Consider the following 57671-nt stretch of genomic DNA (forward strand, 5'->3'; position numbering starts at 1 on the left):
TGGAACCACTCTGACCCCATCCCGAACTCAGAGGTGAAACGCTGCTGCGGCGACGATAGTTTGAGGGTTGCCTCCTGCTACAATAGCTCGATGCCAGGTCTGTTTTTAAAACAAAAAGCCGCTCCAATAAACAAAGGAGCGGCTTTTTGTTTGTGGCAATTTTTTAATTCACCCAATCATACCAATTCAAATAATATTTGCGACACATCAAAATATTCTATAGGGCATGGCAGTGCCAGTGCCCCTACAATCTGCCGCATTCTTTTTTCCAATTGGTATCACTTTTAATTTCAACCTTTAGAAACCTGGTTTTAGTAAGTCGGCACGATAAAACAAAGATATAAGGTATATTAAGTTTTGTAAAAACCCTGGAACGATTGATTTATATCCTCTGTGTAGATTTTATATTTCGTTATATAGGTTTATTTTTCAACGCCGACTTACTTTTTCTGTTTCTACAATATTCCCCTATTCAAGTAGTGTGGATGGCAGATTATTGGAGTGTTCTGCCAGATCAAAACATTATATTTGGTTATGATGTTCATCTTGAAGGAGGTAAAGTGATGGAGTTGGAAACCCTACCTACATTCAAAGCTTATTGGGATAGCAAAGGCGGATTAGCAGAATTTCAAAAGCATATTTTAAAAATTTTGAAATTAGGTTAAAAGTAGCAATCGATACCTAATCAAGATTAAACGATCGCACTTTAGCCTTAAGATTGAGAACCTTCAAAAGTAACATCTTCATACACATCTGCGATCGCGCAATTAAAATCAACACTTACCAAGTGTATATTATCACCTGGACTATAAGTATAAAGTACCCATTGTCCCTCTGGGTTGCGGCGAAAAATCTCTATGTTCATCCGGGTTTGACTGACAAGCACATATTCCTGAAGGGACTCAATTTTTCGGTAGTCAGCAAATTTATCACCACGATCAAAAGCTTCTGTTGTAGGTGATAGAACTTCTACAATTAAGCAAGGATAACGTAAAAAGTTGTCAAATTCTCTATCTCGCCGATCGCAACTGACTATGATATCAGGGTAGTAATAGATATTAATTGATTCAATATGTGCTTTGGTGTCTGATATGTAAGTTTGACATCCACTCCCGCGCAAATGATTTCTCAGCATTGAAGCCATGTTGAGAGAAATAACTACATGAGCGTTACTTGCTCCTGCCATTGCGTAAACAAATCCCTGTCTATATTCGTGTTTAATGGGACTGGTTTCTTCTGCTTTAAGATAGTCTTCTGGGGAAATATAGGTAGAGTTTGGAGTTGCAACCATGTATAGTTACCTTATGATGCCTTATATCTAGTTTAAGAGAAACTAACGGCTGTTTATAAATCTAGCTATTGCTAGATGCGCTAATAGTCTCAAAAGCTATAGTCTACCTCTGTTGGTTAGAGAGATAAACTTGTGGATGCAATCTTAGAGCGATCGCACGCACTCAAACAAGCTGTGGTAGATTTTGTTTTGGACGCAGAAGGTGATTTAGCACAAGCCTTAGAAACCTATGCTGCGGGAAAGCTACGTAGTGGTAACGGTAACAGTACACAGCAAGATTTAGTTATTGATAGCTTTATTACAGAAGGCAAAGTAGGCGATAAGTCACCGCTAGAATTATTTATCGATAGCCATCCTGATTTACCACAGAGCGATCGCAATTTAATTAGCTCTTGGCATCAGAGTTTCATGGGCTTATTTGCTATTACGAAAATATTAGCTGATGGCTTTGAGTTAAGGAACTGGTTGACGGATAAATATTACATCGTTAAACCCAATAATGCTCAAATATTGCAAGAAACATCTCGGTTTAAAGAAGGAGAAATTTTGTTAACTCGGATTTCTCCTGTTACCGATAGTTACTGGACATTTTTTAGCAACTATACAATTATGGGTAAATTGGGTAAACCTAAACTGGCTGTAGCTATTGGTAATTTTAAAGAAGAATATAAAAATCATCTTTACAGCGATGCACCAGATTTATTAGCAGAAGCTTGGCAATCAGTTGTCCAATATAATCAGCAGTTTGTGGAATTTTTTGGTAAAGATGAAATTACACTACCAGGATATCAACTAAATAAAAAAATCGCTGAGTTCCAAGAATTAATTACTGAAAAATATTTAGCAGCTACAGGTATTGATACTTCTAAACCTCTCAATGAATTAGTAAAAGAAGCTGGAATTGATGAAGAGGAAATCAAAGCAGCAGTACAAGAAATGGGTGCTGATGCAAATGTAGCATCAGAAATATTTAAGAATAATGGCAGTAGTAAGATGGTAATGCCAAAGGTTGATTTACCTGCTGAATTGAAGAAAGCAGAACAGGTGACAGCTATTTCTCATCCTCGTTGGGGACAAATGTTTTTACCAACATATAGTAAAGTAAAAACTATCTTATCAACAGCAGATTGGCAAAATATTGAAGGTGCGCAAAAACTAATTCGCTTTTATTTAGAAGATAAAAGTATTAATGCTTTTATTTGGTATCGATTAGCCCAAGAGTATCCCCATACATTAGAAAATGTACTGCAAATAGTTTTGCAACGTAGTGATTTTCAGTTAAGTAGGGATTTAGATTCTCTGTTACAAGAATTTAACAAACCTCTAGAGCCAGATTTACCAGAAATTGCTAGCGTTCCTCTACATCTGCATAACTTATTTCAAGCAGCTTTAGGAGAAGTGCAAAAATCTAAACCACAAGGTAAGGTACAGAAAAAAGTTGCAAAGGGTTTTAAATAATTGACTAGGGGGAAAATGGGCATGGGGCATTGGGCATTGGGGAGCCAGTGCGTTGCGCGGGTTTCCCGCGTTGAAGCAACTGGCGTCATTGGGCATGGGGAAGAGAGATTTTCAGGTTTGGTTGTGGGATTTCACCGTGATTAGCTAGCTTGACAATAGCGTTGACTGTTGACTGTTGACTGTTGACTGGGAAGAAAGAGAAATTTTCATGTTTGTTTCTGGGATTTTCTCGTAAATAGCTAGCTGGAAATGAGGCTGAAAAATCTAGAGCTACGGTTCTGGTTAAGAAATTAGACTAACGACTCAAAAACATTCTTAAACATGCGTAGATTATTAAGAAATTTAAGTATATTTTTTCCCTATTTGGCGGCACAGTAGTATCATTTGAAGCGTCCATTATCAAAACTATCCAATTTGGCTGAGTAATAATATGACAAACTCCAACCAAGTTCTCCCCAGTGAAGGTGTTTTGAAAACTAATACTAGTAACACGAAGGTGGTGAATATTCGTTCTGCTCCTGTAATTAAGGAAGGTAATATTATACGCCAAGGAAAAGCAGGCGATCGCGTGAAAATTTTGGACAAACAAAAGCCTTCAGGCGATCCTCGTACTTGGTACAAAGTGCAATTTGGTACACAAGCGAAGGATGTTGGCTGGGTAAGAGAAGATGTAATTACCTTGAGCAAACCCTCACCAGATAAAAATCCTACAGATGCACAAACTTTAGTGTATTTTGTGACCGATACGAAGACGGTAAGAATACACAAACAGGATCAGGTATATATGAATGTGTATGACAACAAAACCGAAGTTACAGAACGCGCTCCTGCTGCCAAATTACCTAACAATGATACTAAGAATTACTGGATAACATACATTGCCATTAAAGATGGCTCTACCTATCAAGTGAGATTTATTCCTGGGGCTGATACGGAACTAACAATTCTGCGTGATAATCAGGTGAAATTGCAAGAAAAAGGTTTTCGTGCTGACGGTACTGAATACAGACCAAAATCATAACAAGCTGCTGATTTAGGGGTGAGGGCAGAACGTTGTCGCCAAGCGGGTTTCGTCTTACAGCAGTTTTCACCTATTTAAACCACATCTGTCGTAGGGGCACGGCACCGACAATCTTTTGGTACAGACAATAATTTTACTAGTGCCGTGCCCCTACAGCGTGGTCTATTTACAGGAAGATGCTGTAAGTTGACACCAATGGGCAATGCTGTGCCCCTACAATTTTTAGCAATCGTTTTTTCAGTTGGTATGAGTATCTCGGCGTTAATTACAGCCCCCGGATGCATCCAGGGGCTGATGGTTATTTTTCAGCTTGAGTTGCAACTGTTAATACTTGCGGTGGGGAAGCATCGGGGGGATAGATAAAGTCTACTTGTACTAGGCGGCGATCGCCTGCTGGCATATTTAATGTAGTTAAGGGTTCTCCCGCTTTACCTCTAGTTTGCATTAGGTGAAAAAATTGGGTTTGCGCCTTACCTTGATCATCTTTGTAACGCACTCTTACTGTACCCCGGAAAAATACCTGCTTGGCTGGGGTATTAAAAAAGCGTAATCCTGATTGAACTAATTGATCCTCTTTTATCGGTGTTTGAAATGACACCGTCACAGTTTTTGGACTTTGACTATTATTATATAGTGGCAATTTCAAACTATATTGAATCCCATAGTTGCCATGAGCGCGATATGCGGTGTCAGGATAGCGCACCAACATGGTTGCACTTTGAATTTGATTAGTTCCTAAGCTACCCCCATGCACTGTGCTTAAAGCGTAAGAGAAGGCTTGTCCCGGTTGAGGAATTGTGAGGTATTTGGCTTTGGGTTCATCTACCAATAAAGCACGCCACTGAGAACCACTGGCGACTCCAGATACTCTTCCGTAAATCCGGGGTTTACCAGTCTCTTCTAAAGGCGTGGGGACTTTATCTCTGGGGCCAGCCACATCACTATTATTCAGTAAATTTTGCCACTCTGCTAAAGTTGGCGATCGCTCGCTACCATCGGGATTAGTTTGTGCAAACATGGCGAGGCTAGCTGCATAAACTGTACCATTACTGCGCAACCGCATTAAAGTAGAGCGTCCATTCAGGGGAGGGGTAAGTCCTTGCACCGGAATTGGTAAATTTAGTAACATCTGACTTTCCCTGGGGGGAATGATTATTTGCGCCGGAAAAATTTCTTGTCGCTTACCTCTAAGTACTTCATTAGTAATGCGATCGCCTGGGCCAGAAAAAACTGTACCTAAGATATTCTTACTAAAGGATGGTACCTGAATAAAAGGTGCATCTGGTTGACTCAAATAACTAGCTGCTTGCAATACATTTATAGTTACTGGAGTCTCACCAGGATTATGCAATAAGATACCTAAATATAAAGAGCGTAAATTATCTGCGGGTTCAGCTTTGGCAATATGGTGAGCAAACACATCAAACCTGCCTTGAAAGGGAAAATTTAAATGCGCTGTTGGCACTTTTTTGCCATCTGGGGGAAATGTAGAAAGTAAAATTCCTTCCTTCAATACTAATTCTGGACTGTTGCTGTTAAAAACTGGGACTGAATCAAGTTTTCCTGGTAAAGGACGGACAATTTGTGGTTGTACTACTTCTGCTGGTGGTTGTGTAGGCGAAATTGATTGAGCCAGACTCAAACTTAGTAACAATGGCAACATAAATTTAACTATTTTCTCCCTCATCAAGACGCTGACAAATTTATGAAAGTGCCAGTTTGTTAATTATTAATACGAAATCTGCCACAATGTTTACCAAATTTTCTGGCTGCAAAACTGGTACGTGAACAAAAATGCAATTTGATCGGATTTGGGATTGACGCAGGTGATCTAATACGGAATAATAAAGACCCTCGCAAACAAATTTTCCGCAGTCGTGGCTAATCTCAATTCCCCTAGCACCAGCCACTAATTGTTCTAAATCTACTTTTGTTTGCAAAACTCTTTCTTGACAACTAGCACAAAATTCGACTGTTAATTGCGTCCGGCTAGCCGCCATCCCGCAACAGACAATGCAATCTGGTTGGATTTCGGTGATTTTTTGAATTACGCGATCGCTAGCTAGTTGCACATCTACAGGTAACTGACGTAAAAAAGTCAAATGATGGGGTAGATTGTCAAGTTTAGCGACTTCTAGTAATAGATCGTCGGAAGAATTTGATAGTTGATCGCTTAACCAAGTGTCAAAAGAAGTTAATAGAAATCTTTTCTTCATAAGAAATATTATTTAAAATAGAATTAGCCTCCATAATAAATTTACAAGGAGCAGGTCAATGCCAGTGATTGCGGTCGTAGATTATGAGATGGGAAATTTGCATTCAGTTTGCAAAGGCTTGGAAAAAGCTGGAGCTACTCCTAAAATCACTCATTCTTTTAAGGAAATAGAACAAGCAGATGCAGTTGTTTTACCAGGAGTAGGCGCTTTTGATCCAGCTGTCCAACACCTGCGATCGCGCGGTTTAGAACAACCTATTAAAGATACGATCGCATCTGGTAAACCATTTTTGGGTATCTGCTTGGGGTTGCAAATTCTCTTTGAATCGAGTGCAGAAGGTACTCAACCAGGGTTGGGAATTGTCAAAGGAAAAGTCAAACGGTTTATTCCCGAACCAGATATCACTATTCCTCACATGGGTTGGAATCAACTAGAAATAACTCAGCCAAAAAGTATTATGTGGGAGCATTTACCATCCCAACCTTGGGTGTATTTTGTTCACTCTTACTATGTGGAACCAACCGAGGAGCAAATTCGCGCTGCAATAGTTACCCACGGTACCCAAACAGTGACAGCTGCGATCGCTCGTGATAACCTGATGGCAGTACAATTTCACCCCGAAAAATCATCGAATATCGGATTGCAAATATTGTCTAATTTTGTTGCTCAAGTTCGAGAAGAAGTTGCCGCATAATATAATTTTATTTAGGTGTCAGTTGTCAGTTGTTAGTTGTCAGTTGTCAGTTGATAATTCTTGCTGCTGACTCAATGACTAATGACCAATTAACCGATGACAAATGACTAATGCAAGATGAGTCTGAGAATTTACGGAAATCGTCAGCTAAAAACATTACCTGGTAAAGATACCAGACCCACGAGTGCGCGGGTACGAGAGGCTGTCTTTAATATTTGGCAGGGAGAGATAGCCGGTTGTAGCTGGTTAGATTTGTGTGCGGGTAGTGGTTCAATGGGTGCAGAGGCTTTGTGTAGAGGAGCCAGCTTAGTCATAGGTATTGAACAATCGAGCCGTGCCTGTAATATTATTCAACAAAATTGGCAGCAGGTAGCGCAGGCTAACCAAGAATGGAAAGTATTGCGCGGAGATGTGCTACAGCAGCTAAAAAATTTATCAGGCAAACAATTTGACAGAATATATTTTGATCCACCTTATGCTAGTGGATTGTATCAGTCGGTATTAGAAGCGATCGCAGATTATCAACTTTTAAATTCTGACGGCGAACTCGCAGCCGAACACAGTTCCCAAGATTGGGTGATTCCAGTAATTGCCAATTGGGAAATTTGCCGTCAGAAAGTTTATGGCAATACAGGGTTGACATTTTTTACAACTTTTGAGTGAGGGGCAGAGGAAGCAGAGGAAGCAGAGGAGGACAGTTGCGTGGGCGGGTTTCCCGACTTGAGCAAACTGTCCGTGAAGCAGAGGAGAAAACTTATTTTAGATTTTAGATTTGCGATTTTGGATTCCAATCTAAAATCCAAAATCCAAAATCCAAAATTGTTTCAATGCCCAATGCCCCATGCCCCATGCCCCATGCCCTAATCCTAGCCTCCTAGCTCAGTGGGGCGCTTATATTGCTTATAGGCAGCGTAGAACAGGCCAGAAAGGGTAACCACAATCAAACCAAGGACAATACCTGACAGCAGGGGTTCAACCACTGTAAATCTCCTCTTTGCAATTATTAAACATTCGTTTCCTGTTTTTGATTTTACCAAATCGGGGTGAATCCGGCTGCCAATAGGATTTTAGACAGGGAATGTCCCCAAAAAAATTGTGCTTTGTGCTTGCAGACAGCATCAAGAACTTTTAAGCTATGTGTAGGAAAAGAAAAACTTTTAGCACACCTCGACTTTAACTACAAACCTTTTGGATAACCAGATTACCAAACCTGAAAATCTAATTCAGCAGATGGCTTTGCTGGCTCTGGCCATACTGCTAGCAATCTCATTGTGCATTTTTGGTGTTCAAATGGTTCAAGCTGCAGATCCCTATGTCAAGAGTGTTTTCGCCTTAAATGGCGACCCCGTTCAAGGGAATGCTATTTTTCAAATTAATTGTGCCGGTTGTCATGGTTTGCAAGCAGATGGGCGAGTCGGCCCTAGTTTGCAAGGTGTTCCTAAGCGTAAATCTCGGTATGGATTAATTCATCAAGTAATTAGTGGAGAAACGCCACCAATGCCAAAATTCCAACCTAGCGCCCAAGAAATGGCAGACCTTTTGAGCTACTTAGAATCTTTATAAAGTATTGATAATTTAATATAACGCCACGGTTCTGTATCGTGGCTTTTTTATTTTCTCCAGTTTCCTCGGTAGATAAGAGAGACAAGGGAGACAAGGGAGACAAGCGAGATAAGGGAGACAAGGAGGACAAGCGAGATAAGGGAGACAAGGAGAATAACAAATGACTATTGACCATTGACCATTGACCATTGACCATTGACCATTGACTAACCAAAAAATCACTGAACTTTTTTGGCTAATTTTCGTCCCCATCTTCCAAATGGGTGAAAAATCGCTTTATGACTGCGAAGCCGAAATTCTTTGTCATGTCGCTGTTAATTTTAATACTAGGAGTTACGCCTAGTAATGCAGCATCTCAACCTGTTGACCCGAAGATTTTACATTTAATTAACCGCTTGAGTTTTGGGCCTAGCCCTGGAGATGTGCAACGAGTTAAGTCTATTGGTGTAGACCGCTACATTCAAGAACAACTCTCGCCGCAGACTATCCCAGAATCAGCCAGTCTCGAAAATCAATTGGCGCAGATGGAAACTCTCAACCTGAAGCCGATGGAATTGTTAGCTTATGGGAAAGTTGGCGAGAAACTCAGCCGCGAAGAGAAAAAAGCAGCTGACCAAAAAGCTAAAGCAATTGTGCAACAAGCAATGCAAGCACGTTTGTTAAGGGCGACACAAAGTCCGAGACAACTGCAAGAGGTGATGGTGGACTTTTGGTATAACCATTTTAATGTATATGCCAATAAAGGACGCGATCGCTTCTGGGTAGGAGCCTACGAACAACAAGCAATTAGACCTCATGCGCTGGGGCGCTTTCGCGATTTGTTAGGTGCAACGGCGCACCATCCGGCGATGTTATTTTATTTAGATAATTGGCAAAGTTCAGCGCCTAGTAGTCCGAATGCTCGGCGGAAAACTCAAGGTTTAAATGAAAATTACGCCCGCGAGTTAATGGAATTGCATACTCTTGGGGTAGATGGTGGTTATACTCAGCAAGATGTGATTGCTCTAGCGAAAATTTTTACAGGTTGGGGAATTCCTAGCGCCAATCAGCCCAATATTAATAGTGATGGATTTTACTTTAACCCCAAGCGCCATGATGGCAGTGACAAAGTTTTTCTCGGAAATACAATTAAAGGCGGTGGTGAAGAAGAAGGAGAACAAGCTTTAGATATTTTAGCCAGGAGTCCGGCAACTGCTCGGCATATTAGCTACAAATTAGCACAGTATTTTGTGAGCGATCGCCCGCCTACAGCTTTAGTTAATCGTCTAGCCCAGCGCTATCTGGCTACTGATGGAAATATTCGCGCTGTTTTGGAAACGCTATTTAAAAGTTCCGAGTTTTGGGACGCAAATAACTTTAACGTTAAATTTAAAACACCTTATCAATATGTAATTTCCACAGTCCGGGCAACGGGAATGGAAGTTAATAATACAAAACCTCTCGTGAGTTTCCTGCAACAGTCGGGAATGCCGATTTATGGTTGTCAAACTCCCGATGGCTACAAAAACACAGAAGAAGCATGGTTAAACTCTTATGCTATGACTCGTCGCTTGAACTTTGCAACAGCGATCGCTAGTGGTAAATTAGCCCTATCCGGTTCGCCAGAGCCGAGAAACCAAGCTAATAATATACCCAAAGGCGATGTATTAACCGCCAAAGTCAAACCAGCCCCCATTGATAGCGGACAACTCAGCAATACATTAGGTAATTTATTATCTAGCAAAACCCAAAGCGCGATCGCTTCTAGTCCGCCACAACTCCATGCAGCTTTAATTTTAGGTAGTCCTGAATTTATGCGTCGTTGAGAGGTTAGAGGCTAGGAGTTAGAGAGGACAAGGGGCAGGGGGCAGGGTGCAGGGGTGCAGAGGAGGCAGAGGAAGCTGAGGAGAAAGAATCTGCTGCTATGAAAATGGGATAATTTATTTTCTGGAAGTCCCTAAGAGGTGATTGAGAAGATAAATAACTCGACAATCCGAGTCAAAAACACCAACCTTCGTCTTCCGAACTCGACAATCCGAGTTAAAAACACCAACCTTCGTCTTCCGAACTCGACAATCCGAGTTAAAAACACCAAACTTCGCCTTCCGAACTCGACAATCCGAGTTAAAAACATCAACCTTCGCCTTCCGAACTCGACAATCCGAGTTAAAAACATCAACCTTCGCCTTCCGAACTCGACAATCCGAGTCAAAAACCTCAACCTTCCATCTTTACCATCTGCCAGATCACTGAGCCTGTCGAAGTGCTGCCATCTGCTCTCTGCCTTTCTACAAAAAAACTTCAACTTTCCACCTGATAACTAAATTTATATGCAAAGACGCAACTTTCTTCTCCAAGCAGGAATGTTTTCCGCCTCAGCATTAGTCGCCGTCGGAACTAATGCATGGGTAGCTAGATCTGCTAACAATAACAGCAATGCAAAACGCTTGATAGTAATTTTTCTGCGTGGTGGAGTTGATGGTTTAAATGTGGTAGTTCCCTACTCAGAAACAGCTTATTACCAAGTAAGACCGAATATTGCTATTCCCCAACCGGGTAAACAAGGGGGAGTGCTGGATTTAGATGGGCGTTTTGGCTTAAATCCCGCTTTAAGTTCCTTAAAACCTTTATGGGAACAAGGTAGTCTGGCGTTTATTCATGCTTGTGGTTCTCCCGATCCCACTCGTTCCCACTTTGATGCCCAATATTACATGGAAAACGGTATTCCTGGGACAAAAAATACTAAAGATGGGTGGATGAATCGTTTATTAGCGAATATCTCCAACAAAGAACCGATCCAAGCAATTAATGTCGGAGAAACTATTCCCAGAATTTTGTACGGTAAGATGTCTGTAGCTAGTTTACCAACGGGGAAAAGAATCAATAATCCCTTGTCGGTGGATCGTCCCCAAGTAGGCGCAGCATTTGACAAACTTTATGATGGTAATGATACCTTAAGTCAAAGTTACCAAGAAGGGCGGATGGCGCGACAAGCGATCGCCAAAGACTTAGCCGATGAAATGAAAATGGCAAATAATGGCGCACCTTTACCTGACGGTTTTGCCAGAGATGCCCAAAGATTAGCGCGATTAATGGTCAAAGACTCTAAAGTAGAATTAGGGTTTATAGCTTTAGGTGGTTGGGATACCCACATCAATCAAGGCGGTAGTCAAGGACAATTAGCCCAACGCCTAAAAAAATTAGGAGATGGTTTAGCTGTAATGGCGCAAACTTTGGGGCCAATTTACCAAAACACAGCGATTGTTGTTATGTCTGAATTTGGGCGCACAGTCAAAGAAAATGGTAACCGTGGTACAGATCACGGACATGGAAATGTCATCTGGGTATTGGGTGGAAAAGTGCGCGGTGGTAAAGTTTATGGAGAATGGCCGGGATTAGCCACAGAACAACTTTACCAAAAGCGAGATTTAGCGATCGCTACCGATTTTCGCGATGTCATTTCTGCATTGTTAAAAGATCACATGCAGCTTCCTTCAAGCACCATCAATCAAGTTTTGCCCAGTTATACCCCTACACAAAAAATAGCTTTAATTAATTCGTAATACTTCGACAAGCTCAGTACAAGTTCGTAATTCGTAATTCGTAATTATCCCCATGCCCTATGCCCCATGCCCTATGCCCACTTGAGTTTGTTTTGATGGACATAAATGCCACATCAAACGATAAAGTTGTAAAGGCTGGTCTTGACCTTTAACTTGTACTAATGGCATTTTTCCTAAAGGGAAATTTCGCGACTGTATGCGCTCAAATGTAGTTTGAGATATAACTATTTCACCAGCTTGGGCAACATTACATATTCTACTAGTGACATTTGTTGTATCGCCAATAGTCGCGTACTGAATTAATTTTTCTGAACCAATATTACCTGCTGCTACTTTACCTGTATTCAAGCCTATATGAATTTGAATTGGTTGTTTTCCTTGCTGAATCCATTTTTGATTTAGTTTTAACACAGCCCATTGCATATCAATTGCGGCTTGTATTGCCAATTCTGGATCGTTTGGTTTGCGATAAGGCGCACCCCAAATTGCAAATAAAGCATCGCCAATATATTTTTCTAAAGTGCCTTCATGGCGAAAGACAATTTCCTCCACAATTACCTCAAAATATTCATTGAGCATCGTAATTACTTGACGAGGATGCATTGTGGAAGACATTTTTGTGAAATTACTAATATCAGCAAATAAAGCTGTAACTTCTGTATCAACAATACCTAAAGTGCCTTCTTCCCTGAGCTTTTTTCTCACAGCTTCGGGGAAGAAACGCTCTAATTTATTGCGCATGATAGCTTCGGCTTCAATTTGCTGGTAGAGATTGGCGTTGTCAATTGCGATCGCCGCTTGGTTGGCTAACGCCGTTAAAAACTCGACATCTTCATCCGAGTAAACATCACACATGGATAAATTATCCACGTATAATACACCAATTACCTCTTCTCTGGGTTTGAGGGGAATGCAAATTGAAGCCCGAATAGTTTGCACAAAAATCGACTCGGAATCATTAAATCGATTATCTAAGCAAGCATCAGTAGTTAAAATTGCTGTGCCATTGACGTAAACATAATTCGTAATATTCTTACTATAAAAAAATTGGCTGTCTTGAGGTATTCCTGGACGTAGTTTCACAGCTTTATGCTCTAGCTGCTTGCTAGTTTTATTCACCATCAAAATAACTGCTCTATCTACATTCATAATCTCAAACAGTAGATCGAGAATTTTCTCTAATAGGCGATCGGGTTCCTCTGGAGAAGACAGCTGTTTGCTCACTTCTAAAAGAATTTTTAACTTATCTACCGTCCGTTGATTACTCGCTCTTTGTGATATTCTCAGCAGAGAATCGCTTCTGCCTGGATTATCGAGTAAATCCTGAATTTTAATGCTACTTGGCCCGGTAGAAAATTGTTTAATAATGGTTTCTGCAATAGGTGCTTCCTCTTTGACATCCTCTACTGGTGGTTGTGGGGGATGAGGAGGATTTGTGGTTTTGGGTGTGGTATTAACTTTTTGAACAAACTTGAACTCTACATTCCCACAATTAATCAAGTCGCCATTTTTCAGTTCGCATTGATCGATTTTTGCCTTATTCACGAAAGTGTGGTTCAGGCTTTGTAGATCTTTAATAACTAGCCGCTCATTAGTGACTGTAATTTCTGCGTGAGAACGAGATAGGCTCTCATCTGCGAGGGCGATCGTGTTTTCGGTAGAACGACCAATCGTGTTGACTCCAAACATCAACTGATAGGTTTTTTCTTGCGTAGTGTTAGGAGCATAGATTAAATAAAACATATTCCACCCTCACATTTCCACCTAGCTGGAAAATTGCTTTTCTGACTGAAAGAATTAAGGGAACTCCAAAAAATAAATTATTCCGTTAAACGTTGACAGTTGACAGCGCTGCACTGAGCTTGTCGAAGTGTTGACGGTTCACAGTTAACAGTCAACCGTCAACTGTGAACAATAGCAATGGAATATTTTTTTACTTGGAAGTCCCTAACTTTCATGTCATAGATATAACCTTGCCATAGTATGTGCAATCTCCAGTCAGTATAATCACTGATTATTAGCATTTCTACCTGTCTGAATAAACAAGAAGTCTTTCAGCAGATATTGTATAATAAATTACTAATAGCCAACGCAAATTGGATTGCTATCATATAAGATTCACAATCCTAACCATAGATTTCGCAATTTTACCAGTCTGGCTAAAAAATTTGATTTGTGGAAATGATGAGAGTGCGATCGCACTTATGAGACGAGAGTGCGATCGCGGAATTTTCACACCTGAATCACATAGTAATTGTCCGCATCACTAGTTCCTGAGCCATTACTGCGAATAAAGTGTTTTTGGACATATGGCTGCCAATTCCAATTTTGATCCCAGACGTAAAAACCAGCTACTCCATACTCAACTCCATAACCAGCAAAGATTGCTGTGTGCTGGCTACTATAATTTGGTGGCGTGTCATAGGTGTGATTGGGGCCGAGGAAAGTAGCGATCGCTGTACCAATAGCGATATTACCATTCGCCATCACATTCTCGCCGCATTTCCAGTTATAGGTTGATGTGTTATTACCCGTCGCATAAGCCACCAAATCCCAACATTGAGCGCCGCAATAGCCATCCACATCCAAAGATACACCATTCAACTGCCCATTAATTAGTGCCGTTAGTTTCTGGGAACTAGTCATCAAACCTAGAGGAGCTATCAAATTAACAGGAGTGAGTTGCACTTGCCAGTCAACAGGAGCATTTCCTACCCTCGTTGTGGTTGTAATTTGAGCATGACTATTGACTAACCAAGCATCAATACTTGTGCCATTACGTAACAAAATACCAGAGACGCGATCGCCGTTGAAATCGCCTGTACCTTGAATTTGCCAGTCAACAGGAGCATTTCCTACCCTCGTTGTGGTTGTAATTCGACCATTGCTATTGACTAACCAAGCATCAATACTCGTGCTGTTACGCAACAAAATATCGGAGATGCCATCCCCATTGAAATCACCGGTACCTTGAAATTGCCAGTCAATAGGCGCAGATCCCGTCATCGTTGCTGTTGCCAGTTGACCATTGCTATTGACTAACCAAACACCAATACTCGTGCCATTGCGGAACAAAATATCAGAGATGCCATCGCCATTGAAATCACCGGTACCTTGAAATTGCCAGTCAATAGGCGCAGATCCCGTCATCGTTGCTGTTGCCAGTTGACCATTGCTATTGACTAACCAAACACCAATACTCGTGCCATTGCGGAACAAAATATCAGAGATGCCATCGCCATTGAAATCACCGGTACCTTGAATTTGCCACTCAACAGGAGCAGATCCCGTCATCGTTGCTGTTGCCAGTTGACCATTGCTATTGACTAACCAAACACCAATATTTGTGCCATTGCGGAACAAAATATCAGAGATGCCATCGCCATTGAAATCACCGGTACCTTGCACTTGCCACTCAACAGGAGCAGATCCCGTCATCGTTGCTGCTGCCAGTTGACCATTGCTATTGACTAACCAAACACCAATATTTGTGCCATTGCGGAACAAAATATCAGATATGCGATCGCCGTTGAAATCATCCTTGTTGGCTCGTTGTTCAACTTCCAAGAATTGACCGTTTAAAACAATGGTTGTAGAGTCATCTTCAGCACGTAGCTGGGTTAACTCATCTACAGTTAGTTGCTGACCAGAAATCAAATCTGTGAGAATTTCCCCTTCATCGCCTGGGGAATCAATATCGCTAGCGTAAGCATCGAGGAAATGTCCTGCTTCTTCCACGAGAATTTTCGCGATCGCAATTGGATTATCTGAACTCTGCGTCAGAAAATCTCTATTAATGTAAATGGTGTTTGTACTGTTAGCATATGCACCTAAGGCTCCATTCATATTTGCATCAGAGAGAAATTGTAAATCTGGCAGTAAACCATAATTTCCCCCCAAAATTTCTGCACCTAATGCTTCTGCTTGATTTACATCAAAAGCATCGCCAAAAGCGATTTGAGCATTAGCAGCAAAATCACTTTTAAAAATACTCCCAGCCGCATAAACTAATGCTTGGCTTGGCTCATATTGATTTTGCCATCCTTGAATGAGAGTTTCGCCCGCTAAACTAAAAAGTTGCTGGGAAGTAAATTCTTGCCAGTTTGCTAGCAAAGAATTAAAGGAAGAAGAATTGATAAAATTGGCAGCACAATTTAATTCCCCCAATAGGGAATCGATGCCAGATTCAGGGTTTTCAAACATAGTTAAATTGGCTCCCACTCTGGGAACTCAACAGAAATTTTTAATTAAAAAATCAAGATTGAATAGAATTTGCGGAATGATGAACCCTGAAATGATCTTAAAAAAATCAGCCAATTAAATTGATAATTTTTTGGTTGTAAAAGTCAGTTTTCGGTTGTTTTGATTCATCCACGTTCCTGGGTACATAAATCAGGACATCCAAAAATTAAAATCACCAAGTATTTACGTAAATTAAATTACTTATGCAACTAGAAAATATCAGTACATGACTGTAATTTCACCCTCCATAATCAACAGTTTCAGATGAATCGCAGTATGATTGGTTAAGTTGAATATGTAATTCAAGTTACTTGAATATTTGTTAACTACATCATGACAAATGAAGTTGAAATGTGACTATCGTGCGATCGCGTAAATTATGCTGATTCTGCGGAATTTGATTTTTGTGTGTTGCTGGCGAAAAAGCTGCAAACCCAAGATGAGACGGACATGAGCCGCACAAAATTAGTCGCCCACAAGCTTTTATGGCAACTTTATAGAATCATATTTGACCGAGAATATACTTAGGGACTTCCAACTAAAAAAATATTCCATCGCTGTGTATGCAGAGGAGGCAGAGGAGGCAGAGGAGAAATAATTTGCCACTATGAAAATGGCATAATTTATTTTCTGGAAGTCCCTTAATTAACAATTCAAAATTCAAAATTCAAAATTAAAGACATTTTCAGTCGGGATTTAAACCCGACTGAAAATGATACTACGTATAGACGTAGGGATCTTAAACCGTTTGATCTACGATAAATTGCTACTTCACCAGGGAAAGTGATAATTTTGTGAAAAACTTTCTCCCATTTGTCAACCTAAAATCCAAAATCCAAAATCCAAAATTGTTTGACCATTGACCATTGACTCTTGAGTCTTGGTATAATCGCCAGTCGAGCCACTATATAGTTGCAAGAGAATAATCATGGCAGATTGGCAGGAGATTACTGGTGGAATCACAGCACCAAGAGGTTATCGGGCCGCAGGAATTACCGCAGGTTTAAAGCCTTCGGGATTACCCGATTTAGCTTTAATAGTATCTGATGTAGAAGCGATCGCAGCTGGTGTGTTTACTACCAGTCAAGTTAAAGCCGCCTGCGTAGATTATTGTCGTCAACGTTTGCAAGCCAAGCATAATGCCCGTGCTATTCTTTGTAATGCCGGACAAGCGAATGCGGCTACAGGTACTCAAGGTTGGTTTGATGCTCTAGAATCAGCTATGGCAGTAGCGCAAGCTTTAAATATTCCCAGCGAATCGGTGTTATTAGCTTCTACTGGGGTAATAGGGCAGCGTATCAAGATGGATGCACTCAAAGCCGGAATTCCCTCATTAGTAGCGGCGCTTTCAGAAACAGGTTCCGATACAGCCGCAGGCGCAATTATTACTACAGATTTAGTCCCTAAATCAATTGCCTTAGAAACCACTATAGGCGATCGCCCGGTGCGGATTGGCGGAATTGCTAAAGGTTCGGGGATGATTCATCCCAATATGGCAACGATGTTAGCATTTGTTACCTGTGATGCGGCTGTATCGCCAGCTTTATGGCAACAAATGTTAAGTCGCGCTGCCGATAGAAGTTTTAATTCGATTACAGTTGATGGCGATACCAGCACCAATGATAGTTTAATCGCCTTAGCCAATGGTCAATCCCGCACCCCAGCGATTATTGAAATGGGTTCAGAAGCGGAGAAACTAGAGGCCATGTTAACAGCAGTATGTCAGCATTTAGCAAAAGCGATCGCCCGTGATGGTGAAGGTGCTACTTGCTTAATCGAAGTTCAAGTTACTGGCGCACAGGATGAAACCTCCGCCCGTCAAATAGCCAAAACTATTGCCGGTTCATCCCTAGTTAAATCAGCGATTTTTGGTCGCGATCCCAACTGGGGACGCATCGCCGCCGCCGCCGGGCGCGCAGGTGTACTCTTTGAGCAAGAAAATTTGCAAATCAAATTAGGCGATTTCTTATTATTAGAAAATGGTCAACCTTTAACATTCGATCGTGCAGCCGCCAGCGCTTATTTAAAACAAGCCTCAACAGGTGCGTATCTCAAAGAAGATACAGTATTAATTTCTGTTAACGTTGGCAATGGTCACGGTACAGGTAAAGCTTGGGGTTGTGATTTAAGCTATGACTACGTAAAAATTAACGCCGAATATACAACTTAATAATTCGTAATTCGTAATACCCTACGGGAAGCCGCTCCGCGTCTACGTAATTCGTAATTAAACTCTACTTTTCATGTCGCCAAGAAATACAGCATATTTCAGGTACATGAGGTACGCGCTTCGGGGCATGGCAGTGCCAGTGCCCCTACAATTAACGATAATCTGTAACTCACCAACTGGCAATCTGCTGTAAATTCTCAGGCGGTATATTGGATCGGTATGAAAAGTATGTACATTACAATTGAACTGAGAAATCAACCATTTAAAATAGGGAGATTTTCAAAATTTGTGAATCTAAATGACAAATGACAAATGACAAATGACAAATGACAAATTAAATAAATATGGCTGTTGCTTACTTTCACTTTTATGCCGAACTCAATGATTTTCTCCCTCGCCATAAACGCCAGGTGCAAATCATCCATAATTTTTCAGAAAGAGCCTCAATTAAAGACACCATTGAGTCTTTAGGCGTTCCTCATCCAGAAGTTGATTATATAAAAGTTAACGATAGCTATGTAGATTTTTCTTATATTATTCAGGATGAAGATAACATTTATGTCTATCCAATTTCTGTTATTGATATTCATCCGCCAACAGTTTCAGTGCGTCCGCAACCTTTAAGCGAGATGCGCTTTGTGCTTGATATTCATTTAGGTAAACTAGCGACATCATTAAGGTTATTAGGTTTTGATACTTTATATCGCAATGACTACCCAGATGAAGAATTAGCAGAAGTTTCTCATACACAATCAAGAATTTTGTTAACTCGTGACAAAGGTTTATTAATGCGGAGTTTAGTAAATTATGGCTATTATGTCAGAAGTACTAATCCTCAACAACAAATAATTGAAGTTCTCCGCCGCTTTGATTTATTTAAGATAGTATCGCCTTTTCACAGATGTTTGCGTTGCAATGGATTATTACAACCTATAGCCAAAGCACTAGTTATAGACCAATTACCAGAAAGCGTGCAATTACAAAACGATGAATTTCATCGCTGTCAAGAATGCCAACAAATTTATTGGAAAGGTACCCATTACGAACGCTTACAACAATTTATTGATGGCGTACTTCAGCAAAAAGCATGAATCAATAATTCTCATCCTCTTCAATGACGAATTACGCATTACGAACTTGTACTGAGCTTGTCGAAGTATTACGAATTAAAAATTCTATGTCATTAATATTAGCCCTTGATTTTGGGGGAACTAAATTAGCCGCAGCAACCGTAAATGTCGGTGCTAGAGAATGGTTGAGTTATGAACGCCGCTTATCTCCCGCGAATGCAGATGCTAACACGGATTTAGAAATAATGCGATCGCTCATTCACTCTGTGCTGCAAGATACCAAACCAACGGCGATAGGTGTCAGCTTTGGCGGCCCTGTAGACGCGACTACTGGATGCGTGCTACTTTCCCATCATGTTGCTGGCTGGGAAAATCTTCCCCTAAAACAATTGTTAGAAGCCGAGTTTGGCGTCCCCGCTTATGTAGATAATGATGCTAATGTGGCAGCTTTAGGGGAACATCATTTTGGTGCAGGTCAAGGATACGATAGTTTGTTTTACATCACCATCAGCACTGGTGTAGGTGGTGGTTGGATACTCAATCATCAACCTTGGCGCGGTTCTGGGGGAATGGCTGGGGAAATCGGCCATATAGTTGTAGATCCCAATGGCCCTGTATGTTTGTGTGGAAAGCGGGGATGTGTGGAACGTTTAGCCTCAGGCCCCTATATGGCGCAAAATGCCAGGGAATTATTAGCAAGCGATCGCTCTAGGGGTAAAATCTTGCAGAATTTAGTCAACGATAATTTAGAATTACTCACAGGACAGTTAATCAGTCAAGCTGCCGCCGCAGGTGATGATTTAGCACAGGAAATTATCCAAAAATCAGCTTGGGCTTTAGGTGTAGGTATCGGTAATGTCGCTAATTTAGTCAACCCGCAATTATTTATTTTAGGCGGGAGTGTCACCAAAGCCGGTAATCGCTGGTGGGAAGTTGTCCGTCAACTAGCGCGAGAAACAGCATTACCAGAAGTTGAATTTCAAATTCTCCCCGCAGCTTTAGGAGATGACGCGCCATTGTGGGGTGCTGTTGCACTTACTCAGTTTCAGTAGGTTAATAGTCAATAGTCAATAGTCAATAGTCAATAGTTATAACCATTCGGGTTGTGATACGTAATTAAAATTTTCGTAGGGGCGGGGTTTCCCTGCCCTTGTGTGTGTTGTTAATACCTGATACCTAAAATATTAAACCAAATTAATTGCAGTTTATAGTTATCCACAACCCAAAATTATTAGTAAATAATCGATAAATGCTGAGTAAAATTGTCATGAATTATGTATATTTACAAATTACAAATGACCATTGACCATTGACCATTGACCATTGACAAAATTCACCCATCTTACACCGCTCTCAACCTTTAGATAGCACCATTTATCTCAAATTATTAGTAAAAGCCAAATATATCCCAGAAAATCACATAATTTGAGGTATATTTTAATTATTAATAAACCGACAGCGATAACTCTATGATCTGCTGCCTCAACCCCGACTGTCCAAATCCTCTAAATGCTGACGGTGTAAACTTTTGTCTCTCCTGTGGAACCGGTTTAGTATCGCTGCTGAGAAATCGTTACCGCATTCTCCAGCCAATCGGTAGAGGTGGGTTTGCGCGTACTTATCTAGCAGAAGATGTAGACAAGCTAAACGAACCATGTGTAGTTAAACAGCTAGTGCGCGGTCAATTTTATGGTGGTGGTGGTAGTGAAGCCCAAAAAAAAGCAACTGAGTTGTTTGAACGAGAAGCAAAACGCTTACAAGAACTAGGAAAACACGATCAAATTCCGACTCTGTATGCTTATTTTAAAGAAAATGACTACTTATATTTAGTCCAAGAATTAATTGTCGGACAAAATTTATTACAGGAGTTAAAGCAGCAGGGAGCATTTAATGAAACAAAAATTCGCCAACTATTAACCGATTTGTTACCTGTGCTGGAATTAATACATCAACAACAGGTAATTCACCGGGATATTAAGCCAGAAAATGTTATTCGCCGTCAAAATGATGGAAAGTTTGTGCTGATTGATTTTGGTGTATCGAAACAAAAAACCGATTTGATTAACACTTCTCCAGGTACTATTATTGGTTCTTTAGGATATGCACCAATGGAACAAATCCAGCTTGGTCAAGCTTATCCTGCTAGCGATTTATACAGTTTAGGAATAGCTTGTTTTCACCTATTAGCTGATTTTCCGCCATCTCAACTATGGTTAAAACAAGGTTTTAGCTGGACTAATAGTTGGCGCAATCAAATTAATCAGCCAATCAGCGATGGATTAGAGCATATTCTCGATAAATTATTGCAAGAAACCCCCGAAAAACGCTATCAATCAGCTAGGGAAGTTTTACAAGACTTAAATTCCCAAACGGCTGCGCCTTGGAATGTACCCCACACCATACTTTCGCCGCAGCCATTCTCAACGCCGCAACCACAACCGCAGCCATTCTCAACGCCGCAACCACAACCACAACCATTCTCAACGCCGCAACCACAACCGCAGCCACAATCAAGACAACAGACTTATCTGTCCCAATTATCGGTGAGTCAACTACTACCTGGAATTGTCATTACTAGTATTGGGGGTGCAGTTTTAGCTATTATTTTATTGAGCTATTTAGGCAGTAGTATCATGAGTTGGGGATTATGGCTACTCATCTTAGGAGGTGTCATATTAATTCAATCTCGGTCTTTATTTGAAAAGGTTTATTTATTAGCGATCGCGATCGTCACAAATTTCTTCATCTTTTCTGTATTTCACTCTTTGAACCTGAAAAATCTGTGGCAATCAGGAACAAATGGTTTTATTGTTGTATTCTTATTAATCGTACTGGCCGGTTTATTGGCATTTATGCTGATGGTAACATCCCTGCTTGTGGACAAGTTAATTGCTAAATATTTTTGAATTTGTCAAATAGTTGTAAATAAATTTAAACTTTTACAAAGCTTCTTCAATAAATTTTATTTAATTACTAGGGGTAATCATCTATGGCAGCTAAGGACGAAAACATTCGCTTACTAATCTCTCTAGGAATTGCTGGAGTGATGGTAGCCGGGATTTTATGGTTGGTGAGTAATTTTTCTTCTAAAACAGCTAGTCAACCAAAAACACCTTCAATGGTTTCACCTGATTTCAACATCCCTTCTTCTCCCGAATGGATGAGTAAAGGCGAAAAAATTTTAGTAACTGCAGATAAAACAGCAGAAAAAGAAGCCGGAATTAACGCTTTTAAATCTAGCGATTATGGGAAAGCGATTATTAACTTTCAAGCATCCCTACAAAAGCAGCGCAACGATCCAGAATCATTAATTTATTTGAATAATGCCAAAATAGGCAACTCTAAAGCTTTAAAAGTAGCTGTAATTGCACCGATTGGCACTAGTTTAAATGAAGCGCAAGAGACTTTACGCGGGATAGCGCAAGCTCAAGAAGAAGTTAATCTTAGTGGTGGAATTAATGGCGTACCGTTACAAGTTGAAATTGTCAGTTTAAATAATGTTGGACAGATAGAAAAAATAGATACTGAATTAGTCAAAGATAGTAGTCTTTTAGCAGTAGTCGGATTTGGTCGCAACGAAGAACTTTATAGAAAAAATAGTTTGGTGAGAATTTCCCCCAATAGCGGTAGAAGAAGTCAAGACGGACAAAATCAGACACAAATGTTAGGGGATAGTAAATATGTGTTTAATATCAGCCCCAATCGCAATATATTTACTCAAGCTTTAGCAGAATATATTGTCAAAAAAGAACGCCGGACAAATATCGTCATTTGCCGAGATTCTTCATCGAGTAATAATCAACAAACATCTAATACAGAAAGATCAAATCAAGAAGTTGTCAAAGAATATAGCGATTTAATCGCTCAATTTGGAGGTAAAGTTACTAGTACAGAATGCGATTTAGGTGCGGGGAATTTTAGCGCGAGTAATTTTCTTTCTCGCGCTACTAGTGATGGTGCAGAAGCTATACTGCTGATTCCCAGATTTACTAATATTAATCCGGTGATTGATATTGCTAAAGAAAATCGCGGCAGATTAGCGCTATTTGGTTCGCAACAACTCTACAGTGCTAGGGTGTTAAAATTTGGACAAGGTGATGTCAAAGGAATGGTGGTAGCTGTACCTTGGCATCGGGATGCTAACCGGAATATGAGTCCGGGTAATTCCTTTGCGGAAAAAGCCGCTAAACTCTGGGGTGGTGAAGTAAGTCCGCGCACTGCTACAGCTTATGATGCGATGCAAGTCATTATTGCAGGCTTAAAAGAAGATAGTACCCGCCAAGGTTTACAAAAGGTATTGTCTAATGAGAATTTTTCCGCGATGGGTGCTACAGGTAAGATTGAGTTTACCAAATCAGGCGATCGCGAAGGTGGTGTCTTTTTAGTCAAAATTGAACCTTGCGATCCCGCAAAGCCTTGTCCCTCTGGTACTGGTTACGATTTTGTCTTAGTTCAGTAAATTTTGTTTTTGTCGATGCAAAACAATACTAACTGGAAAATAGCGTTGACGGTTGACGGTTGACTGTTGACTGTTGACTATTGACTGTTGACGGTTGACTATTGACTATTGACTCTTCAAACAAATTTTCATGTTTGGTTGTGGGTGTCTTGATAGACACCTTTTTTTATTGAAAAAATATACTTTTAGAGATAGATAATTATATGTCTATTGGAAGATGCAAAAATTTAGTTATTTGTATAAATACAGCTACTTGCTGCATATATGAGAATTACCAAGTTTAACAATATACATCTGCTCAATTAAGCACTAAGATACTAAATACACAATCAGTAGCCATTGGGTGCATCAGATATCTCAGGAACAACAAAAAGTCTCAAGGGTGTAAATTCAGCAAGCTCAGATTTTTTGGATAATTTGTCAGCAGATTACAAAAATCTTCTAAGCCTGAGTATCAGCTAAACCTCGTCCATTTTGAAACCAAGAGTAGTGCGGGCATGTTGCCTGCTACTACCACCAGGGAGCAAGATGCTCCCACTACTTTTAAAACTATGGTTCTCAAAATAGATGTGGTTTAAATAGGCTTATATGCAAAAGTCTGATAGATAATCATCAGGAAAATTTGGGCTTTTTGAACTCTACCTTTGACTAAGCCGCAGTCATAGTTAAGTGCGCTACCCTACCAACTTAGTTAATTAAATGAATGTGGCGAAGAATGTTTTTGATAACAGAAATTCTGTAGCACCATCTGATTATAATTTATGACTCAGTCTTCTCGTGGAAAGCAAGCAGGTAACGATAAAAATCAGTTACAGGGTAGTCAGCCAACTGTGGGGAAATCAACTATAGATCATGCAAAACTGCCGACAATCATTCAAGTTCCTTATCGTCAACTCGGAGTGAGCAATTGGAGTTTGAAGGCTAAAACTACAGTTTGGTCTTGCGCTATTAGTATGCTCCCATTGTTGACAATTGGGGCTGCAACTTATTACATGGGTAATCAGCTAATTAACGAGCAAATTCCCGATACCAAACCAGCTAGCAATGAAAATTTAACTGTCAGTAAAGAAGAACTGCAACAACAGCTAGCAATGTTGTTACTAGCAACGGGGGTAACAACTGTATTAGCAGGTGCGATCGCAGCAATTTTGGCTAATCGTGCCATTCGTCCACTGTTAAATGCAGCTGCTCTATCTAATAATATTGTGCAAAGGCTAATATCAGACAATGCAGGGATTCGCAGTGCCGAAACCAGCAAAAATGAACTGCTAACCTTAGAGAAAAATATCAGCTTAATCACAAAACAGCTACCAGATTTGCTGTGGAAGCAAGAAGCGGAAGCAGAACAAATCCACATTGTGATGGACATTACCCACCGGATTCAAGAATGCTTAAATGAAGAAGATGTCCTGAAAACTACCGTTGAACAAGTCCGCACAGTTTTAAGTTGCGATCGCGTCACCATTTTTCGCCTCAATCCTCATGGTGAAGGTACTTTTATTGCTGAATCTGTAGCATTTGGTTTGCCAAAAACCTTATGGGCTACTGTCAAAGACCCTTGTTTTCAAGGGGATTGTATGGAAAAATACCGCGATGGCTATATCTTTGCTATAGATGATATCTACCAAGCAGGTTTAACTGATTGTCATATCAACTTGTTAGAAAGATTTGCGGTGAAAGCGAATTTAGTTGCACCCATTATCAAAAAAGGGCAACTATTCGGCTTATTAATTGCTCATCAATGTTCTAAACCCCGCTTTTGGCAGAAGTTTGAGATTGATTTATTCTCTCAAGTAGCTAGCCAAGTAGGATTTACGCTCAACTATACCCAGCTACTCGCAGAAGTCGATACCAAAGCCAATCAAACTCAGCTATTTGTCGAAATTACCCGCCGCATCCGCGAATCTCTGAATGAAGAGGATGTACTAAAAACCACGGTGGAAGAAGTCCGCAAAACAATTAGTGCAGATAGAGTCATAGTTTATGGCTTCGATCCCGATTGGTATGGTACTGTGATTGCCGAATCAGTTTTACCAGGCTTTCCTAAAGCTTTGTGGGCGAAAATTAAAGATCCTTGTTTTGCGGAAGGTTATGTAGAAAAGTACCAAGCAGGAAGAATTCAAGCTATTAGTAATATTTATGAAGCTGGTTTGAGTGACTGTCATCTTCAACAACTTGCACCCTTTGATGTTAAAGCTAATTTGGTTGCACCAATTCTCAAAGATGACAAGTTATATGGCTTATTAATTGCCCATCAATGTACTAGTTCCCGTGATTGGCGACAAGGTGAGATTGATTTATTCGCCCAAATCGCCATGCAAGTAGGATTTGCTCTCGATCATGCAAGACTGCTGCAACGAATTGATGCTGAAGGCGTGCGCACTCAGTTGTTAGCAGAGTTAACGCGCCGGATTCGCGAGTCCCTGAATGAGGATGATGTCCTGAAAACCACGGTGGAAGAAGTTCGCAAAGCCATTAGTGCAGATAGAGTCATGGTTTATGGCTTCGATCCCGATTGGTATGGTACTGTGATTGCCGAATCAGTTTTACCAGGTTTTCCTAAAGCTTTGTGGGCGAGAATTAAAGACCCCTGTTTTACTGAAGGTTATGTAGAAAAGTATCAAGCCGGCAGAGTCCAAGCTATTAGTAATATTCATGAAGCTGGTTTGAGTGACTGTCATCTTCAGCAGCTTGCACTCTTTGATGTTATGGCTAATTTAGTTGCGCCAATTCTCAACGATGGTCAGTTATATGGTTTATTAATTGCCCATCAATGTACTAGTTCTCGTGATTGGCAACCACATGAAATTGATTTGTTGGCGCAAGTCGCTATGCAAGTAGGCTTTGCTCTCGATCGTGCCAGAGTTCTCAACCAGATAGATCGCGCCTACCAATGTGCCTCAGCAACTTCTTTGCAGGAGCGACAAAAACAAGAACAGCTGCAATCGCAAGTTGTACAACTTCTCAAGAATAGCAATCAAGTGGTGCATAATTTATCTACAGAAATTGTACCACAGCAGATGCAATCGATTAATTCTATTTGCCAGCAAATGCAAATATTAGGTGATTCTGCGACAGAATTAATTGTTTCTGCCCAAAAAATCGAATTTCAAGAACAAAATCTTAATCAATGGGTAGAAACGAAAAATCAATCGATTAACGAACTTTTAAATAATATATGTACTATCCAAAAAACAATTGTGGAAGCTGCCGAAAAAGCTCACCGGATAGAACAACCCGCACAAAAGCTAGGTGAGACTGTCAATTTGATGAGTAATGTTGTTTCACAAATGAAACTCCAAGCTATGCAGACAGCATTAGAAGCTTCGCGTGCTGGAGAAGTTGGGCAACAATTTGCAGCGATCGCGCAAAAGGTACTGTCTTTAATTCAAGAGTTAGACTCAGATATTGCCGCAGTGCAACCACTGGTGGGGGAAATTCAAACAGAAACTCACCAAATCATTGCGGCGATTGAAACCAAAGCCGAACAAGTCGCCAGCGACTCAACATTTATCGAAAAAACTCAACAGCAACTTCATCAGGCGATCGCAATCAGTCAAGAAATGAAAACCCTGGCTGCTGAAATTACTCAAATCGCTACTCTCCAAGCCCAAACTTCATATTCCGCAAATCAACAAGTTTTGGAAGTCGCTAATATTACTAATCAAGTTTCCGAGCAAGCCTTAGAATTAGCAGAGTCTTTAAGCAATATAGACATATTTACACAAGACATATAGAGTATTTTATCTTACTAAGATATATATAGGGTGGTAGGGAGCAGGGAGCAGGGAGCAGGGAGCAGGGGGAGAAATAGCAAATGATCGTTGACTATTAACCATTGACTGTTGACTGTTGACTGCGCCGCACTGAGCTTGTCGAAGTGTTGACTCTTAAGAGATATTTTCTCGCGATCGCCTGATTTGCAAGATTTATATCTCCCTTCCCTTTCATATATGTGATGAAAATTTTTTTATCGAGACTACCTGTTAAATAATTTACTGAATTTTGCCATTTTACATAAATACAGGAACATAGCTATGGTTCTTGACTTGGGTATAAAAAGTAATATTAATCCAGAATTTGTGCAAGAAGCTTTAGGGCTGCTACAGCAAATTCACAATGGATTGTTAGAACTACCAAATAACTATTCTCCAGGCAAAATGCGGACTCTGGTACGAGTTGCGCAGCTAATTAAAGATGTCAGCGCTCAAGTTGATTTGGCGGATATCCAAAATTTAGCTTATCGTCTTGAGAAGATTTTTCGGCTTTTATCCCTAGAAAATCAGATAATTGACGCAAATATTACAGCTTTACTCATAGAAGCTAACGAAAATCTCGGTTTATTATTAATTGCCCAAATTCAAGGTAAAACTGATGACGCAGTTAATCTCTTAGCAAAAACCGATTCTGTGTTTGCTAATTTAGAAACGAGAAATTATCAGCAACCAATAGCAATTAATTCACTTGCTAAATTGAATGTAGAACCAGGGTTATCTCATTTGATCGATACAGCAGAGGTGACTCAAGCATTAAACAACTTAGAAATGATTCTGGCTCAATCGGAGGCTGATAATTTAGTCGAGAAACTGAAATTAGCCGCCAATATATTTTTAAGCTTTGGCGATCGCTTAAAGATAACTGAATTTGTGGCGATCGCGCAAATAGCGATCGCTTGCCTAGAAAATAGTCCCAAAGCTGCACCAACTATCGGACGTATCGCCTTAGCAGGTTGGCGCACAGCCTATGAGGAGATATCAAAACCAGTTATTTCTTCTAATGGTAAGTCAATTAATAGCGCAATTGCTATTGTTAAGCCAAATAGCGATCGCCCTAACCAACCAAGAACCCTGAAAACTTCGCAGTTATTTGTCTGGACTGCGAGTGGTAATATTTTTACCATTAATTCCAACAGTGTTAAAGAAATTTTAGTTGCTCAAGCCGATCAACTTATTTATTCGCAACAACAGTGGTTTTTACATTGGCAAGGTAAAATTATCCCTACCTATGGAGTTTCGCAACTGCTGAATGCCGAAAATTTACCACCAGAAAAAACTCAACCAGAACCAATATTTATTATTAGCTTAGGGCAGCAAATTATCGCTTTACAACCACAGATTGAGTCTTTAATTGCTGAATTAGAGTTACCAATTCAACCTGTGCCAGCGTCAGTCAAACTGCCTAGTTATGTGTATGGTTTGACGACTTGGAAAGATAAACCACTGCAAGTCATCGATTTGGCTGCATTGTTAAGCGAAACCATTGCTCAAAATCCCGATATTTCCGCAAATCCTAACTTATTCAATCCAGCCGACACTGCAACAGCTAACAGAGAATCTACCGTGCTGATCGTTGATGATTCTAATAGCGTGCGACATTTGATATCGATGACTTTGCAAAAAGTCGGTTACAAAATTTTACATGCCCAAGATGGACAAGAAGCGATCGCTCAATTGCAGCAAAATTCCCAGGTGGAATTAGTGATTTGTGATGTAGAAATGCCAAAAATGAATGGCTTTGAGTTTCTCAGCTATCGTCTCAAAGAGCAGTTTTTATCGACAATTCCTGTTGTGATGCTAAGTAGTTGCACCACCAATAATCACCGCCTATTAGCAATGCAATTAGGTGCTACTACTTACTTTACAAAACCTTACATAGAGCAAGAGTTTTTAGCAGCAATTAAGTTGATTATCGAACACAAAGGTTAGTGATGGGGCATGGGGTATGGGGCATAGTATCAACTTAATGTGAAACCCTTTTGGTGGACAAGGTTTTGTCCTCACTCCTAACCCTTCGCTTACCCGATAAACCGCCGTCACCCTTGAAGGGTGCGGCTAATTGAACAAAGCCCACGCAGGTGGGCTAAATTTTCTTAGCCCACGCAGGTGGGCTTTGTAACGTTAGCCCCAGGCTTACAGCCTGCGGGCGGTACGTCGGGTAAGCCAGAGAACTTATACCAATTCAAATAATGTTGGCGACACATCTATATATTCTAGTAGTCTGTCAGGGTTGAAATGAGGGACAGTAGTGTGAGCGTCTCGCTCACGCGGGCAAGATGCCCGCACTACCAAAAACCCCTCAAAACAAAATTGACAGATTGTAGGTTCACGGCAGTGCCATGAACCTACAATCTGTCGCATTCTTTTTTCCAATTGGTATTACAGCATCTTCCTGTAAATAGACCACGCTGTAGGGGCACGGCATCAGTAAAATTATTGTATGTACCAAAAGATTGTCGGTGTTCCCTACGATAGATGTGGTTCAAATAGGTGAAAACTGCTGTAAGTTGACACCAATGCCCAATGCCCAATGCCCCATGCCCCATATCTTAAGTCAAAACTAAATTATCACGATGAACTACAGTTTCTGCACCGCCATAGCCTAAAATTTGGGGAATTTCGCGGGAATGACAGCCGCGAATCTTTTGGAGTTCTTCGCTGTTGTAATTCACTAATCCTCTAGCAATTTCATTACCTTCACGATCGCATATTTGCACGGCTTCTTGAGTATCAAATTCGCCTTCTACGGCTTTAATACCCGCCGCTAATAATGATTTTCCACTTTGGGAAATCGCCGCGATCGCGCCTGGATCTAAATATAATTTTCCCATCGGTACAAGACCGTAAGCAATCCAGCGTTTGCGGGCTGAGGTGGGTTCTGGTTGGGGTTCAAAATGCGTACCGATGTCTTCCCCGGCGATGATTTTTTCAATATTGCGGGGATATCGCCCTTGGGTAATGACAGTACGCACACCAGCCGCGATCGCAATTCTGGCGGCGGAAATTTTCGTTACCATTCCCCCAGTACCCCATTGGGAACCTTGCGCACCTGTTTGTATCTGTAATTCGGCTAATTCCTTAATACTGCTTACCAAGGCGATGGGTTGAGCATCGGGTACGGAACGGGGATCGGCGGAGTACAATCGATCCACATCTGTCAGCAAAAATAGCCAGTCTGCTTCAACTAAACTGGCAACTAAGGCTGAAAGGGTGTCATTATCGCCAAATTTTAGCTCATCCACCGCCACCGTATCGTTCTCATTAACTACCGGAATCACTCCCAATCCCAGCAATTCCCGAAAGGTGTTGTAGATGTTGAGATAGCGACTGCGCTGTACTAAATCGCTACGGGTTAATAGAACTTGGGCGATAGGTTGTTGCAAGGTAGTAAATAAATCATCATACACCCGCATTAACCGCCCTTGTCCCACAGCTGCTACTGCTTGTTTAAGTGCGATCGCTTTTGGGCGTTCCGTTAAACCCAACCGCGCGCAACCCACCCCCACCGCACCAGAAGACACCAAAATCACCTGATGTCCTTGGCGTCTTAAATCAGACAGAGTTTCCGCCAAGGTAGCAATTGTAGATAGTGCTAATTGTCCCGTTTCCGGTTGAGTCAGGCTAGAAGTACCGATTTTAACAACAATAGTTTTGGGCATGGGGCATGGGGCATTGGGCATTGGGCAACTGACAATTGTACAGACGCGATTCATCGCGTCTCTAACCACTGACTATAAAAATTGTAAAGCGCCAGGTCTTCTATAAGTGAAGTCTGACGCTTTACGGTTTTAAATTTATTTGTTATCGGCTTGGGTCTTTTTTGGCTGACCCGATGTTATTGATACTTATATTCTCAGATTTTTTTCATTGCGAAAGATTCCTTAATTATTTTTTTAGATTTACTTTTCTGTCAGATTATCAATGTTTGCGAATTTTTGTATACTTGGGGCTGATGGAGGCTCCTAAGGCTTCTGATACCCAGACTTCAAAGTTTCTCACGGGGTGAGTACGCAGTAGTTCTACATCTGGGTGAATCATCGGTTCGACTAGGATAGTGAACATACCTAAGCGATTACCCGCTAAGACATCGGTAAATAAGCGATCGCCTACCATCCCTACTTGATGTACTGGTAAATTCATCGCTCTGAGTGCGGCTCTAATTTTGCGTCGTGAAGGTTTAGCAGCACCCAGGTAATAAGGTAAGTTTAAAGAACGCGCAATTCCGCCAATCCGCATTTCGCTTAAGTTATTACTCACCAACCATAAGACGGTATGGGCGCGGATTTGTTCTACCCAATCGCGTAATTCTGGCGAAACTGCGCCAACTTTCATCGGTACTAAAGTTTCATCTACATCTAGCACCAATCCCTTCAATCCATATTCCTGGATAATGTCTGGTGTCAGGTTTAAAATCGAACCTGCCAAAATCAAGTCAGGTTGCAAAAGGTTATTCCAAGCCATATTTTCGAGTTAAGGATGTGATAATTTACTAAAGAATAAGTAAATACTGTTTTACTTTGTAAATTTCTACAACAAATAATTTATATTTTGTCATAAATAACAAAGCACACTTGTGCTATGATAACCTTTCACAAAATACAAATACCTAGTTTTTTTAGAATATAGCTTGCCTGGTAACCTTGCCAAGCAGTAATTTATTATCGGATTTTAAATAAATGCGATCGCTTCAGGAATAAGATGATGGGAATAAAAAAAGCGATCGCAAATTGTAGGGCTGGGATAATCCCAAACCTATGACTGGTACGATGGGTAAGATGATGATGGGGTTCTTGTTTGACAGTTTTGAGCAAAAGCAATTTAGCTACAGGTTAAATTTGCCTAACCTGCCAACATATATTCCTTAATTCTTGCCAAAAAAGTTTTTTTCGCAATTTATGTAGCTGTAGCCAGATAGATTAAGACATCAAGCTAAGATAAAACCTTGACAATAAAAGGCTTTTAAACCAGTCAACAGTCAACAGCTATCATTCAGGAATTTAATTATTTATTGCTATCTATCATTCAACTTCATTAAACAAATGTTCTTCTAACAATGGTTGTACCTTACGGAATTCCTCTGGAGAAAGGAGGTGCGGCTGTCCATTTTTAGCGATCCGAGCAAAAAATAGCAGGGGATCGAGGGGGGTGTAAATGGCGTATTCCTGCTCTTCATCGTAGAATCTAGCTAGAAGTTGTAACTGCTCTGGTTCTAAATCTGCTTCATCATCTTCAATTTCTAAAGTGAAGAGTTCAGATTCTTCTACAGGGGGTAAATCACCAGAGACGGTGAGAGCATAAGCAGTATTTTTTAAGAATAAATTCTGCTCGGATAAGACAGCTTGGGCTGTAGGAAAAATCTTATCAATTGTGAGATCGTCTTCTACCAGAACAGCTTCTTCTTCCTCATCTTCACCTTGCCAAGCAAAAATTTCTACAGGTGAATCGACGGGTAGTAGTAAAACATATTCTTGCCCATCTACTTCCAGGGAATGCTCAATATAACAATCGAGAGTGCGCCCTTTTTCGTCAGTTAAACTGATGGAGCCAGTGCGATCGTTATCGTTGTCGTCGGAAAATGGAGAAGAAAACATAGCCGAGGTGTGGAAACTTTTTTTATAACTACCAGCAAATGTGAAATTTGCATTTGCTCAACTATTTAATGAAATATATCTCAATAAACAGGTTGAGTTTTATATACAACTGCCGGGTAACAGTTTTCAGAATATCATGTTAAAAGGTATCAATACTCAACAGCTACCGCCGAACTGCGAGATTGAGCGCGGCGAGTATCCAGCCATTGTTGCAAAATTAAGGCGGCGGCTTTTCTGTCAATTAAGGCTTTGTGGCGTGATGGCGAGCGATTTTCCGCTTTGAGCAATTCTTCTGCTTGATATGAGGTTAATCGCTCATCCACATATTCCATCGGTAAATTGAGCGCTTTCGTCAGCCTATTAGCTAACTTTTGCACGTGACGCGCTTGAAAGCCTAAGGAGCCATCCATTGAATAAGGTAAGCCAATTACTAGCACCTGCACTTGGCGCTCCTCAACGATTTGTTTGAGTTGCTCCACATCTTGAGCAAAAGATGCGCGTTCAATGGTGGCGATCCCCGTAGCGATTAAGCCGGTACCATCACAACCTGCTACGCCAATGCGCTTACTCCCTAAATCTAATCCTAATGCTGAAATCAATGGCTGTGGTTGCTCCTAAGGTATGACTTACTGCTGTTGTTGTGTATCTGCTGATTCTGGCGGGGAAGATGCTTCAATATTCGCGGGTTTATTACCAAAAGTCGGAGGTTCCGATTTTGTTGGTAATGAGATATCATGCGATCGCTTTTGGAGTTGTTGCGTCCATGACATACCCCCTGGGATGGGTTTACGCGCAGGTTGTAAGCCTTGCAACACTTCTGGCCATTGAATTCCCTCTAAAGAGACAAATTTCGACTCTCTTAGTTTATGCCAAACCGAACGCGACATGATTAAAGTATGTTCTATCCGTTTAGCACCAATGCGTTCTAAATACTCTTCTCGCTCTGGTTGATAATCAGAAGAAGCTAGTTGCAAGCCTTGCTGGGGAAAATCTTGGACAATCCGCGCTAATTGCGACAGCAACTCAGGATATAGCCAAGTATAGGCGGGGTGAACTGTCAGCGTGGCGATGTGCGGGGTAATTCCCTGGCGATCTAGTTGCACCTGAAAATGTCCAATGGCGGCTTTGCGTTGGGGTTCAAATACGTAACCACTGACTACTTCGGTTTTTGTCACCCATTGCTTCACAGCATCGCTTAAGGCTCCAAACAAACTTGTTTTGAAGTCGCGGGTATTGCGATCGAACACCTGACGCACCAAAGGCGGCATAGATGCTGTATCTAGTTGATAAAGCAATTGGGCATCAGCATTACTAATTGGTAATAAATTCGGTAAATCTGGTTCAGCTTGCGCCAATTCGGTTAATAATTGGGGTTCAATTTCCCAATAAGTCATTTCCGCTAGACGCTGAAATCCATTTTGCCGATATAGTGCTAGCGCCTCTAAATCGTTGACATTTACTTCCAGTACCCAAGTACGCGCCTCAACAATCGACTCAAAGCAATGGCGTAGAAGCTGGGAACCAGTTACTTGCTTGTCAGTAGCTCGGTCAAGGATTACCTTATCAACCCGCCAAGTACTGCGCGTGCGGTTAAACGGCGATACTTGAATCATCCCTAAGAGCGATCGCCCTTGCTCTGCCACATAGGAACAAAACAGGTATTGTAACGGGTTAGGGAACCAACTTAAAAATTTCAAAAAGCCATACCAGCGTCGCAGCCATTGCATTTGGCGCGTGGCAGAACCTGCTCCTTTCGGGGTTTGGGCTGCGAATGACTCTTGAGTTAGGCGTTCGATCCCATCCAGATCCCGGTATTGGACTGGTCGAATGATAACGCTGAGATTTCGAGGAAGTAATGAAGTCATTTTAGTTTCGAGCCGCCATTAAGCCTTAATTAACTGCTCTTGCTGAGTAAGTGCTGTAATAATAATATTAGCGGCTTTCCGCCATTTGCTAGCTATCCCTAAGAGCGATCTTATTAAATAAATACGTAACTTCAATAAAAAAAGCAGATTTGATGATAACACCAATAGCATTAATCAACAATATCTGCTTTAATTTTGTGTAAATTTTAATTTAAGATTTAGCTAAATTTACAAACCTTGGCGAGAAGCCAACTTTTCAAAGTGTGCTTGGGTTTGATGCAGTAATTGATCTCGGCTATCTTCAAGATTTTGCTTCATGGGTGGAACCAGATTGCGAGCTTGTAAAGTCATGTGTAGCTGGAGGTGGGCTACATACTCGCTAAAATCTTCATTGACTACACTTGTGTCTGTTAAGAGATTTGATTCCATTGCCACTGGTATTCTCCTTTAATTAGTCTGGTGCAGTGTTTTCCATTAAACAAAACCTATCACGTTGTTTTGCCCTACTTTTTATTTTGCAATGAAGCGTAATGGTTCTTTGGATTTGGGCAGGGGGCAGGGGGCATGGGAGCAGGGGGCAGGGGGCAGGGAGAGCAATAGCAATTGACAATTGACAATTAACAATTGACCAATGCCCAATGCCCAATGCCCAATGCCCAATGCCCAATGCCCAATGCCCAATGCCCTATTTATTATGCCTCGTCTAAAGCAGCGATACCGGGTAGTACTTTGCCTTCGAGTAACTCCAAGCTAGCGCCGCCGCCGGTGGAGATGTGGCTCATTTGCTCGGCTAAACCGACTTTTTCCACAGCCGCTACAGAGTCGCCGCCGCCGATGATGGTGGTTGCGCCTGTTTTGCCAATTTCTGCTAAAGTATGAGCGATCGCTTCTGTACCCTTAGCAAATTTATCAAACTCAAATACACCCATAGGGCCGTTCCAAACTACTGATTTGCAATCTGCAAGAGCTTCTTGGAACACTTTAACTGAGTCTGGGCCAATATCTAAACCCATACCACCATCGGGAATATTTTCGATGCTGACGGTTTCAGCATTAGCATCAGGCGCAAACTTATCTGCTACAACTACATCTGTAGGTAACAGGAAGGTAACACCGCGTTCTTTAGCTTTAGCTTCTAAAGATTTTGCTAGTTCTATCTTGTCTTCTTCAACCAAAGACTTACCAACACTCAAACCACGGGCTTTGTAGAATGTGAAAATCATCCCACCGCCGATGATCAGCTTGTCGCATTTCTCTAGCAGGGTTTCAATAACGCCAATTTTGCTAGAAACTTTAGAACCACCGATAATTGCTGCCAAAGGACGTTGGGGACTTTCAATCGCGCTTTGCAGATATTGCAATTCCTTTTCCACCAAATATCCAGCCACAGAAGGGCTGAGGAATTTAGTTACACCTTCAGTAGAAGCGTGGGCGCGGTGTGCAGTACCAAACGCATCATTGACATAAAAATCGGCATTAGCTGCTAATTTTTGCGCAAATTCTGGGTCGTTCTTTTCTTCTTCCTTGTAGAAGCGGACGTTTTCTAACAACAGCACTTGGCCATTTTGTAAAGCTGCAACTTTAGCAGCTACTTCATCACCGATAGAATCATCAGTTTTTACCACTTCTTGTCCCAGTAATTCCGACAGACGTTTAGCTACTGGAGTCAAACGCAATTTGTCATCCACACCTTTAGGACGACCAAAATGGCTTGCTAGAATTACCTTAGCGCCCTTCTGCGTTAAATCTTGGATGGTTGGCAAAGCTGCCCGAATCCGAGTATCGTCTGTGATGTTGCCGTTATCATCAACAGGCACGTTAAAGTCCACCCGTACTAAGGCACGTTTACCAGATATCTCAGCCGCAGATAAATTTGCTAAAGTTTTTTTGGACACAGCCAGACCCTCCCGATCGCCTTTTTGTTATTGTTTTGAAAGTATAACCATCCAGATTTTACCGGAGACTGGGGTACGCAGGTGAGAGATATGTTCAAGACAGTTTTATTTCCCATCGATCAAAGTCGCGAAGCCAGGGAAGCAGCTGATGTGGTTACCAACGTCGTCCAAAAATATGGTAGTCGTTTGGTAATACTCTCCGTGGTTGAAGAACCGCCAAAAGACGCGCCTGTTGCCGATCCTATGGTGTCACCGGAGGTAGTTGCAAAATTACTCGAAAGTGCCCGCGCCTTATTTGAGCAACAAGGAATTAAAGCCGAAGTTCTGGAAAAGCAAGGGAAACCAGCTTTTACCATTTGTGATGTAGCTGACGAAATCGGGGCAGATTTAATTATTATGGGTTGTCGCGGTTTAGGTTTAACTGAAGAAGGTGCAACAGATAGTGTCACTACCCGCGTGATTAATCTTTCACCTTGTCCAGTTTTGATTGTGCCGTAATTGAGTATGGGGCATGGGGCAATTCAATTTTGGATTTTGGATTTTAGATTTTAGATTGAAATCCAAAATCGCAAATCTAAAATCTAAAATTCCTTGTCTCCCTGCCCCCCTGCTCCCTGCTTAACTGGATGATTAATCATGTGTCAAACTGGGCGCACTTTGTTAATTGTGGATGATTCCCCAGAAGACCGGGAACTTTATCGGCGCTATTTACGACGCGATCGCGAATATGCTTACAATATTTTCGAGGCGGAACTGGGGCGACAAGGATTAGAGCTATGGCAGCAGCACCAAATCGATGTGGTGTTACTTGACTATCGATTACCCGATTTAGATGGGTTGGAATTTCTCAATCGCTTACAATCTTTTTCCAAACAGCCTTGCTTACCAGTAATTATGGTAACCGGGGATGGGAATGAGGCGATCGCAGTCCAGGCGATGAAAGCCGGCGCACAAGATTATCTGGTGAAGGAGCAAATTACCCCAGAAGGGTTACAACTGGCGGTAAATGGCGCAATTGAAGCTGTGCAGTTACGCACGCAATTGCAACAGCGTATTGAACGAGAGCGTTTAGTCTGGCAAATTACTCAAAAACTCCATCAATCTCTCGATTTAGCAGAAATTTGGCAAACAACTGTGTCCCAGGTGCGGCAGTTTCTCCAAACTGACCGGGTTTTGATTTTCCGCTTGCAGTCCGATGGCTGGGGTACAGTGGTGACGGAATCTGTTGGTGCAGGTTGGATTTCCCTGCTCTCTACTTCACTACACGACCCTTGTCTCAATCAAGACTATCTGGAATATTTCCGTCAGGGACAAGTGACGCAGAAAGCAGATATTTATGATGGTAGTATTGATATCTGTCACGTTGAACTGTTAAAAAAGTTACAAGTCAGGGCAAACTTGGTAGTGCCAATTTTGCAAAATGGTAAATTGTGGGGGATGTTAATTGTCCATCATTGTCAAGCGCCCCGACAATGGCAAGCCTTAGAAGTTGATTTACTCAGAGAACTTGCTACTCAAGTAGGTATTGCTATCCAACAAGCAGAACTTTATCAACAGGCGCAGAATGAACTAGCGGAACGCAGGCGAACTGAAGTAGCTTTGCGAGAAAGCGAAGAACGCTTCCGCCAGCTAGCGGAAAATATTCAGGCGGTATTTTGGGTGACTGAACTGCCAGAACGGCATATTAGCTATGTTAGCCCAGCTTATAACCGCCTTTGGGGATTGGATGCCCAAGAGTTATATGATAGTCAACAAAGCTGGGTAAATTTGTTGCATCCAGAAGACCGGGAAGCAACGGAGAAAGCATTTCAACAGAAAGCAGCTGCGGGACTATTTGACCAAGAGTATCGGATTATTTTGCCTAATGGGAGGATGCGCTGGGTACGCGATCGCTGTTTTCCCATTCGTGATGATTTAGGTACAGTATATCGGCTTACAGGTATTGCTGAGGATATTACTGAACGCAAACACCAAGAACTTAACGAGAGATTTATCAATGAGCTAGAAGGGCGGCTGCGACAACTCACAGATGCTCAAGCAATGGTGTGGGAAATTATCAGCAGTCTCGGTACATATTTCCAGGTAAATCGCTGTACCTGGGGCGAGATTGATTGGCAACAGGGTCTAATTACTATCGAGCGAGATTGGTGTCCAAATGGCCCTAGTATGTCCGGTACATATTCTCTATCGAATTATATTACCCCAGAATTTCAAGCCACCTTTGCGGCTGGTAAGTTTGCCGCGATTGAAGACATCACAAAAGACCCCCGCACATCTGCTTTTGCTAGCAATCATCAGCCATATAACGTGAGAGCCTTGGCCAGCGTTCCGGGTATCTACCAGGGGCAGTGGGTAGCAAGTCTGACAATTTATTCCGCAATACCACGACTATGGCGCGAGGATGAAATAGCACTTTTGCAAGCAACTTTGGCTCGCGTCTGGGCGTTAATTGAGCAAACCCGCGCAGTTCAAGCATTACGCGCCAGTGAAACCCGCTTTCGCACTTCAGTGGAAACGATGTTAGACTGCTTTGGGATTTACCAGGCTGTACGCAATGACCAAGGCGAAATTGTTGATTTTCGGGTAGATTATATCAATAATGCCGCCTGCATCCACCATCAACAGACTTGCGAGCAATTACTGCCGGGATATGATGACCAAAGCTTATTTCGTGAATATTGTCAAGTGGTAGAGACTGGGCGATCGCTCATTAAAGATGATTTGGTTTATGCAGAAGAATCCGGACAAAAGCGCTTAGTCAGAGCATTTGATATCCGCGTTGCAAAATTTGCTGATGGCTTTATTGCTACTTGGCGTAATATTAGCGATCGCAAACTCTCAGAGCAAGCCTTAGAAGAAAGCCGAGAACGTTTTCGCTTGGTAACTAACGCTGTCAATGGTTTGGTATTTGACTGGAATTTAAAAACCAATGAAGTATATCGTTCGGAAAAACTTTTCGATTTGGTGGGTTTTCACCCGGAAGATGTGCCGGCTAGCGCTAGTTGGTGGCAAGAATTAGTCGATCCCGTAGATGTTGCCCGTTTACAACCACTAGTACCCAAATTATTTGGCAGTTCCCAACATCTTTATGAAGGTGAATATCGCGTGCGCCATAAAAATGGACATTGGGTAAATGTGTGGGAACGAGGCTGTATAATTCGCGACGATCAAGGACAGGTAATCCGCGTAGTTGGCTCTACGGTGGATATTAGCGATCGCAAACAAGCAGAAGCCGCATTACGCCAAAGCGAAGAACGCTATCGCTGTTTAGCAGAATTAATTCCCCAATTAGTTTGGACAGCTAACGCTCAAGGAGCCTTACTTGATGTCAATCAACGTTGGTTGGAGTTTACAGGATTAACCATAGAACAAGCCCGCACCGTTGGCTGGAAAGAAGTTGTGCATCCCGAAGATGTACCTGTGATGGCGCAAAAGTGGGTTGATTCTGTAAAAAAGAATACTCCCTATCAAGCAGAAGGTCGGATGCGGCGAGCAGATGGAGTATATCGCTGGCACTTACACCAAGCAGTCGGGCAAAAGAATGAGCAAGGTGAAATTATCAAATGGTTTGGGACTGCAACAGATATTGAAGCTCAAAAACAACTAGAAATTGAACGCGATCGCTTATTACAACTAGAGCAAACAGCTAGAGCAGAAGCCGAACGCGCCAACCGCATTAAAGACGAGTTTTTAGCGATTTTATCTCACGAATTGCGATCGCCCTTGAACCCAATTTTAGGTTGGGCAACGCTCTTACAAACACGCAAATTAGACGAAACCAAAACCCAACAAGCCCTAGCCAGTATTGAACGCAACGCCAAGCTGCAAACCCAACTCATTGATGATTTGCTCGATGTAGCCAAAATTTTGCGCGGTAAACTCAGTATGAATGCCACTCCCGTCAATCTCGCATTTGTAATTGAAGCGGCGATTGACACCATGCGCACCGCAGCCGTTGCCAAATCAATTTTGTTATATCCCGTATTATCACTAGTAGGCAGAGTATCGGGCGATGCTGGGAGAATTCAGCAAATTGTCTGGAATCTGTTATCTAACGCTATCAAATTTACCCCCAACAACGGACGGGTAGACATTCGCCTAGAACAAGTTGGGAATTCTGCCCAAATTACAGTCAGCGATACAGGTAAAGGTATCAACCGCGAATTTCTCCCCCATATCTTTGAGTCCTTCCGTCAAGAAGATGCTTCCACTACGCGCAAGTATGGGGGATTAGGTTTAGGATTAGCGATCGTTCGTTCCCTAGTAGAAGCGCATGGGGGAACGATTTGGGCAGAAAGCCAAGGTGAGGGACAAGGCGCAACATTTACAGTCCAATTACCCTTACTAGATATTGAGCCGCAAAAAAGCCAGTCTTGTCAATCAACCAAGCAAACAGTAGACATTAGCGGGGTTCGCATCTTATTGGTTGATGACGAACCAGATACCCGTGAATTATGCACCACCCTGCTGACTCAATACGGTGCCGAAGTTCTCACCGTCACCTCTGCCACCGAAGTTTTAGCCGCCCTGGAATCCTTTCAACCAAATGTGTTAGTCAGCGATATTGGTATGCCTGAAGTTGATGGTTATACCCTAATCCAAAAGATTCGTTCTCTACCACCAGAACAAGGCGGACAAATTCCCGCGATCGCCCTCACAGCCTACGCCAGAATTGAAGATCGGCAACGTTCCCTACTCGCAGGCTTTCAACAGCATATTTCAAAACCCATTGATATTGAAGAATTGCTACAAGTCATATTTGACATTATGTCTAATGGGGTTGACGGTTGACGGTTGACGGTTGACGGTTGACTATTGACCATTGACCATTGACTATTGACATTACCCCAAAACCTTCTTTCCCAAAGCTAAACAAATCGCATCATTTTGTGGGGTATGAATGCGGCTGCAAAGTACATCACGGTAATGTCTTTCTAAGGGGTTATGGCGCGATAAACCAGGATTGCCGATTAATGATAATCCTGTTTCTACAGCCCGAATTGCATTAGATGTAGTGATATATTTAACAGTCTGCGCCTGTAAACTTACGTTTTTATCATAATTTCCGTCATCAATATCATTGGCTAAACCATAAATTAGGCGATCGCTTGCATACAATAACGCTTCAATTTCCCCCATCGCTGTTTGAAAGCGGGGTAAACTCGCTAAACTCGCACCTAAATTACTAGGCGATCGCTCATTTAAATAACTTACTAGCCAATCTCGCGCTGCTTTGGCTACGCCTTGATATAATGCACTCAACCATAGACTATTAAGCGCTAATTGCAAGGGATCGGCAGACGACCAACCTGATAATGGACGCACATCCAAAGCATAATCTCTAGGAATTAAGACATTTTCTAAAATTAGGTCGTGGCTACCAGTCGCCCGCATTCCCAAATGATCCCAAGTTTCTTGAATGCAGACACCAGCAAAATTACGGGGTACAAGAAAATTACCTACACGGGGTTCTGCTTCTGTAGTGCGTGCCCAAACTACAAAGTAACTTAAAATTGGGCTACCTGTAGTGTATATTTTATGACCATTTAATAACCAACCATCAGCAGTATATTCCGCAGTGGTTGCTGGTAATCCGCCCCTTGCTGGTGTACCTAATTCTGGTTCCACACGCGCCGCATTTAATAAAGCGATACCTGCAACCGATTCCGCACACAACCGTTGATAAATCGCTTCCGGCCAGCGTCGGTTACGTCCAGCATGAGTATGTTGTAAATAATGCATCGTCAAGACTAACGCCGTAGCTGCATCCCCAGATGCGATCGCTTCAATTACCCGACAAACAGTAGCAAATCCCACACCTTGTCCGCCAAACTCTTGGGGAATCGTCAAATTCAAGAGTTGTGCTTGCTGGAGGGCGGTGAAATTTTCAAAAGGAAAAGAACCTTCGCGATCGTGAATTGCCGCGCGAGTAGCAAAATCAGCAGCCAAAGCAGCGACACGCAAAAATAAATCGCTGGTAGATATGACTGGAGATGTATTAACTGTGACCATATTTACTTATTTTGTGTCAGCAAAGAATGGTTGAGCAGATATCTTTACGTAATATATCTGTTATTGTTTCGTTAGATTTAGGACTTATGCAATAACTCTCTGAAACTCTTATTCTCTTGAAATTGTACAGACGCAATTCATCGCGTCTCTATCGCGTCTCTAAATAATTATGAAAAAACTAATTAACAACCCAGAAGACTTTGTCCGAGAAAGCTTACAAGGTATGGCTGCGGCTCATAGCGATTTAATTCAAGTGAGTTACGATCCTACCTTTGTTTATCGAGCCGATGCACCCGTACAGGGTAAAGTAGCCATTATTTCTGGTGGTGGTAGCGGACACGAGCCGATGCACGCGGGTTTTGTGGGGCGGGGAATGTTAGATGCAGCTTGTCCGGGAGAGGTTTTCACTTCACCCACGCCCGATCAAATGTTAGCAGCCGCCCAACAAGTAAATGGTGGCGCTGGTATCCTTTATATCGTCAAAAATTATAGCGGTGATGTGATGAACTTTGAAATGGCAACGGAATTAGCCCGCAGTGAGGGTATCCGGGTGCTGAATATTTTGATTGATGATGATGTGGCGGTGAAAGATAGCCTTTATACTCAGGGCAGGCGCGGTGTAGGTACAACAGTATTAGCAGAAAAAATTTGCGGTGCGGCGGCGGAACAGGGTTACGATTTGCCGCAAATTGCCGATTTATGCCGTCGGGTAAATTTGCATGGACGGAGTATGGGAATTGCCTTGAGTTCTTGCACAGTACCCGCTAAAGGTTCACCAACATTTACATTAAGCGATCGCGAATTAGAAATTGGTATCGGCATACATGGCGAACCCGGTAGAGAACGCATTTCCTTACAATCCGTAGATGAGATTACCGAAATTTTGACGCGATCGCTCATTGAAGATACAGGTTATCACCGCACAGTCAGGGAATGGGATGAAAACCAAGGCGAATGGGTAGATGTAGAATTAACAGATCCACCATTGCAAACAGGCGATCGCATTTTAGCATTCGTCAATGGTATGGGTGGTACTCCCCTTTCTGAACTATATCTGGTCTATCGCCAACTAGCACAAATCTGCGCCCAGCAAGGATTGCAAATCGTCCGCAATCTTATCGGCTCTTATATGACATCTTTAGAAATGCAAGGATGCGCAATTACCCTATTAAAATTAGATGATGAAATGCTCCGGCTATGGGATGCACCAGTTAAAACACCAAGCTTACGCTGGGGAATTTAGGGGACAGCGATCGCGCTAACGATTTTTTGATAAAGTGATGCTTTGTCAACGCTCTTCATCTCTATGTCGTCCCAGGTATCGCTCCCCCAATCGCTTCAGAAAGACCTACCGCTCACCGCTCTTGCGCCTATGCAGGATGTGACAAATCTCTGGTTTATGAAGGTGATTGCCCACTATGGTAGTCCTGACTACTTCTTTACTGAGTATTTCCGCGTCAATGATACCTCACGGCTCAATCGTCACATTTTGGCAGCAATCACCGAAAACGACACCGATCGCCCTGTTTTTGCGCAAATGATTGGCGAAAGCATTCCCGACTTAGTCAGAACAGCAAAGGAACTCTGCGGCTATAATATCGCGGGAGTTGACTTGAATATGGGCTGTCCAGCACCGCGAATCTATCGCAAAAATGTTGGGGGTGGATTGCTGCGAGAACCGGAAAAAGTGGAGCGGATTTTGGGAGAACTGCGACAAGCAGTCAACGATCGCCCTTTAACTGTCAAAATGCGCGTAGGCTTTGAAAATACAGATAACTTTGACAAAATCCTAGATATCATCAATCGCCACAGCATTGATTTGCTCTCTTTGCATGGTCGCACGGTGAAAGATATGTACCACGGGGTAGTGAAATATGATTTGATTGCCGAAGCGGTGAGAAGAGTTGATTGTCCAGTGCTGGCTAATGGCAATATTAACTCGGCGACAACAGCTATGGAAGTGCTGTCTCAAACAGGGGCTGCGGGTGTAATGGTGGGACGCTGGGCCATCGGGAATCCTTGGATTTTTCATCAAATTCGCCAGGTTTTGCGAGGAGAAGCGATCGCGCCCGTTCCTTTAGTAGAGGTACGCAACTATATTGATCGTTTATGGCAAACGCCCACAGCGTCAACTATGCCAATGCGATCGCGCGTAGGCTACTTGAAAATGTTCCTTAACTATATTGCCCTGAGTGTTGACGCTGAAGGTCATTTCCTGCGGCTGATGCGACAAACCCAAACCGAGGTAGAACTGTTTAATCTGTGCGATCGCTTTCTCCTGACTGATATTACGAAAACTTTAGCTCTAGCACCCTACGCAGGCGTTCCCTAAAAGCAAAACTAGGTGGAACAGTGTACTAGGGTCGCTTATCGAAGCCGCTATACAGCACCAAAGCACGCCCGTTTGCAGTCATTCTGCTAGGAATATCGTTTCTTTTGAGGATTTTGGTATTACTACCCCTTGTTTCTTCAACCCAAATTTCATAAGTGTCTTTATCAAAATATGCTTCGCCTACTCCAGCAAAACTAGCACTAGCATTATTGATTCTGAACAGGGGAACTTTTGGATCTTCTTTAGAAGTGGCATAAATCAATGCACCTAAAAGTTCAGTCAAGCCGCCATTGGCAGTTTCAATTTTTGTTTGAGCTTTCTCGGTTTTCATGCCCAAAATCCACAGTTTAGCGCCATTATTCACCACATTAGTTGCTGAACCACCTTCAGGATTAATCTGGCGTGCCCAAATGCTTTGCTTGGGATTGAGAAATCTCAGTTGTCCCATACTTGCATCATCAATGAACAGATCCCCAGTACCTTGACTTTCTAAATCAAGGTGCATCATACTGCGGAAAACTACAGTGCGATTAGCAACACTTTTCCACTTGAGCTTGGATTTATATCCTACAAAAAAGTTTTCGACAATCAACGTTGGTTGGTTCCCATTATCTGCAACTATCTCTCCATCACCCTCAATGATTCCGCCAGTACTGAGAAATCTTTGTACTTTTCCTCTGAGTTTTAGGGAACCGTCAATTGTAAACCTACCCTTATTTGGCACAAAGACAGTAGTAGCACCAGAATCGATGGCGGCTTGAAAAGCTGCTGTATCATCCTTTTTATCTTTGGGATTTGCGCCAAATTTCTCCACACTCGCCCAATTTTTGCGATCTTCCCATTCCAGCTTAGGAAATTGCTTAATTGGTAGTTGTAAAGAACGCTCTGGTGAAGGAAAGTTAGAGAGGATGGGACGGGAAGTAAATTCATCTACAGCCGCATTTTTGAGATTTTTTTCGGCTTTACGGGCATTACTGGTGAAAATGTTTCTATAGCCTGAAGATGTTACATTTCTGGCATAGACAAACCCAGCCGAAGAAATTGCCACAGTCTTGTTTGCTTTGCCACGTCCAATGAGTTTGGCATTCACCAAAGTTAATATACTACCTGGCTCGTTACCTTTATGAGGGTTTTTACCATTAATAATTGCAGGTACAGAATTAAAACTACTGAAACCCTCAAGACTCATTACCTGTCCGCCATTGTAAATACCTGCGCGTTTTTGGTCGCGGACTGTAATATTTTGCAATGTCACGCTATTAATCCCGTTATTTGTCAGGATTCCGTTGTCAAATCCGACAATTTCCACATCTTCTATTAACAGCGGCCCAATTTCGCCATGAGTTAATGCTAGGCCTGTTGTTCCTTGTCCGTCGGGAGAGATAATTTTCACACTGCGGACTGCGCCTTGATTATTAGCGGCAAAATTCAGTCCTTCTGCTCCCGGATTTTTATTGCCGATATTAATAGTCAGATTTCTCACTGAATTACTAAAACGTTGCGCTATCTTACTGGCTCGGAAATCTTCAGATTTAGGATTTTCATCGGGGTCAAACCCTGTAGATACTACTGGCCTTGGTTTTTCAGGATTTTGGAAATTAGGAGAGTTATCTTGGAGTTGAATAATTACCCCTTCTGTGCTTTGTCCTTGGAGTATAGTTCGCTTGTAATCAGAGCGGAAACGCTTACCTTTAGGCCAGTAGAGGGAATTAGAGATGTTATAGACTCCATTGGGTAAATAAATTACTCTGCTACCAGCAGGATACCGACTCAGCGCTTTTTGAATAGCTGCGGTATCATCTTGACTATCGTTGGGTATGGCTCCATATTCTGGTGCAGTTACATCAACGACAGTTGCATTTTCTGGATAAACAATATTTTCTTTAACTGATGTGACTGCTGCACCTAAAGCAACAATCTTACTTTCACTAGTTTGGCTGGACTGAGCGCAAGTAGTAGTTAAAAAAGCGATTAAAAATAATAAAGGGAGTAGTTTTAAGAATAATGCCCGAGGACGAATCATAAATGCATACTCTCTTGGCTAATTGCTACTTCCTACTCTTACACGAACTTCATCAACATAGCCGTACAAATTCGGATATATTGCGGCGTTACCTTATTTAATATTACCAAACTCAACAGAGGCGATAAATGGTCAGTCAAGAGCAGATTTTGCAATGGTTACAGCTATTTGCTAGGGAAATAGAGCAAAATAAAGCATATTTAACCGAATTAGACGCAGCAATTGGGGATGCTGACCACGGTATTAATATGGATCGGGGTTTTAAAAAGGCGATCGCTCAATTACCAACTGTTGCTGACAAAGACATCGGTAGCATTTTCAAAGCCGTCAGCATGACCTTAATTTCTACTATTGGCGGTGCGAGCGGCCCCCTTTATGGTACTTGGTTTCTCCGTGCAAGTACAGAGGTTGCAGGTAAGCAAGAACTAAACGAGCAAGATTTACTGAAATTACTGCAATCTGGTTTAAATGGCGTACTTAGCCGTGGTAAAGCTCAATTAGGAGACAAGACAATGATAGATGTCTTATCTCCTGCCGTAGTAGCTTTTGCACAAGTTGTCAATGAAGGTGGAGATACAGTCACAGGTTTGCAACAAGCAGTAACCGCCGCCGAACAGGGAATGAAAAATACTACACCGATGTTAGCCAAAAAAGGACGCGCCAGTTACTTAGGAGAACGCAGTATTGGACACCAAGATCCCGGCGCTACTTCTGCTTATTTGCTGTTGAAATGTTTGTTAGTGGTAGTCAATGGTTAGAGACGCGATGAACCCTTGTCTGTACAATTATCATTTGTCAGAGACGCGATGAATCGCGTCTGTACAATTGTCTCCCTTCCTGCTATTTAACTAAAATATCCGGTGTTGCAAAGAAGGCATTTGTCGGCGGACTTGTTCTAGGCGAGTGGGTTTAATTTCCGCGATCGCAATTCCTGGTTGTTCGCCAGCATCAGCTAAAATTACCCCCCAAGGATCGATGATTGTGGCATGTCCGTGGGTTTGGCGTCTGGCGTAATGAGTGCCGGTTTGGGCGGGAGCAATGACGTAACAGGTGTTTTCAATTGCTCTAGCTTGGAGTAATGTTTGCCAATGATCTTTCCCCGTGAAGGCAGTAAAAGCGGCTGGTATAAAAATTACATCTGCTCCTTTATCTGCTAAATGTCGATACAATTCGGGGAAGCGAACATCGTAACAAATAGACAGTCCTAAATTACCTAACTTCTCGGAAAAATGTACAGGTGGCAGTTGCTTCCCAGCCATGACTGTACTAGATTCTTGATAAGTATTACCATCAGGTACATTGACATCAAATAAATGTACTTTATGATATCTAGCAACTTCTTGTCCGCTAGGGTCAACGAGTATAGTGGTGTTGTAAAATTTGCCTGTATTTTCTACAAGCACGGGAAAGCTACCGCCCAGAATAGTCACTTGAAAACGCTGGGCCATTTTTTTGAGAAAGATTTCGCTTTCACGGGCGATGGCCTCTGCTTGAGCAAGTTTGTCTTTTTCCTCTCCCATAAAAGAAAAGTTTTCCGGCAAACCTACTAATTCAGCACCTCGACGCACGGCAAGATCAATTAATTCTTCTGCTTGTGCCAAATTTTTTTGTAAATTGGGCACGCTAGTTAACTGGATAGCAGCTGCTAAATAAGGCTTCATAGCTTCGACAACAAACAATGAATTGTGCGAGGTAGATTCCAACTATATCGTTACTTAAAGAACTGGGGAACTCCGTTAGACCAACAATAGGGTTGCTTTTCTTTAAGCAGCTGATGATACTTATCGCCTCAGATCAATCTTGCTATGGGTTATGGGAATTTGAACAGGTTTCAAGCTAGGTTGTTATCAAATGTTGATAAATGCGATCTCCTGTGGATACCTCTGCTCTCGTTCATACTTTTATTGCTGTATTTGTCTTAGCGGATGCGATCGGTAATATACCGATAGTGCTGATTTTAACTAAAGGGATGACACCAGAGGAAAGAAACAAAGTCATAGATAAGGCGATGGTGGTAGCGATCGCAGTTTTATTACTGTTTGCTTTTGCTGGGCAACTGATTTTGGATTATTTAGAAATCAGTATGGCATCTTTGCGAGTAGCTGGGGGACTATTATTACTGTTAATTTCCTTGCAAATGTTGCGCGGCGAATTAGATACACCGATTACCGAAGAAGGACGGGATGTGGCAATTACTCCCTTGGCTTTACCCTTATTAGCCGGGCCTGGTACCTTAACAACAGTCATGTTATTTATGTCAAAATCTCCCAGTTCGCCTATCAGTGTATTGTTAGGTATGGTTGCCGCAATGGTCATGAGTTGGGTAATTTTGCGTCTAGGAACCTACATTGACAAATGGATTGGTGCTGAAGGTGCAGTAATTGTGACTCAGCTTTTCGGATTTCTCTTAGCCGCGCTGGCGATAGAAATTGGTAGTACGGGAATTCGCGAGTTGTTCTTTCCATAGCCAACTTACGAAACTCCAAACAAGGGACTTCTAATTGTTTAAATACCCAATAAATTTGTAGTGCGAGCATCTTGCTCGCTGTTGAACATCAGCGAGCGAGACGCTCGCGCTAGGGAATATGGGTAATTTATTTTTTGTAAGTCCCTAATAAATCAATAAGGTTCAGTTAAGGATCAATGTAGTGCTTTGTCTCATTAATTCTGTGGGGTAAGTTTCTTCTTCTTTTCTCTTCCTACCTTGCGGGAACGACTTCGTCGAACGCGGTTCGTTTTTTACCTCGCAAAATTAATGGGACAGACCAGTAGTGCTTTGTCTCATTAATTATGTAGGGTAAGTTTTTTCTTCTTTTCTCTTCCTTCGCGCACTTCGCGTCTTCGTGGTTCGTTTTTTACCCCGCAAAATTAATGGGACAGACCAGTAGGTTGGGTTGAACGAAGTGAAACCCAACAAATCGCCGAAAATGTTGGGTTTCGTTCCTCAACCCAACCTACACGGTTTAAGGTTTTTGATGCTAACTGAACGGTATTGCCTAATAAATTATTTTGCTGCATCTCCTTTGTTACTTCTCAAGCAACAATGATTTTGCAATGACGCCCTCAATCCTGTTCCCTAGTCCCTATTTTGCCCAATTGCGTCAAATCATCCGGTAACTATGGCAAGATGACTGCAATTCATCACAGTGAGGAGAAAAATTACAGGATGAATCCAGTGCGATCGCTAATACAAGTGTTTGGTAGCCGTAAAATGGCGGCTTTATTATTTCTCGGCTTTGCATCGGGGTTACCATTACTCTTAATCGGTAACACTTTAAAGGCTTGGATGACTGTAGAACAGGTAAATTTGGCGGCTATTGGCTGGTTTAGCCTCGCTAGTTTACCTTATTCATTAAAGTTTCTTTGGTCACCATTTCTTGACAGATTTACTGTCCCCTGGTTAGGGCGGCGACGGGGTTGGTTAATTTTGACGCAGTTGGCGTTAATAGTTGCGATCGCAATTATGGCATTCCAGCAACCAAAACAAGCTTTACAGCTACTAGCCATTAACGCCATAGTAATTGCTTTTTTAAGTGCAACTCAAGATATTGCCGCAGATGCTTACCGCACCGACGTTTTAGAAAAACTAGAAATGGGTGCAGGTGCAGCAGTATTTATTTTGGGTTATCGCATCGCCTTGTTAGTTGCAGGTGCTTTAGCCTTAATCCTTGCCGATCGCATTCCCTGGTCATCGGTTTATTTATTAATGGCAGGTACAATGGCATTGGGGATTTTTGCCACTTTGTTTGCACCAGAACCAGCAGAAATTAGTCCTCCCGCTTCGTTATCAGAAGCCGTAATTTTACCTTTTGGCGAATTTTTTCAACGCCAGGGCGTCCTCCAAGGATTTTTAATGCTGGTATTTATTACCCTGTACAAATTGGGTGATGCTTTACTGAGTAACATGACCACGCCGTTTTTGCTACAAGTTGGTTTTACCAAAACCGACATCGGCACAATTCAAGTAGGTATGGGATTAATTGCTACCATAGTTGGGGCGTTAGCTGGGGGAGCAATTTTAAGTAGAATCGGCATCAATCGCTCGCTCTGGGTGTTTGGAGTTTTGCAAGCTGTAAGTAATTTCGCTTACTTGGCTCTAGCTTATACAGGTAAAAATTATCAAGCTATGGTGCTGGCTATTAATATAGAACAGTTCTGTGGGGGTTTAGGCACAGCAGCTTTTGTGGCATTCTTAATGAGTCTGTGTAACCAGAAATTTTCTGCCACCCAATATGCTTTACTTTCTAGTTTAATGGCTGTTAGTCGTGATATTCTGGCTTCTCCCGGTGGAGCGATCGCCCAAAACACAGGTTGGCCATTATTTTTTATCATTACCATTGTGGCAGCTGTTCCCGGACTGTTGCTATTACCAATATTTGCCCCCTGGAACCCAAAACCAGCAACAATGACAAGACCAGGACTTGAGGAAGAAGAGGATTTATGGGAAACCAAGTAGTGATTATTGTCGGCACGTTTATCCTCTTGCTGACTGGCCTATTACTAGGCTACGTTCTCTCCCAATTAGTATTAGGATTTTTAGGCTTTAACCTCCTAAATTTCTTGGGAACACTCAGTCTGATTCTGATTTTTGGCACCCTGTATTATGTTCTATTTTGGCAACTGCGCCGAGAACAAATGCGATCACAAGCATTCAATCCCGGATTATCCAACCAAACCGAGGCATTTTCCTATGAAAACGACCTCAAAAATAGATTAATTGCTCGCTTAGATGGTGACATCAACACTGCTGAACAGTTAATAGAGCAAGCTAGGCAAAATAATCCAGGGATGTCTGAAGATTGGTATATCCAGAAAGCAATTGACGATTTTGACAGCGATCGCGAATAACTTCTGTTGGTAAATCCCAGAACATCGCTAAAATAAATCAAGCAAACGTTACAAATCTACAACTATTAAATTGTTCGCTGTTGATGGTTCACAGTTAACAGTCAACAATCAACAGTCAACAGTCAACATCCCTAGCTCCTTCTCACCCCAATTATGGCTATTTTTCGTCAATACATTGCCCCTTTGCTGGTAGTGCTAGTATTTATCCTGGCTTTAGTAGCCGTTAGCGCCCGCATCTTTTTACCTTCAGATATGGCAGCACCAGCACCTATTGAAGAAGTTGGAGTAATTGTTACCCAACATCACTCAATCAGCTAAATTTCAATCAGTCAAGGGACATCCAATTTTTTAAATACCCAATAAATTTGTAGTGCGAGCATCTTGCTCGCTGGTGTTCAAAAGCGAGCAAGATGCTCGCACTACGAAAGGGTAATTTATTTTTTGTAAGTCCACAATCGCGAAAATCTTTCTCCCCTAACCCCTAACCCCTAACCCCTAGCCTCTAGCCCCAAAATGCCTGAACAACTGCTACCAGGGTATAGTATTCGCCTTGGCTCCGCCTTGAATCGGGCGTTACTAGTCAAATTCATGCAACGGAGCTACCAAGATATCTTTCCCTCTGAAGATTTTTCTCACCTAGCGCAAACCGTCGAGCAATATTTCTCTAGTAAAACCCCCTTGTGGTGGGTAGATGAAGAGGAAAGGGCGGATGAGCAGGGGAGCAGAGGAGAATTTTCTCCCTTGTCCCCCTTGTCTTCCCCCTCCCCCGTCGCTTGTCTTTGGGTAGGAAACGCCATCGATCAACTTAGTGGTAGCCGCCACGCGCATATTTTTCTGTTGTACGTTGTTCCCGAACATCGGCGACGGGGTATTGGTACAGCTTTGATGAAATATTTAGAAAACTGGGCAACTCAAAGAGGCGATCGCCAAATTGGGTTACAAGTATTTCAATCTAACCAAGCCGCTTTGAATCTTTACGATCAACTTGGCTATCAAACCCAATCCCTGTGGATGGTAAAATCACTCAATATAGAAAAATAAACTAGTGCAGCATGGCATGAATACTTAGGCAGTTAAAATGTGACTAAAAAGTAGCTTTTATAGACATACAGTCTTCTGCTTGCTGCCTCACTTAGACTTGCTACCCTGCGGTTTCTCCAAAAGAGTACGGTTGCTCTCAACAACTCATACTCAGTTGTCACCCAGGGTATTCGAGGTATTACCATCTGCCTACTGCCTTCTTGCACTATTATGTATGACGAAGAAGACCTAAGCCTACTCGATCTCGATGTTGAGCTAGAAAGTCCCCTAGATCGCATGGAGCCACTAACTGCTGAAGCAGAAGTGGTAAAACCCGATCCAGAGGTGATGCTAGCTCTGTTAGAAAATCCCCAACCGCAGCAACGAATGCTAGCGGCGCGTGCTTTTTGTGACCTAGAAGACAAACGCGCTATTCCCCATCTCATCGGGCTGTTAACCGATACATGTCCTTTAGTGCGGGTAAGTGCAGCCTACGCCATAGGACGCAACCCCAGTCAGGATGCAGTAGAGCCGTTAATTACTCAACTCAACCGCGACTGGAACGGCTATGTCCGTAAAGGTATAGTATGGGCTTTAGGAAATTGCCGCGATCGCCGTTCTTTAGCACCCCTAGCTGACGCTTTAAGAACCGATATTTCCGCCGTGCGATTATGGGCTGCTAGTGCTTTAGCACAAATGGCAGAAGTCAATTATGAATCAGTTGTAGGAGCCATCCCACCACTAATTGAAGCCTTAGTCAAAGATCCTATAGCTGCTGTACGTAGTAACAGCGCTTGGGCTATTGGGCAATTATGCCGCGAACTACCATCTAATGTCATTTATGCCTCAGCAATTGATGCTTTAATTGAAGCCTTTGCTGAAGATCAAGACTTAGGTGTCAGAGAAGACGCTAAAGCTTCCTTATTGGGTGTAGGCGATCCTCGCGGTTTGCAGTTGATCGAAACCTTAGAACAAGAAGGATTATTCTAGTTATTGCTTGGACGAATTTTAATCACCACGTACTCAGCACGGAAGTGTTGCCAAATTTAAGATAAACTCTTGAACAACATCTTAGCCTTGCACTATCTCGGTGCAAGGCTATTAGTTTATCCATTTACAGCTATTTTCAGGTAAATAGACCACACTGTAGGGGCACAGCTTTCGATAGGTGTGCTTCAGATAGGTAAAAACTGCTGTAAATAAAGAATGTTATCGGCAAAAATGAGTATTTACTCATCGAATAGTTAATTATTAAAAAATAATTAAAAAATTGCATATTGCTTCTTTTAAGTGGTGATAGATAAATGCTTCAAGTAAAAGCATTGGCACAGTCATTAAGTGACTACTCAGCTACAACAGGATTACAGTATGCTTCAATACACAGAAAAGCCCTGCTTTGTTTGCAAGAAGATGATTCGTTACCGCATGGAAGTAGAGATAACCGCAAATGGTACCAGTAAAATTTATTGGCAACCAATTGATGTCACCCCAGATCAACCAGATATCAATAAATGTCCCATATGTCGTCGCCAAGTTTCTAGAATCTTCGGTTATTCGATCAAAGCTTGTTTAGGGCTGAGTTAAATGCGCAAATAACAATTTTATCGTAAATAAAAGGGTTTAAGACCCCTGCGTCTATACGTAGTATCATTTTCAGTCGGGGTTTAAATCCCCGACTGAAAATGTCTTTAATTTTGAATTTTGAATTGTTAATCAGTGGGTACTGCCAACAAAGGCTGATACAGTAGACCTTTGGGGTATAAGGCAATACCCACTTTTAGACAAAACTCGATCCTTTGTGGATAAAGTTTTGTCTGAAAGTTCTTAACCTTCCTTAACTTGCAAGCCCGCCTGAACTAAATCAAAATTGTCGGGAAAATGGGTATTGCGATCGCAATCTGCTTTCTCAAACTTTGCTCCTGTTAAATCAGCAGAGCGCAGATTCGCAGAAAATAATAACGCTCCTCGTAAATCAGTATCTTTGAGATTCGCCTGACTCAAATCGGCAAAGCTTAAGTCAGAACCTCTCAAGTTCGCACCACTCAAGTTAGCTTGGCTCAAGTCAGCATAGCTCAAGTCAGAACCTTTGAGGTCAGCACCTTCTAAATTAGCATCACTCAATTCGGCCCTACTAAAGCTACGGTGTCCTAGTGCGTAGCCTTCTAAGATACCAGCTACAGTATTAATGGGTTGTTGCGTATTTTTTTCAGTCATTTCCTCACGAGTTCCTCAAATTTATTTCCTAGTTTTAAAAATATAGCGAGCGGTACAGTTGCATAAAAAATTTTTAGGAGGGTTAACTCATACTACGAAGATGATATCCCATACCACATAAAATTATGCATAGAAAATATTTCTATAACTTATCCACGCTCAATAAATTCTTGGCGTCCTTGGCATCCTGGCGCTTAGATAAATTAAGCTTTTTGCTAATTTATGCTTAATTTATAATTTTGTGCTTATACCCAAATGTCACATTTTTTCTAATTCTGATTAACTTCTAGCTTCATTCAGTTAGGCAGAGGTTAACCCTAATAAAAAATACCCCAGTAAGAAATATTTGATGGCTCTGATAGCTAACAAGAAAGAGTCATAACTTCCCATTAGCTTTTACAGCAGATTAAAACTTTGTAGGTTTGGCATTACCCACCGAAATAATTAATATTTATTAAATAAGTAAATCGGTGTGAATAAACCAAATTATATAGATTTTCGTACTTAAACTCCAACCCGATCAATACTATCTGTCAAATTTTCTGCCTAAAGAACAACCCCACAGTTATGTGAGGTTGCTGGATACATTCAAGTTCAGTTTTTGTAAGTAAAGGCCGGAGCTAGGACTTTTTCTAACCTTCTTGTATCTTATAGTACCGTAATAGTTATTACCTTAGACCTTGCAATCAGCCAGTTTGTAATGTGTCCAATAGGGTGAGTGTATTTGCTGAACTAGGAAGAAGCAGTTGAGCTTTTAATGGCGTAATTTTCTACAGGGACTGTGGCAATTTCCGGTTCAACGGCTGTTAAATGTAGCTCTAAAATTTCTAAATTACGAATATTAGATTTATAGAAAGCGTCAAACAAATCGCCTACCAAAGGCACAGTACCAACAACCGCCTCTAAACCTACATTAAATATCATTTTCGCTAAATCTCGGTGTGGTAGACCAAAGCGTGTGGCTAAAAATATAATATAAGCTGAAAACGCTGTACTAATTAAATCACCTGCACCAGGAATCAACCCAATAATCGGGTCTATTCCTATACGAAAACCTATACCAGGAATGCGTATAGATGTATCCATCAGGCGACTAAGTTTGCGGATGCGGTTGAGAGTAGCAAGGCGTTTAGCTGCGTCCATAATTTACGATATTTCTACTACTATTAGGTTGCCCTAATTGAGTCTGACTTGTCCTGTATCACGAGAAATAACTGTTGACTGATGAATGTTGACTGATGACAACTGTACGGGCGGGTTCACAAATATCCTCACTGAGCAACGATTATTCTCAATAAACCCGCCCCTACTGACTGTTGACTATTTCAATTGCCAATTCTATGTTGTTGGCTATTTGCTGCTACCCCTAATTTCGTCGTACTTGGCACGCACAGCTTGTATATCTTGCCACATGAGCCATTTCGGACTATTTACTTCTCTGGAAGGGTTACGCAGTAGATAGGAAGGGTGGAAAATTGGCATACACAAACGCCCTTGCCACTCGATCCACTGTCCGCGAATTTTCGTAATCCCCCGTTTATCACCAGTTAAACCTTTAACAGCAGTGGCACCAGTTAACAGAATAATTTTTGGATCTACCAGGCGAATTTGTTCTAATAAATAAGGCAAACAAGCTGTCATTTCTTCAGTAGTCGGAACCCGATTCTCTGGTGGGCGGCATTTGTTGATGTTACAAATGTATACATCATGCTCTGTACTGAGATGGGCAGATGCTAAAATTTTCTCTAATAACTGCCCAGATTTACCGACAAAGGGTAAACCTGTTTCGTCTTCATTTTGACCTGGTGCTTCCCCAACAACCATAATCTGTGCTTTGAGATTTCCACGTCCTACGACTGCATGAGTACGGTTGTCTCCTAATCCACAACGATGGCACTGATTGCAGTGTTGTGCCAAATCAGTCATGTCAGAGTATGTATTAGGAGGTATGGGAATTTTGGTGTCTGTGGGAATTAGGTTTTTTTGGTTAAAGTTGGATTCGTCAAATAGACTGAGTTGGGTTTCGTTGCTCATGACAATCTGAACTTGGGGGTAAGTAGCACCTGTAAAATTTGCGGGCAATATTTACCAAGCCTTTATTGTATCAGTTGTCTGTGTTGAAAATAGGAAACAGGGAACGGGGAACAGGGAAGAGAAATTTTCATGCTTGGTTGTGCCAAAACCTGCTGTGAATGGCTGTGTTGAAAATAGAGGCGCTTAGGCTAGGGGAGAGAGATTTGAGATTTTTTTGATAGTCAGAATTATTCCAGTTCCATTGTTTGATATTGCATGGCTTTGGCATAATCGCCTAAGGCGTAGCAAGCGAGTTTGAGACTAGCGAGTGCTTGTTCTTGACTGCGAATGTCTTT

General features: G+C 41.8%; 49 protein-coding genes and 1 rRNA gene (1 of these 50 running past the window's edge). 28 read left to right on the forward strand and 22 right to left on the reverse strand.

Annotated elements, in window-relative coordinates:
* Positions 1–99, forward strand: a 5S ribosomal RNA gene (gene rrf / locus AACW45_RS38480); the annotation flags it as partial.
* Positions 100–485: 386 nt separating this feature from the next.
* On the forward strand, positions 486–665 hold the full coding sequence (locus AACW45_RS27060; RefSeq protein ID WP_190636193.1) for a hypothetical protein: 180 nt from the start codon (positions 486–488) through the stop codon (positions 663–665).
* A gap of 47 nt (positions 666–712) precedes the next feature.
* Here AACW45_RS27060 and AACW45_RS27065 read toward each other — a convergent pair whose 3' ends face one another.
* Entirely contained in the window at positions 713–1291 is a 579-nt protein-coding gene (locus AACW45_RS27065) for a Uma2 family endonuclease (RefSeq protein ID WP_190636111.1), read from the reverse strand.
* 132 nt (positions 1292–1423) lie between these two features.
* On the opposite strand from AACW45_RS27065, the gene AACW45_RS27070 reads away from it, so the two are divergent.
* Together AACW45_RS27070 and AACW45_RS27075 are read left to right on the forward strand one after the other, a co-directional pair.
* Positions 1424–2749 carry a hypothetical protein gene (locus tag AACW45_RS27070; RefSeq protein ID WP_190636113.1) on the forward strand — a complete coding sequence of 442 codons (1326 nt, stop codon included), beginning with the start codon at positions 1424–1426 and terminating at the stop codon, positions 2747–2749.
* 430 nt (positions 2750–3179) lie between these two features.
* Positions 3180–3770 (forward strand): SH3 domain-containing protein, encoded by a 591-nt coding sequence (locus AACW45_RS27075; protein ID WP_190636115.1) that lies wholly within the window; start codon positions 3180–3182, stop codon positions 3768–3770.
* Between the two features lie 298 nt (positions 3771–4068).
* Here the strand turns inward: AACW45_RS27075 and AACW45_RS27080 are convergent, their stop codons facing one another.
* Positions 4069–5433: a DUF3370 domain-containing protein gene (locus AACW45_RS27080; protein WP_190636117.1), complete on the reverse strand. Its 1365-nt coding sequence runs from the start codon at positions 5431–5433 to the stop codon at positions 4069–4071.
* A 40-nt stretch (positions 5434–5473) separates the two neighbouring features.
* Positions 5474–5986 (reverse strand): peptidase C15, encoded by a 513-nt coding sequence (locus tag AACW45_RS27085; protein ID WP_190636119.1) that lies wholly within the window; start codon positions 5984–5986, stop codon positions 5474–5476.
* Between the two features lie 58 nt (positions 5987–6044).
* On the opposite strand from AACW45_RS27085, the gene hisH reads away from it, so the two are divergent.
* Both hisH and rsmD read left to right on the forward strand, forming a co-directional pair.
* Complete coding sequence (gene hisH / locus AACW45_RS27090; protein ID WP_096642739.1) at positions 6045–6680, forward strand: imidazole glycerol phosphate synthase subunit HisH; 636 nt, start codon at positions 6045–6047, stop codon at positions 6678–6680.
* A gap of 117 nt (positions 6681–6797) precedes the next feature.
* Positions 6798–7343 (forward strand): 16S rRNA (guanine(966)-N(2))-methyltransferase RsmD, encoded by a 546-nt coding sequence (rsmD, locus tag AACW45_RS27095; protein ID WP_190636120.1) that lies wholly within the window; start codon positions 6798–6800, stop codon positions 7341–7343.
* 203 nt (positions 7344–7546) lie between these two features.
* Here rsmD and petG read toward each other — a convergent pair whose 3' ends face one another.
* Positions 7547–7660 (reverse strand): cytochrome b6-f complex subunit V, encoded by a 114-nt coding sequence (gene petG / locus AACW45_RS27100; protein WP_071989488.1) that lies wholly within the window; start codon positions 7658–7660, stop codon positions 7547–7549.
* Between the two features lie 208 nt (positions 7661–7868).
* Here petG and AACW45_RS27105 point away from each other — a divergent pair, with 208 nt between their 5' ends.
* The 3 genes from AACW45_RS27105 to AACW45_RS27115 all read left to right on the forward strand — a co-directional run bounded on the left by AACW45_RS27105 (position 7869) and on the right by AACW45_RS27115 (position 11785).
* A complete protein-coding gene (locus AACW45_RS27105) occupies positions 7869–8243 on the forward strand; it encodes a c-type cytochrome (protein ID WP_190636122.1) in 375 nt (124 codons plus the stop codon).
* Between the two features lie 278 nt (positions 8244–8521).
* Complete coding sequence (locus AACW45_RS27110) at positions 8522–10048, forward strand: DUF1800 domain-containing protein (protein WP_190636125.1); 1527 nt, start codon at positions 8522–8524, stop codon at positions 10046–10048.
* A gap of 504 nt (positions 10049–10552) precedes the next feature.
* Entirely contained in the window at positions 10553–11785 is a 1233-nt protein-coding gene (locus AACW45_RS27115; protein WP_190636127.1) for a DUF1501 domain-containing protein, read from the forward strand.
* 57 nt (positions 11786–11842) lie between these two features.
* Here the strand turns inward: AACW45_RS27115 and AACW45_RS27120 are convergent, their stop codons facing one another.
* Together AACW45_RS27120 and AACW45_RS27125 are read right to left on the reverse strand one after the other, a co-directional pair.
* A complete protein-coding gene (locus AACW45_RS27120) occupies positions 11843–13528 on the reverse strand; it encodes an adenylate/guanylate cyclase domain-containing protein (protein ID WP_199331245.1) in 1686 nt (561 codons plus the stop codon).
* 489 nt (positions 13529–14017) lie between these two features.
* Positions 14018–15988 (reverse strand): BPSL0067 family protein, encoded by a 1971-nt coding sequence (locus tag AACW45_RS27125; RefSeq protein WP_190636129.1) that lies wholly within the window; start codon positions 15986–15988, stop codon positions 14018–14020.
* A gap of 967 nt (positions 15989–16955) precedes the next feature.
* On the opposite strand from AACW45_RS27125, the gene argJ reads away from it, so the two are divergent.
* The 5 genes from argJ to AACW45_RS27150 all read left to right on the forward strand — a co-directional run bounded on the left by argJ (position 16956) and on the right by AACW45_RS27150 (position 23726).
* Entirely contained in the window at positions 16956–18197 is a 1242-nt protein-coding gene (gene argJ / locus AACW45_RS27130; protein WP_096642733.1) for a bifunctional ornithine acetyltransferase/N-acetylglutamate synthase, read from the forward strand.
* Positions 18198–18541: 344 nt separating this feature from the next.
* Positions 18542–19288: a Mut7-C RNAse domain-containing protein gene (locus tag AACW45_RS27135; RefSeq protein ID WP_190636131.1), complete on the forward strand. Its 747-nt coding sequence runs from the start codon at positions 18542–18544 to the stop codon at positions 19286–19288.
* Positions 19289–19374: 86 nt separating this feature from the next.
* Positions 19375–20319, forward strand: a complete 945-nt coding sequence (locus tag AACW45_RS27140; protein ID WP_190636182.1) for an ROK family protein — start codon at positions 19375–19377, stop codon at positions 20317–20319.
* Between the two features lie 417 nt (positions 20320–20736).
* Positions 20737–22173, forward strand: a complete 1437-nt coding sequence (locus AACW45_RS27145; protein WP_190636133.1) for a serine/threonine-protein kinase — start codon at positions 20737–20739, stop codon at positions 22171–22173.
* Between the two features lie 83 nt (positions 22174–22256).
* Entirely contained in the window at positions 22257–23726 is a 1470-nt protein-coding gene (locus AACW45_RS27150; protein ID WP_190636135.1) for an ABC transporter substrate-binding protein, read from the forward strand.
* Between the two features lie 28 nt (positions 23727–23754).
* Here the strand turns inward: AACW45_RS27150 and AACW45_RS27155 are convergent, their stop codons facing one another.
* A complete protein-coding gene (locus AACW45_RS27155; protein WP_277880443.1) occupies positions 23755–23886 on the reverse strand; it encodes a hypothetical protein in 132 nt (43 codons plus the stop codon).
* Between the two features lie 601 nt (positions 23887–24487).
* On the opposite strand from AACW45_RS27155, the gene AACW45_RS27160 reads away from it, so the two are divergent.
* On the forward strand, positions 24488–27463 hold the full coding sequence (locus AACW45_RS27160) for a GAF domain-containing protein (protein WP_190636137.1): 2976 nt from the start codon (positions 24488–24490) through the stop codon (positions 27461–27463).
* A gap of 300 nt (positions 27464–27763) precedes the next feature.
* Entirely contained in the window at positions 27764–29431 is a 1668-nt protein-coding gene (locus AACW45_RS27165; RefSeq protein WP_190636140.1) for a response regulator, read from the forward strand.
* Positions 29432–30051: 620 nt separating this feature from the next.
* On the opposite strand, the gene proB is transcribed toward AACW45_RS27165, so the two are convergent.
* From proB to AACW45_RS27205, 8 genes are all read right to left on the reverse strand, one after another.
* Positions 30052–31161 (reverse strand): glutamate 5-kinase, encoded by a 1110-nt coding sequence (proB, locus tag AACW45_RS27170; RefSeq protein ID WP_190636142.1) that lies wholly within the window; start codon positions 31159–31161, stop codon positions 30052–30054.
* Positions 31162–31420: 259 nt separating this feature from the next.
* Positions 31421–31963 (reverse strand): YqeG family HAD IIIA-type phosphatase, encoded by a 543-nt coding sequence (locus AACW45_RS27175; protein WP_190636144.1) that lies wholly within the window; start codon positions 31961–31963, stop codon positions 31421–31423.
* A gap of 197 nt (positions 31964–32160) precedes the next feature.
* A complete protein-coding gene (locus AACW45_RS27180) occupies positions 32161–32313 on the reverse strand; it encodes a hypothetical protein (RefSeq protein ID WP_206758486.1) in 153 nt (50 codons plus the stop codon).
* Between the two features lie 207 nt (positions 32314–32520).
* Positions 32521–33093, reverse strand: a complete 573-nt coding sequence (locus tag AACW45_RS27185) for a DUF3727 domain-containing protein (protein WP_190636148.1) — start codon at positions 33091–33093, stop codon at positions 32521–32523.
* A gap of 149 nt (positions 33094–33242) precedes the next feature.
* A complete protein-coding gene (gene ruvX / locus AACW45_RS27190; RefSeq protein ID WP_190636150.1) occupies positions 33243–33692 on the reverse strand; it encodes a Holliday junction resolvase RuvX in 450 nt (149 codons plus the stop codon).
* A gap of 27 nt (positions 33693–33719) precedes the next feature.
* Positions 33720–34958, reverse strand: coding sequence for a GNAT family N-acetyltransferase (locus tag AACW45_RS27195; RefSeq protein ID WP_190636152.1), 1239 nt, complete (start codon positions 34956–34958; stop codon positions 33720–33722).
* Between the two features lie 228 nt (positions 34959–35186).
* The gene (locus AACW45_RS27200) at positions 35187–35387 is read right to left on the reverse strand and encodes a hypothetical protein (protein WP_190636184.1); all 201 of its coding nucleotides are present in this window, start codon (positions 35385–35387) and stop codon (positions 35187–35189) included.
* A 263-nt stretch (positions 35388–35650) separates the two neighbouring features.
* Positions 35651–36853: a phosphoglycerate kinase gene (locus AACW45_RS27205; RefSeq protein WP_190636154.1), complete on the reverse strand. Its 1203-nt coding sequence runs from the start codon at positions 36851–36853 to the stop codon at positions 35651–35653.
* Positions 36854–36943: 90 nt separating this feature from the next.
* Between AACW45_RS27205 and AACW45_RS27210 the strand changes: the two genes are divergently transcribed.
* Complete coding sequence (locus AACW45_RS27210) at positions 36944–37351, forward strand: universal stress protein (protein WP_190636156.1); 408 nt, start codon at positions 36944–36946, stop codon at positions 37349–37351.
* A gap of 138 nt (positions 37352–37489) precedes the next feature.
* Positions 37490–41644 carry a PAS domain-containing protein gene (locus tag AACW45_RS27215; RefSeq protein ID WP_199331246.1) on the forward strand — a complete coding sequence of 1385 codons (4155 nt, stop codon included), beginning with the start codon at positions 37490–37492 and terminating at the stop codon, positions 41642–41644.
* 51 nt (positions 41645–41695) lie between these two features.
* Here the strand turns inward: AACW45_RS27215 and AACW45_RS27220 are convergent, their stop codons facing one another.
* A complete protein-coding gene (locus tag AACW45_RS27220) occupies positions 41696–42865 on the reverse strand; it encodes an acyl-CoA dehydrogenase family protein (protein WP_190636157.1) in 1170 nt (389 codons plus the stop codon).
* A gap of 169 nt (positions 42866–43034) precedes the next feature.
* Between AACW45_RS27220 and dhaK the strand changes: the two genes are divergently transcribed.
* Positions 43035–44108 carry a dihydroxyacetone kinase subunit DhaK gene (gene dhaK, locus AACW45_RS27225; protein WP_190636159.1) on the forward strand — a complete coding sequence of 358 codons (1074 nt, stop codon included), beginning with the start codon at positions 43035–43037 and terminating at the stop codon, positions 44106–44108.
* 63 nt (positions 44109–44171) lie between these two features.
* Positions 44172–45197 carry a tRNA-dihydrouridine synthase family protein gene (locus AACW45_RS27230; RefSeq protein WP_190539512.1) on the forward strand — a complete coding sequence of 342 codons (1026 nt, stop codon included), beginning with the start codon at positions 44172–44174 and terminating at the stop codon, positions 45195–45197.
* Positions 45198–45222: 25 nt separating this feature from the next.
* On the opposite strand, the gene AACW45_RS27235 is transcribed toward AACW45_RS27230, so the two are convergent.
* Entirely contained in the window at positions 45223–47220 is a 1998-nt protein-coding gene (locus AACW45_RS27235) for a glycosyl hydrolase family 28-related protein (protein WP_190636161.1), read from the reverse strand.
* 128 nt (positions 47221–47348) lie between these two features.
* Between AACW45_RS27235 and dhaL the strand changes: the two genes are divergently transcribed.
* A complete protein-coding gene (gene dhaL / locus AACW45_RS27240; RefSeq protein WP_190636163.1) occupies positions 47349–47978 on the forward strand; it encodes a dihydroxyacetone kinase subunit DhaL in 630 nt (209 codons plus the stop codon).
* 90 nt (positions 47979–48068) lie between these two features.
* Here dhaL and AACW45_RS27245 read toward each other — a convergent pair whose 3' ends face one another.
* Entirely contained in the window at positions 48069–48881 is an 813-nt protein-coding gene (locus tag AACW45_RS27245; RefSeq protein ID WP_190636165.1) for a carbon-nitrogen hydrolase family protein, read from the reverse strand.
* A 212-nt stretch (positions 48882–49093) separates the two neighbouring features.
* Here AACW45_RS27245 and AACW45_RS27250 point away from each other — a divergent pair, with 212 nt between their 5' ends.
* The 7 genes from AACW45_RS27250 to AACW45_RS27280 all read left to right on the forward strand — a co-directional run bounded on the left by AACW45_RS27250 (position 49094) and on the right by AACW45_RS27280 (position 54672).
* Positions 49094–49687 carry a MarC family protein gene (locus AACW45_RS27250; RefSeq protein WP_190636187.1) on the forward strand — a complete coding sequence of 198 codons (594 nt, stop codon included), beginning with the start codon at positions 49094–49096 and terminating at the stop codon, positions 49685–49687.
* Between the two features lie 699 nt (positions 49688–50386).
* Positions 50387–51676: an AmpG family muropeptide MFS transporter gene (locus AACW45_RS27255; RefSeq protein ID WP_190636189.1), complete on the forward strand. Its 1290-nt coding sequence runs from the start codon at positions 50387–50389 to the stop codon at positions 51674–51676.
* The gene (locus AACW45_RS27260; protein ID WP_190636167.1) at positions 51661–52068 is read left to right on the forward strand and encodes an ABC transporter permease; all 408 of its coding nucleotides are present in this window, start codon (positions 51661–51663) and stop codon (positions 52066–52068) included. Before AACW45_RS27255 ends, AACW45_RS27260 begins: the two co-directional genes overlap by 16 nt.
* A gap of 153 nt (positions 52069–52221) precedes the next feature.
* A complete protein-coding gene (locus tag AACW45_RS27265) occupies positions 52222–52386 on the forward strand; it encodes a hypothetical protein (protein WP_190636169.1) in 165 nt (54 codons plus the stop codon).
* Positions 52387–52581: 195 nt separating this feature from the next.
* Complete coding sequence (locus tag AACW45_RS27270) at positions 52582–53109, forward strand: GNAT family N-acetyltransferase (protein WP_190636171.1); 528 nt, start codon at positions 52582–52584, stop codon at positions 53107–53109.
* Positions 53110–53319: 210 nt separating this feature from the next.
* Positions 53320–54078 carry a HEAT repeat domain-containing protein gene (locus AACW45_RS27275; RefSeq protein WP_190539497.1) on the forward strand — a complete coding sequence of 253 codons (759 nt, stop codon included), beginning with the start codon at positions 53320–53322 and terminating at the stop codon, positions 54076–54078.
* A 378-nt stretch (positions 54079–54456) separates the two neighbouring features.
* Positions 54457–54672: a hypothetical protein gene (locus AACW45_RS27280; protein WP_190539496.1), complete on the forward strand. Its 216-nt coding sequence runs from the start codon at positions 54457–54459 to the stop codon at positions 54670–54672.
* Between the two features lie 240 nt (positions 54673–54912).
* Here AACW45_RS27280 and AACW45_RS27285 read toward each other — a convergent pair whose 3' ends face one another.
* The 4 genes from AACW45_RS27285 to AACW45_RS27300 form a co-directional block, all read right to left on the reverse strand.
* The gene (locus AACW45_RS27285) at positions 54913–55302 is read right to left on the reverse strand and encodes a pentapeptide repeat-containing protein (RefSeq protein ID WP_190636173.1); all 390 of its coding nucleotides are present in this window, start codon (positions 55300–55302) and stop codon (positions 54913–54915) included.
* Positions 55303–56034: 732 nt separating this feature from the next.
* Positions 56035–56445, reverse strand: coding sequence for a DUF4112 domain-containing protein (locus AACW45_RS27290; RefSeq protein ID WP_190636175.1), 411 nt, complete (start codon positions 56443–56445; stop codon positions 56035–56037).
* 207 nt (positions 56446–56652) lie between these two features.
* Positions 56653–57336 carry a uracil-DNA glycosylase gene (locus AACW45_RS27295; protein WP_190636191.1) on the reverse strand — a complete coding sequence of 228 codons (684 nt, stop codon included), beginning with the start codon at positions 57334–57336 and terminating at the stop codon, positions 56653–56655.
* 227 nt (positions 57337–57563) lie between these two features.
* A protein-coding gene (locus AACW45_RS27300) for a tetratricopeptide repeat protein (RefSeq protein WP_190636176.1) crosses the window boundary here: on the reverse strand, positions 57564–57671 show its 3' end. Its footprint extends 987 nt past the window's final position; only the last 108 of its 1095 coding nucleotides appear in the window; its start codon lies off the right edge, out of view — the gene reads right to left on this strand; the stop codon is at positions 57564–57566.

Source organism: Calothrix sp. FACHB-168 (assembly GCF_963889195.1).
In the GTDB taxonomy this organism is placed as follows: domain Bacteria; phylum Cyanobacteriota; class Cyanobacteriia; order Cyanobacteriales; family Nostocaceae; genus Aulosira; species Aulosira anomala_A.

Coding starts and splice junctions, on each gene's coding strand:
- AACW45_RS27060 (WP_190636193.1), top strand. CDS start 486: ATGGCAGATTATTGGAGTGTTCTGCCAGATCAAAACATTATATTTGGT.
- AACW45_RS27065 (WP_190636111.1), bottom strand. CDS start 1,291: ATGGTTGCAACTCCAAACTCTACCTATATTTCCCCAGAAGACTATCTT.
- AACW45_RS27075 (WP_190636115.1), top strand. CDS start 3,180: ATGACAAACTCCAACCAAGTTCTCCCCAGTGAAGGTGTTTTGAAAACT.
- AACW45_RS27080 (WP_190636117.1), bottom strand. CDS start 5,433: ATGTTGCCATTGTTACTAAGTTTGAGTCTGGCTCAATCAATTTCGCCT.
- AACW45_RS27085 (WP_190636119.1), bottom strand. CDS start 5,986: ATGAAGAAAAGATTTCTATTAACTTCTTTTGACACTTGGTTAAGCGAT.
- hisH (WP_096642739.1), top strand. CDS start 6,045: ATGCCAGTGATTGCGGTCGTAGATTATGAGATGGGAAATTTGCATTCA.
- rsmD (WP_190636120.1), top strand. CDS start 6,798: ATGAGTCTGAGAATTTACGGAAATCGTCAGCTAAAAACATTACCTGGT.
- AACW45_RS27110 (WP_190636125.1), top strand. CDS start 8,522: ATGACTGCGAAGCCGAAATTCTTTGTCATGTCGCTGTTAATTTTAATA.
- AACW45_RS27115 (WP_190636127.1), top strand. CDS start 10,553: ATGCAAAGACGCAACTTTCTTCTCCAAGCAGGAATGTTTTCCGCCTCA.
- AACW45_RS27120 (WP_199331245.1), bottom strand. CDS start 13,528: ATGTTTTATTTAATCTATGCTCCTAACACTACGCAAGAAAAAACCTAT.
- AACW45_RS27125 (WP_190636129.1), bottom strand. CDS start 15,988: ATGTTTGAAAACCCTGAATCTGGCATCGATTCCCTATTGGGGGAATTA.
- argJ (WP_096642733.1), top strand. CDS start 16,956: ATGGCAGATTGGCAGGAGATTACTGGTGGAATCACAGCACCAAGAGGT.
- AACW45_RS27135 (WP_190636131.1), top strand. CDS start 18,542: ATGGCTGTTGCTTACTTTCACTTTTATGCCGAACTCAATGATTTTCTC.
- AACW45_RS27140 (WP_190636182.1), top strand. CDS start 19,375: ATGTCATTAATATTAGCCCTTGATTTTGGGGGAACTAAATTAGCCGCA.
- AACW45_RS27145 (WP_190636133.1), top strand. CDS start 20,737: ATGATCTGCTGCCTCAACCCCGACTGTCCAAATCCTCTAAATGCTGAC.
- AACW45_RS27150 (WP_190636135.1), top strand. CDS start 22,257: ATGGCAGCTAAGGACGAAAACATTCGCTTACTAATCTCTCTAGGAATT.
- AACW45_RS27160 (WP_190636137.1), top strand. CDS start 24,488: ATGACTCAGTCTTCTCGTGGAAAGCAAGCAGGTAACGATAAAAATCAG.
- AACW45_RS27165 (WP_190636140.1), top strand. CDS start 27,764: ATGGTTCTTGACTTGGGTATAAAAAGTAATATTAATCCAGAATTTGTG.
- proB (WP_190636142.1), bottom strand. CDS start 31,161: ATGCCCAAAACTATTGTTGTTAAAATCGGTACTTCTAGCCTGACTCAA.
- AACW45_RS27175 (WP_190636144.1), bottom strand. CDS start 31,963: ATGGCTTGGAATAACCTTTTGCAACCTGACTTGATTTTGGCAGGTTCG.
- AACW45_RS27185 (WP_190636148.1), bottom strand. CDS start 33,093: ATGTTTTCTTCTCCATTTTCCGACGACAACGATAACGATCGCACTGGC.
- AACW45_RS27195 (WP_190636152.1), bottom strand. CDS start 34,958: ATGACTTCATTACTTCCTCGAAATCTCAGCGTTATCATTCGACCAGTC.
- AACW45_RS27200 (WP_190636184.1), bottom strand. CDS start 35,387: ATGGAATCAAATCTCTTAACAGACACAAGTGTAGTCAATGAAGATTTT.
- AACW45_RS27210 (WP_190636156.1), top strand. CDS start 36,944: ATGTTCAAGACAGTTTTATTTCCCATCGATCAAAGTCGCGAAGCCAGG.
- AACW45_RS27215 (WP_199331246.1), top strand. CDS start 37,490: ATGTGTCAAACTGGGCGCACTTTGTTAATTGTGGATGATTCCCCAGAA.
- AACW45_RS27220 (WP_190636157.1), bottom strand. CDS start 42,865: ATGGTCACAGTTAATACATCTCCAGTCATATCTACCAGCGATTTATTT.
- dhaK (WP_190636159.1), top strand. CDS start 43,035: ATGAAAAAACTAATTAACAACCCAGAAGACTTTGTCCGAGAAAGCTTA.
- AACW45_RS27230 (WP_190539512.1), top strand. CDS start 44,172: ATGTCGTCCCAGGTATCGCTCCCCCAATCGCTTCAGAAAGACCTACCG.
- AACW45_RS27235 (WP_190636161.1), bottom strand. CDS start 47,220: ATGATTCGTCCTCGGGCATTATTCTTAAAACTACTCCCTTTATTATTT.
- dhaL (WP_190636163.1), top strand. CDS start 47,349: ATGGTCAGTCAAGAGCAGATTTTGCAATGGTTACAGCTATTTGCTAGG.
- AACW45_RS27245 (WP_190636165.1), bottom strand. CDS start 48,881: ATGAAGCCTTATTTAGCAGCTGCTATCCAGTTAACTAGCGTGCCCAAT.
- AACW45_RS27255 (WP_190636189.1), top strand. CDS start 50,387: ATGAATCCAGTGCGATCGCTAATACAAGTGTTTGGTAGCCGTAAAATG.
- AACW45_RS27260 (WP_190636167.1), top strand. CDS start 51,661: ATGGGAAACCAAGTAGTGATTATTGTCGGCACGTTTATCCTCTTGCTG.
- AACW45_RS27265 (WP_190636169.1), top strand. CDS start 52,222: ATGGCTATTTTTCGTCAATACATTGCCCCTTTGCTGGTAGTGCTAGTA.
- AACW45_RS27270 (WP_190636171.1), top strand. CDS start 52,582: ATGCCTGAACAACTGCTACCAGGGTATAGTATTCGCCTTGGCTCCGCC.
- AACW45_RS27275 (WP_190539497.1), top strand. CDS start 53,320: ATGTATGACGAAGAAGACCTAAGCCTACTCGATCTCGATGTTGAGCTA.
- AACW45_RS27280 (WP_190539496.1), top strand. CDS start 54,457: ATGCTTCAATACACAGAAAAGCCCTGCTTTGTTTGCAAGAAGATGATT.
- AACW45_RS27285 (WP_190636173.1), bottom strand. CDS start 55,302: ATGACTGAAAAAAATACGCAACAACCCATTAATACTGTAGCTGGTATC.
- AACW45_RS27290 (WP_190636175.1), bottom strand. CDS start 56,445: ATGGACGCAGCTAAACGCCTTGCTACTCTCAACCGCATCCGCAAACTT.
- AACW45_RS27295 (WP_190636191.1), bottom strand. CDS start 57,336: ATGAGCAACGAAACCCAACTCAGTCTATTTGACGAATCCAACTTTAAC.